45 protein-coding genes and 1 tRNA gene (2 of these 46 cut by a window edge) are annotated in these 57671 nt (G+C 29.4%); 34 read left to right on the top strand and 12 right to left on the bottom strand.

Features of this window, described 5'->3' with window-relative positions:
• The 8 genes in view from AQ1685_RS04435 to AQ1685_RS04400 are tightly spaced (at most 33 nt apart) and all read left to right on the top strand, a layout consistent with a single transcriptional unit that may run on beyond the window.
• Positions 1 to 216, top strand: the 3' portion of a protein-coding gene (locus tag AQ1685_RS04435; RefSeq protein WP_095069821.1) for a GPW/gp25 family protein. It extends 300 nt beyond the left edge of the window; 216 of the gene's 516 nt are visible here — the last part of the coding sequence; the start codon falls outside the window, past its left edge; it ends in the stop codon at positions 214 to 216.
• Between the two features lie 26 nt (positions 217 to 242).
• Positions 243 to 3872 carry a hypothetical protein gene (locus tag AQ1685_RS04430; RefSeq protein WP_095069819.1) on the top strand — a complete coding sequence of 1210 codons (3630 nt, stop codon included), beginning with the start codon at positions 243 to 245 and terminating at the stop codon, positions 3870 to 3872.
• A 23-nt stretch (positions 3873 to 3895) separates the two neighbouring features.
• Positions 3896 to 4648 (top strand): adhesin, encoded by a 753-nt coding sequence (locus AQ1685_RS04425; RefSeq protein WP_157730090.1) that lies wholly within the window; start codon positions 3896 to 3898, stop codon positions 4646 to 4648.
• A 15-nt stretch (positions 4649 to 4663) separates the two neighbouring features.
• Positions 4664 to 7537 (top strand): hypothetical protein, encoded by a 2874-nt coding sequence (locus AQ1685_RS04420; protein WP_095069815.1) that lies wholly within the window; start codon positions 4664 to 4666, stop codon positions 7535 to 7537.
• The gene (locus AQ1685_RS04415; RefSeq protein ID WP_095069813.1) at positions 7534 to 11307 is read left to right on the top strand and encodes a contractile injection system tape measure protein; all 3774 of its coding nucleotides are present in this window, start codon (positions 7534 to 7536) and stop codon (positions 11305 to 11307) included. The genes AQ1685_RS04420 and AQ1685_RS04415 overlap by 4 nt, the downstream gene beginning before the upstream one ends.
• Positions 11295 to 12644: an ATP-binding protein gene (locus tag AQ1685_RS04410; RefSeq protein ID WP_095074998.1), complete on the top strand. Its 1350-nt coding sequence runs from the start codon at positions 11295 to 11297 to the stop codon at positions 12642 to 12644. Before AQ1685_RS04415 ends, AQ1685_RS04410 begins: the two co-directional genes overlap by 13 nt.
• Before the next feature lie 9 nt (positions 12645 to 12653).
• Positions 12654 to 13043 carry a DUF4280 domain-containing protein gene (locus AQ1685_RS04405; protein WP_075342965.1) on the top strand — a complete coding sequence of 130 codons (390 nt, stop codon included), beginning with the start codon at positions 12654 to 12656 and terminating at the stop codon, positions 13041 to 13043.
• 33 nt (positions 13044 to 13076) lie between these two features.
• Positions 13077 to 13322: a hypothetical protein gene (locus tag AQ1685_RS04400; RefSeq protein ID WP_095069811.1), complete on the top strand. Its 246-nt coding sequence runs from the start codon at positions 13077 to 13079 to the stop codon at positions 13320 to 13322.
• Positions 13323 to 13406: 84 nt separating this feature from the next.
• Here AQ1685_RS04400 and AQ1685_RS04395 read toward each other — a convergent pair whose 3' ends face one another.
• Positions 13407 to 14420 carry an eCIS core domain-containing protein gene (locus tag AQ1685_RS04395; RefSeq protein ID WP_095069809.1) on the bottom strand — a complete coding sequence of 338 codons (1014 nt, stop codon included), beginning with the start codon at positions 14418 to 14420 and terminating at the stop codon, positions 13407 to 13409.
• A 140-nt stretch (positions 14421 to 14560) separates the two neighbouring features.
• Here AQ1685_RS04395 and AQ1685_RS04390 point away from each other — a divergent pair, with 140 nt between their 5' ends.
• From AQ1685_RS04390 to AQ1685_RS04360, 7 genes are all read left to right on the top strand, one after another.
• Positions 14561 to 15061: a GNAT family N-acetyltransferase gene (locus AQ1685_RS04390; protein WP_095069807.1), complete on the top strand. Its 501-nt coding sequence runs from the start codon at positions 14561 to 14563 to the stop codon at positions 15059 to 15061.
• An 85-nt stretch (positions 15062 to 15146) separates the two neighbouring features.
• Positions 15147 to 16073, top strand: a complete 927-nt coding sequence (locus AQ1685_RS04385) for a hypothetical protein (protein WP_095069805.1) — start codon at positions 15147 to 15149, stop codon at positions 16071 to 16073.
• Between the two features lie 92 nt (positions 16074 to 16165).
• Positions 16166 to 17023, top strand: a complete 858-nt coding sequence (locus AQ1685_RS04380) for an FkbM family methyltransferase (RefSeq protein ID WP_095069803.1) — start codon at positions 16166 to 16168, stop codon at positions 17021 to 17023.
• Between the two features lie 12 nt (positions 17024 to 17035).
• Positions 17036 to 17602 (top strand): hypothetical protein, encoded by a 567-nt coding sequence (locus AQ1685_RS04375; RefSeq protein WP_231970249.1) that lies wholly within the window; start codon positions 17036 to 17038, stop codon positions 17600 to 17602.
• A 32-nt stretch (positions 17603 to 17634) separates the two neighbouring features.
• A complete protein-coding gene (locus tag AQ1685_RS04370; protein ID WP_095069801.1) occupies positions 17635 to 18093 on the top strand; it encodes a hypothetical protein in 459 nt (152 codons plus the stop codon).
• A 45-nt stretch (positions 18094 to 18138) separates the two neighbouring features.
• Positions 18139 to 18549, top strand: coding sequence for an RrF2 family transcriptional regulator (locus tag AQ1685_RS04365; protein ID WP_095069799.1), 411 nt, complete (start codon positions 18139 to 18141; stop codon positions 18547 to 18549).
• Between the two features lie 49 nt (positions 18550 to 18598).
• Positions 18599 to 19516 carry a pyridoxamine 5'-phosphate oxidase family protein gene (locus tag AQ1685_RS04360; protein WP_095069797.1) on the top strand — a complete coding sequence of 306 codons (918 nt, stop codon included), beginning with the start codon at positions 18599 to 18601 and terminating at the stop codon, positions 19514 to 19516.
• A gap of 16 nt (positions 19517 to 19532) precedes the next feature.
• Here the strand turns inward: AQ1685_RS04360 and AQ1685_RS04355 are convergent, their stop codons facing one another.
• Positions 19533 to 21917: a penicillin acylase family protein gene (locus AQ1685_RS04355; protein ID WP_095074996.1), complete on the bottom strand. Its 2385-nt coding sequence runs from the start codon at positions 21915 to 21917 to the stop codon at positions 19533 to 19535.
• A 69-nt stretch (positions 21918 to 21986) separates the two neighbouring features.
• On the opposite strand from AQ1685_RS04355, the gene AQ1685_RS04350 reads away from it, so the two are divergent.
• From AQ1685_RS04350 to AQ1685_RS04330, 5 genes are all read left to right on the top strand, one after another.
• Entirely contained in the window at positions 21987 to 23135 is a 1149-nt protein-coding gene (locus tag AQ1685_RS04350; protein WP_095069795.1) for a DegT/DnrJ/EryC1/StrS family aminotransferase, read from the top strand.
• A gap of 1 nt (position 23136) precedes the next feature.
• Entirely contained in the window at positions 23137 to 24147 is a 1011-nt protein-coding gene (gene galE, locus AQ1685_RS04345) for a UDP-glucose 4-epimerase GalE (RefSeq protein ID WP_095069793.1), read from the top strand.
• 73 nt (positions 24148 to 24220) lie between these two features.
• Entirely contained in the window at positions 24221 to 24787 is a 567-nt protein-coding gene (locus AQ1685_RS04340) for a TetR/AcrR family transcriptional regulator (RefSeq protein WP_095069791.1), read from the top strand.
• Positions 24788 to 24839: 52 nt separating this feature from the next.
• Complete coding sequence (locus AQ1685_RS04335; protein ID WP_095069789.1) at positions 24840 to 25382, top strand: carboxymuconolactone decarboxylase family protein; 543 nt, start codon at positions 24840 to 24842, stop codon at positions 25380 to 25382.
• A 121-nt stretch (positions 25383 to 25503) separates the two neighbouring features.
• Entirely contained in the window at positions 25504 to 28341 is a 2838-nt protein-coding gene (locus AQ1685_RS04330; RefSeq protein ID WP_095069787.1) for a M16 family metallopeptidase, read from the top strand.
• A 142-nt stretch (positions 28342 to 28483) separates the two neighbouring features.
• On the opposite strand, the gene fabD is transcribed toward AQ1685_RS04330, so the two are convergent.
• Positions 28484 to 29374: an ACP S-malonyltransferase gene (gene fabD, locus AQ1685_RS04325; RefSeq protein WP_095069785.1), complete on the bottom strand. Its 891-nt coding sequence runs from the start codon at positions 29372 to 29374 to the stop codon at positions 28484 to 28486.
• 67 nt (positions 29375 to 29441) lie between these two features.
• Here fabD and AQ1685_RS04320 point away from each other — a divergent pair, with 67 nt between their 5' ends.
• The 5 genes from AQ1685_RS04320 to AQ1685_RS04300 all read left to right on the top strand — a co-directional run bounded on the left by AQ1685_RS04320 (position 29442) and on the right by AQ1685_RS04300 (position 33777).
• Positions 29442 to 30146: a queuosine precursor transporter gene (locus AQ1685_RS04320; protein ID WP_095069783.1), complete on the top strand. Its 705-nt coding sequence runs from the start codon at positions 29442 to 29444 to the stop codon at positions 30144 to 30146.
• 101 nt (positions 30147 to 30247) lie between these two features.
• Entirely contained in the window at positions 30248 to 31423 is a 1176-nt protein-coding gene (locus AQ1685_RS04315; protein ID WP_231970248.1) for a mechanosensitive ion channel family protein, read from the top strand.
• A complete protein-coding gene (locus tag AQ1685_RS04310; RefSeq protein ID WP_095069779.1) occupies positions 31413 to 32492 on the top strand; it encodes an ABC transporter permease in 1080 nt (359 codons plus the stop codon). Before AQ1685_RS04315 ends, AQ1685_RS04310 begins: the two co-directional genes overlap by 11 nt.
• A 36-nt stretch (positions 32493 to 32528) precedes the next feature.
• A complete protein-coding gene (locus AQ1685_RS04305; RefSeq protein WP_095069777.1) occupies positions 32529 to 32978 on the top strand; it encodes an acyl-CoA thioesterase in 450 nt (149 codons plus the stop codon).
• Positions 32968 to 33777 (top strand): DNA/RNA non-specific endonuclease, encoded by an 810-nt coding sequence (locus AQ1685_RS04300; RefSeq protein ID WP_095069775.1) that lies wholly within the window; start codon positions 32968 to 32970, stop codon positions 33775 to 33777. The genes AQ1685_RS04305 and AQ1685_RS04300 overlap by 11 nt, the downstream gene beginning before the upstream one ends.
• A 54-nt stretch (positions 33778 to 33831) precedes the next feature.
• Here the strand turns inward: AQ1685_RS04300 and AQ1685_RS04295 are convergent, their stop codons facing one another.
• The 7 genes from AQ1685_RS04295 to AQ1685_RS04265 form a co-directional block, all read right to left on the bottom strand.
• Positions 33832 to 35805: a protein-disulfide reductase DsbD family protein gene (locus AQ1685_RS04295; protein WP_095069773.1), complete on the bottom strand. Its 1974-nt coding sequence runs from the start codon at positions 35803 to 35805 to the stop codon at positions 33832 to 33834.
• Between the two features lie 15 nt (positions 35806 to 35820).
• On the bottom strand, positions 35821 to 37200 hold the full coding sequence (gene tilS / locus AQ1685_RS04290; RefSeq protein ID WP_162288550.1) for a tRNA lysidine(34) synthetase TilS: 1380 nt from the start codon (positions 37198 to 37200) through the stop codon (positions 35821 to 35823).
• Positions 37146 to 37964 carry an alpha/beta hydrolase gene (locus tag AQ1685_RS04285; protein ID WP_095069771.1) on the bottom strand — a complete coding sequence of 273 codons (819 nt, stop codon included), beginning with the start codon at positions 37962 to 37964 and terminating at the stop codon, positions 37146 to 37148. Before AQ1685_RS04285 ends, tilS begins: the two co-directional genes overlap by 55 nt.
• Positions 37965 to 37966: 2 nt before the next feature.
• Positions 37967 to 39292 (bottom strand): aminodeoxychorismate synthase component I, encoded by a 1326-nt coding sequence (gene pabB, locus AQ1685_RS04280; RefSeq protein ID WP_095069769.1) that lies wholly within the window; start codon positions 39290 to 39292, stop codon positions 37967 to 37969.
• A 42-nt stretch (positions 39293 to 39334) separates the two neighbouring features.
• Complete coding sequence (locus AQ1685_RS04275; protein ID WP_095069768.1) at positions 39335 to 40870, bottom strand: YifB family Mg chelatase-like AAA ATPase; 1536 nt, start codon at positions 40868 to 40870, stop codon at positions 39335 to 39337.
• 330 nt (positions 40871 to 41200) lie between these two features.
• Positions 41201 to 43933 carry a hybrid sensor histidine kinase/response regulator transcription factor gene (locus AQ1685_RS04270; protein ID WP_157730089.1) on the bottom strand — a complete coding sequence of 911 codons (2733 nt, stop codon included), beginning with the start codon at positions 43931 to 43933 and terminating at the stop codon, positions 41201 to 41203.
• 95 nt (positions 43934 to 44028) lie between these two features.
• Positions 44029 to 44110 (bottom strand) — tRNA-Leu (locus tag AQ1685_RS04265).
• A gap of 171 nt (positions 44111 to 44281) precedes the next feature.
• Between AQ1685_RS04265 and AQ1685_RS04260 the strand changes: the two genes are divergently transcribed.
• The 4 genes from AQ1685_RS04260 to AQ1685_RS04245 all read left to right on the top strand — a co-directional run bounded on the left by AQ1685_RS04260 (position 44282) and on the right by AQ1685_RS04245 (position 51618).
• Entirely contained in the window at positions 44282 to 45670 is a 1389-nt protein-coding gene (locus AQ1685_RS04260; RefSeq protein WP_095069764.1) for a dipeptidase, read from the top strand.
• 61 nt (positions 45671 to 45731) lie between these two features.
• Positions 45732 to 47633, top strand: coding sequence for a DUF3857 domain-containing protein (locus tag AQ1685_RS04255; protein ID WP_095069762.1), 1902 nt, complete (start codon positions 45732 to 45734; stop codon positions 47631 to 47633).
• Positions 47634 to 47646: 13 nt separating this feature from the next.
• Entirely contained in the window at positions 47647 to 49668 is a 2022-nt protein-coding gene (locus tag AQ1685_RS04250) for a transglutaminase domain-containing protein (protein ID WP_095074994.1), read from the top strand.
• Between the two features lie 9 nt (positions 49669 to 49677).
• Entirely contained in the window at positions 49678 to 51618 is a 1941-nt protein-coding gene (locus tag AQ1685_RS04245; RefSeq protein ID WP_095069760.1) for a DUF3857 domain-containing protein, read from the top strand.
• A 25-nt stretch (positions 51619 to 51643) separates the two neighbouring features.
• Here AQ1685_RS04245 and AQ1685_RS04240 read toward each other — a convergent pair whose 3' ends face one another.
• Together AQ1685_RS04240 and AQ1685_RS04235 are read right to left on the bottom strand one after the other, a co-directional pair.
• On the bottom strand, positions 51644 to 52291 hold the full coding sequence (locus tag AQ1685_RS04240; RefSeq protein ID WP_095069758.1) for a DUF2490 domain-containing protein: 648 nt from the start codon (positions 52289 to 52291) through the stop codon (positions 51644 to 51646).
• Complete coding sequence (locus AQ1685_RS04235; protein WP_157730088.1) at positions 52291 to 52812, bottom strand: hypothetical protein; 522 nt, start codon at positions 52810 to 52812, stop codon at positions 52291 to 52293. Before AQ1685_RS04235 ends, AQ1685_RS04240 begins: the two co-directional genes overlap by 1 nt.
• 140 nt (positions 52813 to 52952) lie before the next feature.
• Here AQ1685_RS04235 and AQ1685_RS04230 point away from each other — a divergent pair, with 140 nt between their 5' ends.
• The 5 genes from AQ1685_RS04230 to AQ1685_RS04210 form a co-directional block, all read left to right on the top strand.
• Positions 52953 to 53327 carry a BlaI/MecI/CopY family transcriptional regulator gene (locus AQ1685_RS04230; protein WP_095069754.1) on the top strand — a complete coding sequence of 125 codons (375 nt, stop codon included), beginning with the start codon at positions 52953 to 52955 and terminating at the stop codon, positions 53325 to 53327.
• 73 nt (positions 53328 to 53400) lie between these two features.
• Complete coding sequence (locus AQ1685_RS04225; protein WP_157730087.1) at positions 53401 to 55665, top strand: M56 family metallopeptidase; 2265 nt, start codon at positions 53401 to 53403, stop codon at positions 55663 to 55665.
• A 67-nt stretch (positions 55666 to 55732) separates the two neighbouring features.
• Positions 55733 to 56830 carry a DUF4407 domain-containing protein gene (locus AQ1685_RS04220; protein ID WP_095069750.1) on the top strand — a complete coding sequence of 366 codons (1098 nt, stop codon included), beginning with the start codon at positions 55733 to 55735 and terminating at the stop codon, positions 56828 to 56830.
• A gap of 90 nt (positions 56831 to 56920) precedes the next feature.
• Complete coding sequence (locus AQ1685_RS04215) at positions 56921 to 57112, top strand: cold-shock protein (RefSeq protein ID WP_095069748.1); 192 nt, start codon at positions 56921 to 56923, stop codon at positions 57110 to 57112.
• A gap of 189 nt (positions 57113 to 57301) precedes the next feature.
• Positions 57302 to 57671: the 5' portion of a 30S ribosomal protein S16 gene (locus AQ1685_RS04210; protein WP_095069746.1), read on the top strand. Its footprint extends 131 nt past the window's final position; 370 of the gene's 501 nt are visible here — the first part of the coding sequence; the start codon lies at positions 57302 to 57304; its stop codon lies beyond the right edge, outside the window.

Here is a 57671-nt window from a genome sequence, read left to right as displayed (position 1 = left end):
ATTAAAGTTTATGTTGATGAAACTCAATATTTAGATGGAGTTATTAAAATTAATTTAGATTATAAAATCCCATCAACAAACACACGTTTTAATCTGGTTTTCCCGTATTACAAAATTGAAGGAACTGATATACCAGAATTATATAAAAGACCAGTAAAGCAACCTACAAACTTAGCAGATTTAGTTGCGCTTCATAGAGCAAAAAATAAACAATAGATAGTTTTTAGCTTAGATTATAGATGATGAAAAGAAGAAAAGGAACTATACAACAGCAGAGAATTAATCACAAACTCCTTAATCCGGATTTTGAGATAGACGATCGTTCATTTGAAGATCTCTTAGCGTATGTTGTTTCCTATGTAGAACATATTAATTTTTATACAACAGAAAATAAAATTGATGGAAACTGGAGAAGTTTAATAGAACAAGATCCAGTAATTTACATCATTGGAATAATAAAAGAACCTATAGATAGTTTACGTTTAGAGGATAAAATTGCAGAAGAAATCGCTGCTATTTTACTGAGTTGGTACAAAAAAATAGAACAATGGTACCATACACTTCTCCATTTTAACGAAACAACTATTGCTAATAAAATAAGCAATGTATTATTAGAGGTTTTATGGGATAAAAAAGTTACTTTAGAAGAGTTTCTTGAAACTATAGAAGAAAATTACCTTTGTAATCCTTTTATAAACTCCCTAAAAAACTACACAAGTAGTCATACAAATAGAGAATTCGATTTAGAGGAAACTGCACATACCTTCAGAAAAATGGTAGTGTATATTCAAAACTTTACAAGAAAGTATTTGCATAAAACTGTTTTTTCTAAACAAAATCATATGCCAAATAATGCAATGTATATCACCTTTGCCATCTTATTTAATAAGATTCAAACACAGATAAATAGCATTGCCCAAAAACATTTGGATTTTTATTATAAAGATATTTTACTACAAACTCCGAATAAAGGAATTCCTACACAAACCGTAGTTTGTTTTGAATTATCTCCTAAATCTAAAGGAGTTTTAATACCTGAAAACACGACTCTTTTAGCTGGAAAGTTATTCGATAGCAAAAAAAATATTGTATTCGAAACCACTAAGCCACTACTCACCTCTCCTATTGTTATAGACAGTTTACAAAACTTATATTTAAATAAAAGTAACTTTATTAAAATAGGTACTAAAGAACCAACCATCGCTAATATTTTACAACATGAATTTATTAGTAACGGGAAACCACAAGTAACAGATAACAAAGGATTATTTGGTGCCGATGAAAACTCAATTGTAGACTCTGAAGTATCTCCAAAAAACACCGCAGATATAGGTTTTATTATTGGTTCTCAAGTTTTATTTTTAGAAGAAGGTGAACGAGAAATAAAGATTAGTTTTTTCTTAGAAAAAGATTCTTCTGAATTAACATTTTGGAAATTATTAAATGAAATGGCTTCTAATCAAGGATTACCTTTAGATGTTATTTTTAATGATGTTTTCGAAGAAGCTTTCAATATTTCATATACCAGTAAAGAAAAATGGATCGAAGTTAAAAGGTATTATGTGCAATTTGATGAAATTGAAAATACATTTACTATTATCCTTGAATTAGGTAATACTATGCCGCCTGTTACAATTTCTTCTGTAGAAACAGCATATACATGGCCTATGCTTAAAGTTGAACTTTCTGAATTAGCTCCAATTTATGCCTATTCTTTTTTTAAAGGCTTACAAGTAGAAATGCTGACTATAGATGTTCATGTAAGTGGTATTAAAGATTTGTCTATTTACAATAACATGGGTAAAGTTTCTTTAGGTAAACCCTTTTATGCTTTTAGCCCAACTCCTAAAATTGGAGATACACTGCTCATTGGTAAAAGTGAATTATATCAGAAAGAAATCACAGATATAGATATTATTATTTCTTGGGATAATCTTCCTTCTGACTTCGGTGGATTTGAATCATATTATAATGCATATTCACAAGAGTTTAACAACAACTCATTTCAAGTAACTGCTTCAGCTTTGTCAGATGGTTATTGGTTTCCTCTAGAAAAAAAAGATCGTGAAAAATTTTCGCTATTTGAAACTCAAAGTGTAATTAGTCCAGAAGGATATAATGAAGAAAAACTCGTAAATAAGACGAGGATTACACTAAAGGATTTAAGTAAATATCAATTAGCTCGTAATTATAAATTAACGAATCCAATTCCGTACAACATCCACACGAATAGCGGATTCTTAAAACTTTCACTTTCTGATCCAGAATATGCTTTTGGAAAAGATTTGTATCAAAAAGAATATACTCAAATAGCAACATACAATGCTAAAAACAATACGGAGTTAGCCTTACCAAATATTCCTTTTTCTCCAAAAATTAAAGGAATTACATTAAATTATACAGCAAAAGATGTCATCTATTTTAATAATGCTTACGACGGAAATGCAAGTTCTTTAAAAGGAGACTATATTCATCTTACTCCTTTTGGAAAAGAGCAAATCGTTGCAGATAGTAAAGTTTATAAAAACACATTAGTAACAGATTTTAAAGGAGAAGGTTATTTATATTTTAAATTAAAAAAAGTAGCTTCTGAAACTTCAATTTCTTTATTTTTTGATGTTAATAATTCAACACCAACTAATTTTGAAAGAGCTAATAATTTAATCGTTGAATATAAAAAAGCAGATCGTTGGGTTACTTTACCTAAAAAAAATATCATTTCAGATAGTACTCATCAATTAAGTGCTTCTGGAATTATTGAAATCTTAATTCCTCGTCTTACTGACGAAATGAATTACGACAATTTCGAACTTAGATTTGTTGCTTTACACGACGCATATAAATACCCTACTTTCAATGGCATTTATACAAATGCTGTCGTTGCAGTTTGTACGAATAACGATGAAAATGTTATTGGAAAGAAAGTTGAAGCTGGAAATATTACTAAACTAGGCAAGAAGATTGCCGACATAAAAAAGGTTGTTCAACCTCAATCTTCTTTTGGTGGAAAAACACCAACAATTCCTGAATTATTTTATACAGAAGTTAGTGAAAGAATTCGTCATAAAGATCGAGCTTTAACTATCTGGGACTATGAACATTTGATTTTACAACAGTATCATGAAATTGCTACTGTAAAATGCACTAATAAAAATGCGCAATTTAAACCTCAAGCTGGTAAAGTAACTTTAGTTGTTTTATCCAAACAATGGCAATACGATAATCACCATTATTTTAATAACAATGAATTATTCGTAATTCAACAATTCATAAAAACTAAATCAAATTCATTCATTAAGATAAACGTCCAAAATCCAACTCCAGAATGGTTATTGGTTACCTGTGTTGTTCAATTCGACATAGATGATCAAGGCGGATATTATATCGAACAATTGAATAAAGAATTAAACGAATATTTATGTCCTGTTTCCAATAAAAACAAAGAAAAAACAGTTGGAATCGGAGGCAGTATTGTACCAAGAACTTTAAAAACATATTTAGAAAACCTATCCTACATTCAATCCATTAAAAAATTAGAGATAGAACATATTATTAAAAAAGGTACCGATGATTTTTCTTTAAAAGTTTACGAAGAAAATCAAGAAATACAACCTACGTTACCTTGGTCGATGTTAGTACCTAAATTAAAACATAACATATATACTTCTTCTATTTTAGAAGATGAAACTATTGAAGAAATAGAAAGCCAGAATTTCAGAATAGGAGTCGATTATATTATTGCAGATGATCATGATTTCCCTGAGGAAGAAAATACAATTCCTACTTCAGTAATTACTCAAGAGATAAAACCTAAGGTAGTTACTATTCAAGAAAAAAAGATCGACACTATTTTAAATTTTAATATAGAATAACCATTCAACAAAATATAGAAACATTGAAAATTAAGTTATTAAACAGACAGAGCCTTAAAGTACTTTTTACCGCTGGTGCTAGACCTAAAGAAAGCAATTTCTTTAGCCTAATTGATTCGATGGTAAATAAAGTAGATGACGGGATTTCTAAAACCGAAGAAGATGGTTTAATTCTTTCTCCTGAAGGAAAAGAATCGAATCGCGTGATGAGTTTTTATCAAAATGTTGAAGATGATATACCACAATGGAGCATCGATTTAAATCAGCAAGATGATAAATCACTTTCTATTATAGCTCCGATAACAGAAAAAGAACATAATAATGTAATTGCTTTTCAAAAAACTGGAGAAGTTGGTATTGGAACTCGTAAACCTAAAACAACATTAGAAGTAAATGGAACATTAGGCACAAATACACGAGTAGGAACTTATAAAATAGCTACTGTTCCTGCAGATGGGCAATGGCATGATATTCTTACCAATTTAGATGGTTGTGTTGCTTTTGAGATTATGGCACAAGTTGGAAAAGAAAAATCTGGCAGATATGCTTTATTACACGCTCACGCTGTAAGCACATTTGGTAAATCACATCATAAAATCAGAAAAACTCAGGCTCATTACGGCTGGTTCTGGAATAAAATAGCAATTCGTTTTACAGGATCTACTTATAACTACAAACTACAGTTAAAAACAAAATCGAATTATGGTGATGATGTTGATATAAAATATCATATCACCAAATTGTGGGACACTCAAATGAACGAACTTTTTAAGTAGTAGCGTAACTATTTTATGAATAACAAAGGATACATTTCTAAAAAGAAAAAAGGTTCTAGTCTTTATGAAGAATTACATAAAGAAGCTTTGGAGATTCTTCAAAAGCTTTGTGGTGATGTATGGACTGACTATAATGAACACGATCCTGGTATAACCTTACTCGAAAATATATCTTATGCGATAACTGAAGTTGCATATAAAGCAAATTTACCTGTAGAAGATCTTTTACATTCTTCTAAAAAAGAGCCTTTAGTTTCTGGAGATAATGGTTTTTTTACCGCTTCTGATATCTTAACTACAAGTCCGATTACATTTAATGATTACCGAAAAATTTGGATTGATCGAATTCAGAATGTAAAAAACATTTGGATTTATCCTGTAGATAATTACGATAAAGAGCTAAATAATATTAAAGGACTTTTACATGTTTATGTAGAAAAAAGTAAATATCATACGAACAAAGTTCTTGAGGAAAGAGAAAATGAAAAAATGATAAATGACATTGTTAAAATTTATCATGAAAACAGAAATCTTTGTGAAGAATTATACGCTATAGAAATATACAAACCTTTACTATTAAATATAGAGTGTGAAATTGTGCTTTCTGATATGGTGGACGCTGAAGAAGCATTAGCTAATATTTTACACTGCGTAAACAATCATTTAGCGCCAGAAATTAGCTATCATTCTTTAAGCCAACTGCAAGAAGAAGGTTTATCTACAAATGAAATTTTTAATGGACCCAATTTATTAAATGGATTTATAAAAGATAAAAGTTTAAAAGAACCTCTAAATACAGTAAATATTTCTGAAGTAATTAAAGCCATTGCTACACTTCCTGGCATTGTAAACATCAATTACTTTTCGCTGAATTATCGAGATGAAAATACTCACGAAATCGTGTCGATAAAAGATCAATTTACCGTTCCAAAAAACACAACTGTAAGAGTCGCTTTTCCTTCATCAAATAAAAAATTAGTTTTCGAAAATTCTGGAATTACATTTTTACCAGATTTACAAGACACAAAAAAACAACTCTCTTTTATTCAAGCTTTAACTGCAAGTAAATTTAAAGCTGCATCTAATTCAGAAAATAATATTCCTATACCGACTGGGAAAAATTTAGATATCAATTATCATTTTCCAATTCGTAAACAATTACCAGAAATTTATGGTATTGGAGATCGTGGAATAAGTAGTAATGCAACACCACTACGACAAGCTCAAGCAAAACAATTAAAAGCGTATTTATTGCCTTTCGATCAACTGATAGTTAACTTTTTAGCACAACTTTCTAATATTTATAATTTATACGATGTTCATGGAAATGTAAGTGCATCTTATTTTACGAACACCTTACCCGATGTAAAAGAAATTATAGAATTAATAGAACCTGTTAATACTACTTTTAGCACAGAGGAAACTGCTAGATATTGGAATATTGTGACGAATGATTTAAACTTATTTTTTGATAAACATGCTTCTGAACGTTTAAATAAAATAGCAGATCAATTATTAGCTAGATATAACGAAGCTTTTCAAATGTATTCGTTAAGTAAAATCAACAAGAATAGTTATGAAGGAATTATTCCTGACGAAAGTTTCAAAAACGACTTACTTACTATTAAGCAAGATTTTGTTAGTGAATATGATGCCATAAGTTATAATAGAGGGAAATCTTTCAATTACACTTACAATGAAGTTATCGACGAAGACAATGTTGCAATAAGTTTTAGCGGAATATTTAAAAAAATAGCAATTCTTACAGCAATTCATCATACACATATTACATCGCTTTCTGAAATTGTAACCAATTCTGGGATAGATATTCATCCTAAAAAAGAGGAAATAGATATTGTTTTTCATGAAATTACAATTGAAACTCCTTTAGAATTTATTGAAATTGATGAAATTTCATACTTGGTTAAAAATAGTGAAGATGAAGAAAATCTCTTTGAAACCATGCATTATGCTGGTAGTGAAGAAACACTTTTAAATGAAGTTTTAAAAAATGGTATTGCAATTAACAACTATACCATTAAAGAAAATATAGAAGACGAAGTATATTATATTTTACATAAAGGAGAAACTACAAAATCTAACATTGCCCATATTGTTAATAGCAAAGAAGCTGCTTTAGAAACTATAGAAAAAACTGTTGAGTTTCTTACTGAAGTAAGCAGAGAAAGTGAAGGTTTCTTTGCTTTAGAACATGTTTTATTATTGCCTTCTTATTTTGAAAATCATTTTGGTTTTGAAATTGATTTATCTTTACTTGATACTACGTTAACTTGTATTCTTACACATCCTGAAAAAACAACTTTTGCTAATAGAGATGAATTTTTAGATCAGTTAATTAATGGTTTAACTTCCGAAGAATTAACTTTTAAAACAGAAACTATTGTTGGAGCATATAAACTTTCGATACAATCTGTTCATGGAAAAACAATTGCTGTTTCTAAAAATGATTTCATTACTAAAGAATTAGCCGAACAAGAAATTCAAAAAATTAAAAATATAAGAAATCAACTTCAAAAAGAAACCATAGAATCAATAACCACATGTTATGTGTATTATGGATCAGAGCGTGTTGATGAAAATTTCTTTTCTTTCCGAATGAGTTTTTTACTTCCTTCTTGGCCTGTTCGTTTTCAAAATGAAAATTTTCAAAAATTCTTTGAAAATACAGTTTACGAAGAAATACCAATTCATATTAGATCAGACATTTATTGGTTGTATTATAATGACATGCAAGTTTTTGAAACCTTTTATTTTAAATGGTTAAAACTCTTACAAATTGAAAACCCAGAAAATTCTGTTAAAGAAGAAATTAACGAATATGCTTACGAGCTAATTATTTTATTACAAAAGTTAACTACTGAAGATTGAAAAATGATCAAACACATATCATAAAAAGTCAGCAGTATCATATTGAATTAGATGATGCCTCTAAAAGTTACACCTACCAATCTAGGGTAAGTCAACTTCAAGAACATACGATTCAAAATATATTACTTAAAGTGATGGATACTTTTCATTCTCCTAAATATTTAGATCAATACGATGAAATTGTATTGGATTTGGGAAGTATTTCTGCGGCAAATTTTGATCGTGAGTTAGGTTATAAAATAGAAGAAGCTCTTTCAAATTTTTTAAAAAAGAATACATATAGCGGAACTTTACTACAAGGAAAACGACAATTTATACATAAAACATATGCAGATCGTTTCTTGTTTTTTCTTAGAAATGGATACTTACAATGGGATGTTCCATCATCTCAAAACCCGATTGTTTTGTTATCTGAAGCTTTAAAAGAAGATCGTGAAGTTTTAATTACTGATTTAAAAAAAGAAGGTAAAAAAGAAAGTATTAGAAAACGATTAATATCTCAATTACAAGATCCTCCGCTAGAAGAGTTAGTTGTTGCTATAAAGAATGAAGAAGGTGTTTTTATTAATCAATCGAGAAGAACAATTATCGATTATCAAAAAAAACATCATTTAGTCGAAACACACCAAAGTTATTTTAGAAATGCTGTTTGGGAAATTATATTAGCTTATATTTTTACAGAAGTTACAGGTTATACAAACCAGAAAAGTTTTTTAAAATATTTAATTAAAAAAGTAGCGGCAAAGTATAATATGTCCTACACTGTTTTACTCCGTAAAATTGCTTCAGGTATTCAATTAAAGAATAATAACAAAAGTGCAAACTTTGAAAAAATCATTGTGCAATTACAAGAAGAATTGACTTTCGATGATATAGTAAAAACAACATCTAAACTTAATTTTTCAGATACTTTCAAATATTTCTTAACGCATAAAAGCTTACCTATTGAAAGCGACTTTTCTTCTTTACAACATTTTAAAAGAGAAATAAATGCTTTAATAAAAGAGAAACCAACTTTATTCGAAACTATTTTCTTTTCTTTTATTCAACTAGATGAAAAAAATATTGAATTATTTATTCAATTTTTTGGAAAAGACATCCTCGATATTTTCATTAAAAAAAGTTCAAACTCGATTATTCAAAACACCATAACTTTTGTTTCAGAATTAAATCAGATTTCAACAAGTTTTTCTCTACCATCAATTACATTCCAACAACTTACAGCCAAGATAAACAGTATCATTTTACAAACTTTTATTGCTGTAAAAAATAAATCAACAAACACGATTCATGAGTTTTTAAACCAAACCATACAATCGTTTGTTATTGATCGTACTTTTATAGAAATGCTAGGCTTTTATGCTGATAACCCAATAAAAAACTCAAGAGAAACTGTACGATCATTTGTTCAAAATATAACATCACATCAATTCAAAAAGGAACAGAATAATTACAACACAAACACTGTAAACTCTAAAAAATATATTGCAAAATTATATCCGTATATAACGGAAAAAAGTAAAATTAGTTTTGAAGAATTTGAACAAGAATTTTATCAGCAATATTATCAAATATCTACATATAAATTAATCATCTCATTTTTAGAAACCTATTCAAAAAACCGAAGTACAAGTAATAATGTTCTCTTAGTATGGTTACAACAACGATTAGATGAATTAGATAAAAAAGGAGAACATGTTCATTTAATTATTTCTGAATTGATTCAGATTAAAAATATTTTAAAGTTAGATCAGAAAGCAAATACGTTAATAAAAACTATAGCAGAATCTTACACTGCTATTAAAAATAATACTAAAGCAGAACATCTCATTCAAAATGAAGATGTTTATCATACAGAACCTAGCGAAAATGTTATTTCTGAATTTGCTTACAAAGAATTAGTCTTAAGTATTAAACAATTACTATTTAATCGAGATCATAAAAACTTACAGCAAAGTATTAAAGAAGTATTAATTGTTTTTGCTAAAAAGTATCAAATTACATTGCAAGAAATTAGCTTTAAATTGATTGAAAAAAAATCTGTTTATGATATTCCGCAATTTATCACAGATACTTTAATCACTATTACACAAGAAAAAACAGCAAATACAATTGAAGAAAATAGCACACTTCAATATGCTTTAGACACGGTTCAATATTTTATTCAAAAAGGAACATTGCCTTGGTGGAATAAAAATCTCCATGTAAAAGAATTACAACAAATCATCAATCAAGTTTTACATTTTAAACCAGAGTTTTTCAGCAAATGGTTTCAAAATTCTTCTCATAAAAAATTAGTTTTTGAAGTATTAACAGATGTAAGCTTTGAAATATTTATTAGCCATAGATATTCTTCAAACACAAAAGAGATCTTTGAATTTAAAAAGCTAATAGAAGTCGTATTACAAAAAGATATTTTTGGAACTAGAATTCTACCTAAAAAAATTGGTAAAAATATAAATGCAATACTTTTTGTTTTTCTTGAAAAACATCAAAACTTTCAATTAACTGCATTAATTGAATTTGTGACGGAACAGATTACACAAACGATAACATTATCAAAAACGGATTTTTATCAATTAGTCTATTATCGAATAGAAGATCAGAAATCAACCTCATCAATCTATAAGAAACTTGAAGAAATTCTAGACAATAAAATTCCTGATATAGAAAGCAAATACGAGAATGAATTCATAAAATTAGAAAACAATACTACTTGGGATTCAAGTAAATTAGAATCAAAAGCAGAGAAAATCATTTCTATTTTTAAATTAATTCATAAACAAAATCCTAACGAACTTTATTTTCATTTAAAGAGAAAATCATTTAGATCTTTATTTGTTGAAGAAGTAAATGCTAAACAACAAAAAACACTTTTGCTTTCATTATTTTCTCTAGCAGATCAATCAAAATTAACTACAGTTTTTGAAATTTTTAATCAACTTAAAAAACATATTTCTGTTCTTAAGTATCAAAATCTTTGGAGATTTTTCATCAATAAAGTTATATTAAAAATTGCTTTAGATGGAACACAAAATTGGTCAATTCAAAACTGGAGTCTTTTACTTTTCAGTAGTTTATCTACTTTAGAAAACAATACTATTGATAAAGATGACATACTTGAAAAAATAGTTCTAAGCAATAATTCTATTTCAGAAAAAATACATGCAGAATTAAGCGTTTTATTTGAAGCAAATACAAATATTGAACAAAAAGAAAATAGAGATTTCAGAAGATTAACTTCTAAAAAAGAACGCTCTATGGAAGGTGCTGTTTACATTGAAAATGCTGGAATGATAATTTTAGGTCCATATATCCCAATGTTATTTTCTCGTATGGGATTAACAGAAAATAGAATTTTTAAAGATGAAGCCAGTAAGCAAAAAGGAATGTATGCTTTACAATACGCTGTTACAGGAAATACTAACCCCGGCGAACATTTACTACTCTTAAATAAAATAATTTGTGGTGTAGATATTTACGAACCTTTAGGTCCTGAAATTTCACTAACAGATGATGAAAAAAATTTAATCGACAGTATGCTAAAAGCAATAATTCAACAATGGAGTACTTTAGGTAATACTTCTGTTGAAGGATTAAGAATGTCTTTTTTGATAAGACCTGGAAGCATTATAGAAGAAGAGAAAAAATTTGTTCTTGTGGTAGAACAAAAATCATTTGATATGCTTTTAGATCATATTCCGTGGACTATCGGACAATTAAAGTTAAACTGGATGGAAAAATTATTGGAAACGATATGGAGACAATAGCAAAAACAACACTTACACTTCAACAAGATATCAATTGGTTAGAAACTGTTATTGAAACGGGGTTAGCTTTATATTTTAGAAATGAAACTCCATATAATAATATTAAAGAAATTGGTTTACCGTATATTGAAGAAAATGATAACACAGGTTATGCTCAAATCTTAAGAAAACATAATTTAAGTTTTGAAGAACGATTAATCTTAGTAGTTACATTAGCTCGCTATATTAAACCTCAAAGTTTAGATTTATTTCTTTTGAAAAATAAATCTATAGATGCTAATTTTTCGGAATTTGGTGGATTAAAAGATGAGAGCCAACATGGTTTTATTCCTACTTTAGAAACGGTTTGTTTTTTACTTGGCGGCGCTGATGATATTTCTATTCGAATGAATTTTATGAGCTTTATTTATGAAGAAAACTCATTGTATAAAGAAGGAATTTTAAAAGCTCAAAATTTTCCTGTTTTATTAAATGAACCTTTAGTTTTATCTGAGGAGTTTTTAAGTTTATTAATTACCCATAAAAAACATATTCCAAAATATAACTCTAAATTTCCTGCTGAAGAAATTACAACAAAATTAAATTGGAATGATTTAGTATTAGAAATAGCCACAAAAAACCAATTAGAAGAAGTAAAATTATGGCTTAAACACAGTCAGTTAATTCTAAAAGATTGGCAACTCAATAAAAATTTAAAACCAGGATACCGTTTATTGTTTTACGGACCACCGGGAACTGGAAAAACTCTTGCTGCGACATTATTAGGAAAATCTATTCAAGCGCCTGTTTTTAGAATTGATTTGTCTATGATTGTTTCAAAGTACATTGGTGAAACTGAAAAAAACCTTGGTCAATTGTTTGATAAAGCTGCATCTAAAAACTGGATTCTATTCTTCGATGAAGCAGATGCTTTGTTTAGTAAACGAACAGATACAAATTCATCTAATGACAGACATGCTAATCAGGAAGTAGCGTATTTATTACAACGCATAGAAAGTTTTGATGGTTTAGTCATTTTAGCCACTAACTTACAATCCAATATTGATGAAGCTTTTTTAAGGCGTTTTCAAAATACAATTCACTTTACCAAACCAAAATATCAAGAGCGAAGAACCTTATGGAAAAATATGCTTTCTAATACTTTTGAAATTGACGAAGGAGAAATTGTTTTGGATGAAATTGCTAAAAATCACGAATTATCTGGAGGAGAAATGCTAAACATACTCAGATATTGTGCAATAAAAGCAGCAGAACGAGGAGAAAAGAAAATTAATTATAAAAATATAATGACTGGTATTAAAAGAGAATATCAGAAATCTAATAAAACTCTTAATTAAAATTAAATTATGGCAAATTTAGCGTGTAGTGGAGCATCTATTTCATGTTCTTTCGGATCAGCATCGTCAACATTTACAGTATTACCAACAAATATGGTAAACTCTGATAGTATGCCTTCTGCTACAATTAACGATTATATTCCATTAGTAAATATTTTATCGTTTGGTGAATGTTCATCAACAACAAATCCAACAGTTTCATCTGTAATTGCATCTAGTAGTGGTGCTACAACAACTGCTCCATGTGTACCGTGTACTGTAACACCATGGACACCTGGAATTGCTGATGTATTTATTAATAACATGAATGCTCTTGATGATGGAAGTACCTGTAAATGTCTTTGGCTAGGTTCAATATCTTTTGATAATGCCGGTGAAGAAGACGTAGATATCTCTTAAAACAATTATTACTTAAAAAATTATAGTGCTCCTATGCAAAAAACAATGTCTTATATTTCTAAAATTGTAGATAATCCTTATATCAAATTAATTACTTCAATTGGTTTAATCATCATTGGAATTGAACAAATTTACAAAGCAGATGTACTCCATATGAAAGTTCACTGGAAACATGGTGTTGGTTTTTATGGTATTCTTATTTTAATTGAGGCTTTATTTAAAATTATAAAAGGTGTTGTGAATGCATACCGTTGTAAGTTTACAAAGGTGGATGAATAATCACTTTAACATCCTACATAAAAAAGACCAAGAATTTCATATTTACATCTCGGTCTTTTTATATTATTTTCAAAACTAATAAGTCTATTGCATTATAGCATTTATAAATGCAGCTGCATTATTGTAACTTACTCCTGTTCTATTATCTCTTACCGCAACAAAAGCTAAATGATTCCCAGAATGTAATTTAACTTCATTAGCATCATCTTCATTTGTTAAAAAATCATTACCAGTAACATAATCTGTACCGCCAGGTATACCATGAGCTATGAGTGCTCTTGGAACGACTTGACCTGTTAAAGCAGCAGTTATTCTATATTGAAGAGTAAACCTGTTTCCATAAACATCTGCTCCCATTCTAGTTTTATGTGTGTAAAAACCTGCACCTAGTATACCTCCTCCCCAAGCATTTTCAACTTGACGAACTCCATCAGTTACTAAACTTACTGCAGAATCTTGACTTGTATTATGATACACTGTAGTTCCATTAGCACACACTGCAGCATTCCAATCTGCTACCTGACGCTGTACAGTTTTACTTTGTACTGTACTCTTTTGAACCTCATTGGATTTCTTTTGTGTGATCGATTCTGCTCTAGCTCCCATTATATCTGCTTCTCTCTCTAAACCTTGATCATCATTAACAAGAGTTTTTCCTTTAAGTTGAGTTGTTGGCTTAACTCTACCCTGTTTTTGCTGTACAACATGCCATGCTTCGTGAGCTAAATGACGTTCTTGTCCGGGAGCAATATGAATATTATTACCTTGTGCAAACGCATGCGCTTGTAATTGTGCAGGTTCAGATGAATTGTAATGTACACGTGTATCGCTCATATCGATTCCAGATAAAGCTTCTATTCCTGACTTTAACTGATCTGGTAAACCTGTTTTATTCTCTGCTCTTTGTACTGTTGCATCTTGAATTGCTTCTGATTTCTCTTTTTGTTGAACAACTTTAGCGCTATTATCTACATTCGATTGTAATTCCGTAAACTTTGCAGAACTTGATCTATTATCCTTTAATTGAGCTGTTTGCTTTTTTTTGTTTGTACTGTCTTTAGTAACAGCATTTTCTTTTATACTATCGTATGAATGCATTATTGCAGGAGGTTGTGGTTAATCACAATAAAAATATCAATTTTTATGGAATTAAAAAGATTTAAAGTGTAATATTTTAAACTTATCATTAGTAATATTAATGCTATTTTTAAGTATTTTCATTTTCTAAAACTTATGAAATGAATATTTCTTTCAAACGAATTACACCTCAACAAACAAATTCTGTTTTAAAGCTATTTAAAGAAACAGCTGAAAAGATTCATCAAAAAAATATAAATCACTGGCAATACTGGAAAAATCCACCTATTGAAAAAATTAATTGGGTGAAAGAAGGAATTCAAAATGAAGAATTCTTTTTCATTGAAAATGGAGATGAAAATATGGGAATGGTTAGAATTATGACTAAAGATACTTTGTATTGGGGAGAACAAGAAGTTCCTGCAAAATATATTCATTCATTAGTAATTAGAGAAAAATATAATGGTAAAGGATTAGGTGCTAAAATTATTCAGCAAATTAGTGATCAAGCTAAAAAAGAAAACTATAATTACATCCGTTTAGATGCCGATAGTAATAATAGTAAACTCTGTAGTTATTATGAAAATTTAGGTTTCAAAAATGTAGGAACTAAAAAAGTAGCCTTATCTACAAATACGCTTTATGAAAAGAAGATTAGGTAGGTGAATTTGCACTGAAATTGTTATGTTATCAACAAAGCTTTAATAAAAATTAATCTTAGTATTTTTATCCAAAAATCATCTAAAAATGAATAACCCCATAGTTATACTTTGTGTTGTAATTCTAATTTATTTCGTCATTGCTACATACAAAAAAAGTAAAAAAAAGCATCGACGAAAATACTCTTTAGGTTTACAATCTGCTGAAGAAATTGAAAATTGGATAAAAAATAAAAACTATGATCAAATAGAAAATTATATTCTTAAACAAGATTTGAATGATATCACTCAAATTGTAGATCATTTAGCTTTATCTCTTAATGAAGAGGATATTTTGACTTGGCATACTAGCGAGAATACCGATTTTTCTAGACTTACTTTAGGTGTTTTTTACTTACACTTAGCATGGATTGCTAGGAGTCATAAATTAGCAAAAGATGTTTCTGAAAAAAATGCAGAAAGTTTTTTCGAATATTTAATAGAAGCTAAAGAAATCTTCAGTGAAATTCCTGAAAACTCTTTTTTTACTCCAGAATTAAACGCAAGAAAGATTCGTTTGTATATGAGTTTAAGTAATAGTCATTCTGCAACTAATGCCTTTCATAAAGTTTCAAAAAGTAATCCAGAATTAATTTGGCCTTATTTACATTACACAGAATTTATTCAACCTAAATGGGGTGGTGATCTGGAAGATTTATTAAGTTTTTATGAAAATTTACCAGATCATTTCTTAATTCGGTCTATAGTTGAACTAAAACTTATTATGGATTCAATTATTATGGATGATAACTATTTCAAAAAATACAATACCAATATTAACCATTTTGCTCACGATAAAGTAATAGCAATAGACAAAGAATTTGATAGTACAAATATTACTTCAGTTCACAAATACATTTTATTTAATTATATGGAAGCAGTGTGTGAACAACTAAGCCTTCATAAGCTTCAAAAGAAATACAAACGTTTAATGGACAATAATTATACGATTTATCCATACGGTTTAATTCAATAAGCACTTTTTCAGAAGTATTACTTAAACGTAAGTAACTCTCAGGTTTATCATTTTAATTACATTTACAATCCTAAAAAGAAAGCATAGTTATAGTGAGTTTATTTAACTATATCAAAAGAAAATTAAAGAAGAAATCGATAAAGAAAACTTTTAAAGAATATAGTTATGAAATAAAAGATTTTCAAGTACCTCAATTTGGTCATATTCGATATGCACAATGGTTGCATCCTTTAGAGAAACCTAAAAAGATTTCAATAGAAAACATCAATTTTTACAAGTCTATTACAACTAAAAACAGTTTTATTATAGATATTGGCGCTCATACCGGAGACACTACAATTCCTATGAGTTTAGCAGTTGGTAAACAAGGTAAAGTTTTAGCTATAGAACCTAATCCTTATGTGTTTAAAATTTTAAAAAAGAACACTGAACTTAATCCTAAAACAACTGCTATAATTCCAGAATGTTTTGCTGTTACAGAAAAAGAAGGAACATTCGTTTTTAACTATAGTGATGCTTCTTTTTGTAATGGTGGTTTTTTGTCTCAAATACAAAAAAAAGAACACAAACATAACTACACACTAGAGGTTCAAGGAAAAAATTTGAATAATTATTTAACTCAAAAATATATTACTGAGCTTCAACAATTAAGTTTAATCAAAATTGATGCAGAAGGTTATGACAAAGAAATTTTAAAAACTATTCCAGACATTTTAAACACTTATAAACCTGCATTAATGGTAGAATGTTATCGATATTTAGATCAAGGTGAAAGAAACGATCTTTTCGATACTTTATCTAATCATGGTTATCTTATTTTCTCTATTGAGAATTTTGAAACTTTAGATACTTTAAAAGAAATTAAACAAGAAGATATGATGCATAAAAAACATTTTGAGATTCTTGCTTTACATCAAACTAAAAAAGATCACTACAAATTTCTGAATTAAATTACTTTGAAAGTGACTCTCCATAAAAATCATACATTAAACTCTACTGATAAGTTAACGCTTTTAGCTAAAGAATTAAATATTCATTCTTGGAATGAATTAACCTCGTTTATTGCAAATTTACCCTATGGTAGAAATGAAAATAGATATGATTTTTCTTTAGTTTTATCTGAAAAAAAAGGAAGTTGTAGTTCTAAACATGCACTTTTAAAAGCTTTAGCAGATGTAAATCAGATTCCTAATGTTAGTTTGATCTTAGGAATTTATAAAATGAATCATAAAAACACTCCTGGTATTGGAAATGTATTAGTAGAAAATAATCTAGACTTTGTACCTGAAGCACACTGTTATTTATCTATACAAGAAAAACGTTTTGATTTCACATCTAGCTCATCTTCAATTATAAGGATTGAGAATGATATTCTTTCAGAAATTGAAATCACTCCAAATCAAGTTGCAGAATACAAAGTTCAGTTTCATAAAGAATATATGAAAAACTGGATTAAAAACAATAATATCCCTTTTGATTTTGAAACCGTTTGGAAAATACGAGAACAATGTATTTATAACTTATCTTAGTAATTAATTATATTTATCATAATTAAACTGTTATGGAAATAATTATTACAAAAGGAAAAGATCGAAATACCTTAACATGTCAAAGAGAAAACAAGACTTTTACAAGCTATAATTTAGGTCCGAATCTTCCAAATCATGATATAGCTCATTATGTCATCGAAAAAAAGTTTCAATTCAACAAAGGTTTTTACGGTAATATAAAATCAGGAATGTCTATTGAAGAATTATCTGATAAAGAAATTATTAAAAACTTAGAGCAAGAAGCTTTATTAGCTGAAATCATGACAAGAAATTTACAAGCTATCGGTTCTGGTGCCGCTAAAATTGATGACTATATTTCTTTAGTTACTTGGGAAGCAAATAATTTAAATAATGTTCAAATACCTGAATTAAATCTTAAAATTATTGAAGAGTTAAAAATAGAATTTGATCATTTATGTACTCAATGGGAAGCCATTTCTGAAGGAGATCAATTGAAATTATCTTTTTAAAATAATTATAGTATTTTTAAACTGTAATATTTTAAATTACATTAAATGGTAAAAAGCAGCCTATCCACTTCTTTACATATAATGACACTTCTAGCTATGTTTCCTGAAAAATGGATTTCTTCAAAAATAATGGCAGAAAGTATTCATATAAATTCTGTTTTAGTACGACAAGAATTAAGAAAATTAAAAGAAGCCGAATTAATTCAAAGTAAAGAAGGTAAAAATGGAGGAGTAAAACTTATTAAAAATGCTAGTGAAATTTTACTCGCTGATGTTTTTAAAGCTATAAAAAAAGATGATCATGTTTTTGAAATAAGAAGTGAAACTCCAGATAAAACTTGTAAGGTTGGAAAAAAAATTAACACTAAACTTAATAGTTTATATCAAGAAATTGACAATGCTATTCTTTTAAAATTAGAAGAAACAACTTTAGAAACTTTTAAAAATAGTTTCTAATTTTTTTAATTAAAACTGTAATAAAAATAATTACACTAAAAACAATAATATGAGACAGCCATTTCATAAAGGTGAATTAGAACTTCAAAAAAAATATAAAGCTTATCATCCACCTAAATTAGTAGAACGTTTATTAAAAGATCATATCCTAAATGAGCTAATTCCATTTATAGAACAACAAACCACTGTTATTATTAGTACTACAGATGAAGAAAATCATATTTGGACATCAATGATTATTGGCAATAAAGGTTTTATTAAAGTTCAAAATCCAAAACAGTTAGACATATTTTTAAATAAAACCCAACGTAATGAAAAAGATATTTTTTTAACGAACATACCAACGAATACTAATGTCGGTTTATTATTTATCGATACTGCTTCTCGCACTCGATATAGAATGAATGCCAGTGCTGAAATTATAAATGATACGATTATATTTTCTATAACTGAAGCCTATCCTAATTGTCCAAAATACATACAACAACGCGTATTATCAATTTCAGAAGAAAACACAAGCGTTAAAAGTGAACAAACTACAGGAACTATTTTAAACGATTTTCAACGAAATTGGATTACTAATGCTGATACTTTCTTCTTAGGAAGTGTAAATAAACATGGTAATATGGATGCTTCTCATAGAGGCGGACCAAAAGGTTTTATTCAGCTTTTAGAAAATGATATCTTAAAAATCCCTGATTATATTGGTAATAATTTGTTTAATACTCTAGGTAACTTCTTACAATGCCCTAAATCTGGATTGTTATTTATTGATTATGAAAATGGAAATGCTTTACAATTATCTGGAAGTACAACATTAGTTTTAGATCAAGAAAACACTGAAGATTTAGAAACTACTATGGGAACTGGACGATACTGGTTGTTTAATCCTGAAAAATGGATACAAACCAAAACATATTATACAGCAGATTGGGAGTTTATTAGCTTTTCTCCTTTTAATCCTTAATGGTTTGGCTTTTTCATTACTTTGGTAAAAATTCTAATTTGTTTTCTGATTTTTGAATCTCTTCTTGATTCAATTTCATTTTGATATACTTTCCTTCAAGATATTTTTGTGCTTGATCTTTATAATAAGGACTAAATCTATTTCCACTCTGTCCTGTTGGTAAGATTGAAATACTATTTTCTATATCTGAAAAATCGATAACTCTTCGAGTTGACGGACCTCCAACTACTGTATAAATACCTGAAGCATTTAACCTAAAAATATGATTATTAATTACCTCGTTTCCTCCATTCGTTTCAAATGGCCCAACATTAAAAAACTTACGTAATAAACCTCCTGCTTTTCCTATAGGATGTTCGTGTTCTACAGATAAAACTCTTTTCCATTTCCAAGTATTAAGATCTGTTCCTAATTGCTTCTCTAAAAAGGCAACCGCTTCTTTTAATGATGCTGTTACAATCTGTTTCTTATCTTCTTTTATTTCTTTTGTATTTATGTTATCCCACCAAACCGAAGCTTCTCTATTCATTTGAATAGCAATCATTTTCTTCTGCAATGGTGCACCATCTAAAAACTGTAAAAAAGCTTTTTCTCCTAGTTCATCTTCATAGGTATTCTCTAAAAACTGATAAATAAACTTTGTATAAATTGTTGGAGCCACACTTTCTTTATAATAGTTACCATCCCAAGCTGTTAAAAATTGAACCGCTTCTTTTTCTTTGGTATTTAAATCGTTTTCAGAAATACTTTTTAATGCTGTATGAATAACTTCTTTAACAACTAAAGAGTTAACATTATTCATCATTTTTGAAACGTCTTCCTTTGTAAATTTTTCTTTTTCTTCAATATAAGTTACAATACGTTTTGCTCTATCTTCTGGTAAATAATATCCTGGGTATAATTTTCCTGCTACAGAATCTGGCTGATTGTTTGCAGAATACACATAACCCCAATCTGGATTTATTGCTTGAGGATTTTCTCCAAAATTCAAGAAATTAATAATCTCGTCTTTTCCTGTAGTTCCATCTAAATAAACTTTGGTGTTTAAACTATCTCTAAACTGATATAATTTAGCGGCTCCAAACCAAGCGACGTTATCTTTTGCATCTCCGTACATTACATTTAAACCTGGAGCGTGAATTTTAGAAACTCCCCTTTTAAATTCACTTAAAGAATTCGCATGTGACATTTCATAACACACATCTAACAACTGATTAGGTAAATGTGTATAAATCCACTTCATTGCTATTGGACGTTCATCTTGAATTTGTTCTACAATATCATTCATGATAGGACCATGCTGACTTACTCTTACTTGATAAGTACTGTCCTTCTCTTTCTTAACCTTTATTGTTCTTGAATACGTTTTGTAATTTTTATATCCATCAACAGTTTTATATTGATTTTGATTTTCCGGATGGTCTTTTTCTATATAAAAATCAACATCGTCATTTTCTAACATTGTTAATCCGTAAGCATAATTTCTATTGTGTCCTAACAAAGGAAAAGGAGTTAAAGCTAAATTGAATCCATACAATTCAAAATCTGGTGTTTTAATATGACTTTGGTACCATACAGAAGGTTGAGAAAAGTTAATGTGTGGGTCATTAGCGAAAATAACTTTTCCATTTTTAGTTTTATTCGGTCCTAAAACCCATGAATTACTCCCTATAAAACTAGGCACTGGTAACTTTTCGTAAATTTTATTAATTGCCGCAGTCATTTGAGCTTGTACAACAGGTTTTCTTGCATTTTTTATCAACTGACCATGTTCCGTTTGAATGCCTAATTCAGTCAAATAATCTGCTCCTAAATTCTGTTTAATTTCGTTTAATAGCGGGTCTGTTTTATGTGCTGCTGCGAAACTAAAAGCCATATAACCGAAAACATTATACATGTCTTTTAATGTATATTCTTCTTTTTCAATCCCCACTAAATGAAACTCTAACGGAGTAGTTCCTTCTTTTATAAATTGATTAATTCCTTTTAAATAGGCTAATGCTAATTGATAAGCTTTAGAATTCTTATCTAAATTATGAATTGTTTTTGCTGCGGCTTCTTCAATACCTAAACTTCCAAAAAACTTATCTGTTCTTATTAATTCTTTACCAAAAATTTCACTTAATCGTCCAGCAGCAATTCTTCGAACAACTTCCATCTGCCATAGTCGATCTTGAGCATGTACATAACCAAAAACTTGGTAAGCATCTTCTTGATTCTGAGCGTTAATATGAGGTACTCCTGCTTCATCATAAAATACAGTTACTTTATCTTTTAAACCCTCAAAAGAAATTTCTCCTTTGTAAGTAGGTTTTTGAAGATTACTGAAAATAAAATATCCTAAAACAAGTAAGGAAGTGATTATTAAAAGAAAAAAAACAAGTTTTTTAAGTACTTTCATTCGTGCTGGTTTTTTATCAAATATAAAGGTTTTAAATTTGTACTTTTGAATACATAAACAAACGTCTAGATGAAAAAAATTCAAATGGTTGACTTACAAAGTCAGTATCAAAAAATTAAAGATATTGTAGATACTTCAATTCAAGAGGTATTAAATTCTTCAGCTTATGTGAATGGTCCTTATGTAAAAGAATTTCAAGCTGACTTAGAAAAATATCTTGACGTTAAACACGTAATCCCTTGTGCAAACGGAACTGATGCGCTGCAAATAGCAATGATGGGACTTGGATTACAACCTGGTGACGAAGTAATTACTGTTGATTTTACTTTTGCTGCAACAGTAGAAGTTATTGGTTTATTAAACTTAACTCCCGTTTTAGTTGACGTTGAACCAGACTCATTCAATATAGATATTGAAGCACTTAAAAAAGCAATTACTCCTAAAACAAAAGCAATTGTTCCTGTACATTTATTTGGACAAGTAGCAAATATGGAAGCTATTATAGAAATTGCTAAAGAACATAATTTATTTGTTATTGAAGATAACGCTCAAGCAATTGGAGCTAATTATACTTTTAAAGATGGAACTAAGCAAAAAGCAGGTACAATAGGAAATGTTGGTACAACTTCTTTCTTCCCATCGAAAAATTTAGGTTGTTATGGTGACGGAGGCGCAATTTTTACAAATGACGATGATTTAGCTCATATCATCAGAGGAATTGTAAATCATGGAATGTACAAACGTTATTATCATGATGTAGTTGGAGTAAACTCTCGTTTAGATAGTATTCAAGCAGCCGTTTTAAAAGCTAAACTTCCAAATTTAGATGCGTATTGCAACGCAAGGAGAGATGCTGCTAGATATTATAACAATGCGTTTGCTAGTAATGAAAATATCATCACTCCTACTTCTTCATCTTGTGGAAATATATGTGATACATGCGATTGTCATGTTTTTCATCAATATACTTTACAAATTACCAATGGAAAAAGAAATGAATTACATCAGCATTTGTTAGATAACAATATTCCAAATGCAATTTACTATCCTGTTCCATTACACAAGCAAAAAGCTTATGCAGACGAACGTTATAATGAAGATGATTTCTCGGTAACAAATAAATTGATAGACACCGTTATTTCGCTTCCTATGCATACAGAATTAGATGAAGAACAATTAGCGTTCATCACAAAAACTGTAAACGATTTTCTAAAATAAAATGAAAAAGATTCTTGTTACTGGTGGTTTAGGATTTATAGGTTCCCATACTGCTGTTGAATTACAAAATTCAGGCTTTGATGTTATTATAATCGATGATTTATCGAATGCCAGAATAGAAGTATTAGAAAATATTGGAAAAATCACAGGTAAAGTTCCTGAATTTTTTCAACTAGATCTAAAAAGTAAAGCACAAGTAACTTCTTTTTTTGAAAATAACCATGTTGATGGTATTATCCATTTTGCTGCATTTAAAGCAGTTGGAGAAAGTGTACAAAAACCTTTAGATTATTACGAGAATAATATTGGTAGTTTGGTATACATTCTTCAGGAAATGAGAGATAGAAAGTTAAATAATTTCATTTTTAGTTCTTCTTGTACAGTGTATGGACAAGCAGATGAATTACCAATAACTGAAAATGCTCCAATTAAACCAGCAGAATCTCCTTACGGAAATACTAAACAAATTGGAGAAGAAATTATACAAGATAGTTGTAAAGCAAATGGCTTAAATGCCATTGCTTTACGATATTTCAATCCGATTGGTGCTCATGAAAGTGCTAAAATTGGAGAACTTCCTTTAGGTGTTCCTCAAAATTTAATTCCATACGTAACACAAACTGCTGCTGGAATTAGAGAACAATTGTCAATTTTTGGTGATGATTACGATACTCCTGATGGAACTGCCATTCGCGATTATATCCATGTCGTTGATTTAGCCAAAGCACATATTGCTGCTTTAAATCGTTTACTACATCAGAAAAACGAAACAGCTTTTGAAGTCTTTAATGTAGGAACAGGAAAAGGTAGTTCTGTTTTAGAAATTGTTAAAGCTTTTGAGAAAGCTACCAATCAAAATTTAAACTATAAAATAGTTGAACGTAGAGCTGGAGATATTACAGCTGCTTATGCCGACACAAATATTGCTAACGAAAAACTGAATTGGAAAACAGAAAAAAGTTTAGAAGAAGCTCTGTTATCTGCTTGGAAATGGCAGAATACTCAATCTTAAAATTTAGAGAAATTATTAAACTTTTGTTAACTAGCTTTTTATTTCTAACCAATTGTTTAGTTTTGTAAAGTATATGGCACGAAAAAAAGAATACATAGAATCTGAAGTAATCGATAAAGCAATGGAACTGTTTTGGAAAAATGGTTACGAAACTACTTCTATGCACATGCTTGAGCAACAAATGGGCATTAATAAATTTTCTATTTATTCTAGTTTCGGAAGTAAGAAAGGTGTTTTCTTAGAGTGTGTGAAATCTTATAGAAAAAAGCTTTTAGCTATTACAGATAAATTAAAAGATTCAAATAATGGTATCGTAGGAATAAAAGAATATTTCTATGATTTTTTAGAATTTGCAAAAGATAATAATGACTTTATAAAAGGATGTTTAGTTACCAATGCTGCTAATGAATTAAACGAAGATTCTGATCCTGTTATTAAAAATCAATTATCAAACTTCACTAAAGAAATAAGAAGTTTATTTGAAAATAATGTTCGACAAGAAGCTGGCTTTTCCGAAGTTCAAATTCAAGAACAGTCAGATTATTATATTGTTTCTATGTTCGGTTTATCTTCAGCTTCTAGAGTATTTAACAAACCACAATTACATATTTTTATAGAAAACATATTTAGTAAAAAATAATTTTTTTAATCAATAACTAACCGATTGTTTAGTTATTAAAATCAATTTTAATATGAGTACATTAACTGTTCACACTATCGAAACAGCTCCTGAAAAAAGTAAAGGACAATTAGAAGAATCTGTAAAAGCATTTGGTATGTTACCAAACTTACATGGTGTATTAGCAGAATCTCCAGCTATTTTAGAAGGATATAAAACATTACATCATTTATTCTCTACACAAACAGCTTTTGACGCTGAAGAATTAACTGTAGTTTGGCAAACTATTAATGTAGAGCACGAATGTCATTATTGTGTTCCGGCACATACTGCTATTGCACATATGATGAAAGTCAATCCTGAACTAATTGATGCGTTAAGAAATAAAAGTGCTATGCCAAATGCTAAGTTACAAGCATTATACGATACAACGCTTATTATCTTAAGAAACAGAGGAAATATTTCTAAACCAGAGTTAGATAAATTTTATGAAGCTGGTTATACAGAAAGACATGTTTTAGAAATTATCTTGGGACTTTCTCAAAAAGTAATAAGTAATTACGTAAATCATATTGCAAATACTGAAGTAGATGAACCCTTTAAAAAGTTCATTTAATTAAAGTTTTATAGTGTAAAAAGACGATTATGATAAATCGTCTTTTTTATTTTAACAAACTTTAGGGAATTTAACTATTTCTTCATTTAGTATCTTTAAAGCCTAATTTAGAGATATAACCATGATAAAAAACTTAACTTTTGGACTCCTATTTTGTATTTTAATAGGATGTACTTCTTCTGAACAAGAATCCAAAAAAGTAGATTTAAAAATAGATTATGAAAAAATCACATTAGACAATGGTTTAGATGTTATTTTTCATGTTGATAAATCAGACCCTGTTGTGGCTGTAGAACTTATGGTTCATGTGGGTTCTGCAAGAGAAATAGAAGGTAGAACTGGTTTTGCTCATCTTTTTGAACACTTATTATTCTTAGAATCGGAAAATTTGGGTAAAGGTGGACTTGATAAAATGAGCGCACGAATTGGTGGTTCTGGTGCTAATGGATCTACTTCAAGAGATAGAACAAATTATTTACAAACTGTTCCAAGCGATGCTTTAGAAAAAATGATTTGGGCAGAAGCTGATAAATTAGGTTGGTTTATAAATACAGTTACAGATCCTGTTTTAGCGAAAGAAAAACAAGTTGTAAAAAATGAAAAAAGACAAAGTGTTGATAATAGACCATATGGACATAGACAATATGTAATTGGAAAGAATCTGTATCCAAAAGATCATCCATACAATTGGCAAGTAATTGGTTCTTTAGAAGATTTACAAAATGCTACTTTACAAGATGTAAAAAACTTCTTTAAAAAATGGTATGTTCCTAACAATGCTACCTTAGTTTTATCTGGTGATTTAGATGTTACTCAAGCTAAAGAATGGGTTCATAAATATTTTGATGAAATTCCTAAAGGTGAAACAATTGCTCCGATTCAAAAAAGACCTGGAATTGTTAAAGAAACTAAACACATAGTTTATGAAGATAATTTTGCTCGTTTACCAGAATTAACATTAACATGGCCAACTGTAGAACAATATCATGAAGATGCATATGCTTTAGATATTTTAGCAGAATATTTAAGTAATGGAAAAAAAGCTCCTTTAAATAAAGTTTTGGTAGATGATTTAAAATTAACATCAGGCACAACAATGTTTAATTTCAATTCTGAAATTGCAGGCCAAACTCAATTGATCGTTAGAGCTTTCTCTAACACAAAATTAGATGAAGTTCAAAAAGGGATTTATACAGCATTTGTTGATTTTGAAAAAAACGGAATTCCTCAAAAAGATTTAGATCGTATTAAAGCTGGTTTAGAAACAGATTTTTATAACAGTTTATCTAGCGTTCTTGGTAAAGGTTCTCGTTTAGCTTCTTACAATACATATACTGGAAATCCTGGTTATGTTACTAAAGAATTAAATGAAACATTAGCAGTTACTACTACAGATGTAATGACTGCTTACAACAAATATATAAAAGACAAAAACTATATCGCTACTAGTTTTGTTCCAAAAACTCAACAAGAATTAGCTTTATCAAACTCGGTAGAAGCAAATGTAATTGAGGAAAAAATAGTTACAGGTGCAGAAGAATCATTCGATTCATCAATAGCAGCAACTTATGAAAAAACACCTTCATCTTTTGATCGTTCTGTTGAGCCTCCATATGGAAAAGCTCCAGAATCAAAAACTCCAAATGTTTGGAAAGATGAATTAAAAAACGGTTTAAAAGTATTTGGAATTCAAAGTGATGAAGTTCCATTAGTACAATTCAATTTCGTTATTGAAGGTGGACAATTACTTGAAAACATGGATAAATTAGGTGTTGCAAATTTAACAGCTAGTTTATTAGAAAAAGGAACTAAAAATAAAGATGTAAGTCAGTTAGAAGATGAGTTAGCTCAATTAGGAGCATCTGTAAGTATTTTTGCAACTAAAAATAATATTCGTGTTTTTGGTAATACACTAAAACGTAATTACAAACAAACATTAGCTTTAGTTCAAGAAATGCTTTTAGAACCTAGATGGGATGAAGCTGAATTCGAGTTATTAAAAAAAGGTGCAATTACAAATTTAAGATCACAAGAAGCTAGTCCGACTTCAATAGCTTCTAATCAATATAATGTACTTATTTATGGAAAAGATAATATTCGCTCTAAAAATATATTAGGTGACATAAAATCTGTTGAATCTATTACAATCGATGATTTAAAAGCCTATTACAATAATTTCTTTTCTCCTTCAATAACAACAATGCATGTAGTTGGTGATATTGATAAAGAAAATATTATGGCTTCTTTACAAGAACTTGACAAAAAATGGATGGCTAAAGAAGTAACTATTCCTAGTTTTAAAACTCCTGAAGCTCCTGAAAAATCGACAGTATATTTTTATGATATTCCAAATGCTAAGCAATCTCAATTACGTTTTGGAGCACCAGCATTAGCTTTTAATGATGCGGATTATTATCCTGCTACTGTTATGAATTATATTTTAGGCGGTGGTGGATTTGCTTCTCAATTAACACAACAATTACGAGAAGGAAAAGGATATACTTACGGAGTAAGATCAGGTTTTTCTGGAGGAAAAGATAAAGGTGCATTTACTATTGGTAGTGGAGTGCGTAGTAATGTTACTTTAGAAGCTTCTCAATTAGTAAAGCAAATTCTAGAAAACTATGCGAAGAATTATTCTGAAAAAGATTTAGCAACAACTAAAGGTTTCTTGATTAAAAGTAATGCTAGAGCTTTTGAAACTACGGGTGCTAAACTAAGAATGTTAGAAAACATAAGTACATATAACTTAGCTAACAATTATATGAAGGATAGAGAAAAAATAGTTTCTGAAATGACTATTCTTAGAATTCAAGAATTAGCAAATCAATATGTAGATCCTAATAAAATGATTTGGTTAGTTGTTGGAGATGCTGAAACACAACTGAAAAGAATGAAAGAATTAGGTTTTGGAGAACCTGTACTTTTAAATAAACTTCAAGAAAAAGTAAAACAGTAACAATAAAAAGGCTGATTAAAATTAGTTTAAATCGTCATTCTGAATTTATTTCAGAATCTCACTTAAAAGTAATCATACGATTATAATGAGAACCTGAAACAAGTTCAGGTTGACGTAAATTAAATTTTAATCAGCCTTATTTTTATTCTTCTCCGAAGCTTGCTCCACTAGCAGCTACACTTCTATCAATCTTACGCATTAAACCTTGTAAAACTTTTCCAGGACCAACTTCTATCACTTCAGTTGCTCCATCAGCAATCATTGCTTGCACACATTGTGTCCATTTTACAGGCGCAGTCAATTGCGCAATTAAATTTTCTTTAATCTCATTAGGATCTGTAATCGCTTTTGCTGCTACGTTTTGATATACTGGGCAATTTGGCGTATTGAAAGTAGTTTCTTCAATAGCCTTTGCTAACTCTTCTCTAGCTGGTTCCATTAATGGCGAATGAAAAGCTCCACCAACTGGTAATACTAAAGCTCTCTTCGCTCCTTTTTCTTTTAAAACCTCACAAGCTTTATTAATCGCTTCAATTTCTCCAGAAATTACTAACTGTCCAGGACAATTATAATTTGCTGCTACTACTACTCCATCAATAGCATTACAAGTTTCTTCTACAACTGCGTCTTCTAAACCTAAAACAGCTGCCATAGTAGATTCTTGAGCTTCACAAGCTTTTTGCATAGCTAAAGCTCTTTTAGAAACTAATGTTAAACCATTTTCAAAAGATAAAACACCATTTGCAACTAAAGCAGATAATTCTCCTAAAGAATGTCCTGCAACCATATCTGGTTTAAATTCTTCTCCTAATACTTTAGCTAGAATAACTGAGTGTAAAAATATGGCTGGTTGAGTTACTTTCGTTTGTTTTAATTCATCAGCACTACCTTCAAACATTACGTCGGTAATACTAAAACCTAAAATAGAATTTGCTTTTTCGAAAAGCTCTTGAGCGATAGGTGATTTTTCATATAAATCTAATCCCATTCCTGTAAACTGTGCTCCTTGTCCAGGAAAAACATATGCCTTCATAAACTTCTTTTTGTCATTTGTTTTATAATGCAAACATAATCAATTTTAATTTTGTTATTTTCGCTATATGACTGAGAAAAACAAACTACTTGCTCAAAATATTTTTCTAGTTTTAGCGGCCTTGTTTATTGCTTCATTAGTAGCTTCAAATTTAATTTTTCAAAAATTTTTCTATTGGTATCCTGTCGATTTGGAAGTTTTTGGTGTAAAATTATTTGAAATCTCTGTAGGTTTATTACCATATCCAGTTACTTTTTTAATTACAGATATTTTATCTGAAATTTATGGTAAAAAAAAAGCAAACCAAGTTGTTGTTGCTGGAATTTTCGCTTCTCTTTTCTCTTTACTAATAATTTATGCAGGTAAAGCTGCACCAGCCACTGTTTGGTCACCTGTAAATGATGAAACCTATAACCTAGTTTTTGGAGCTGCTCCTTTAGCAGTTGTAGCTTCTATGCTTGCCTATTTATTTGCTCAATTTATAGATATCAGGGTTTATCACTTTTGGAAAAACTTAACCAAGGGAAAATATTTATGGCTAAGAAATAATTTTTCAACCTTTACATCTCAATTTATTGATACATTAACTGTATTAGTACTGCTTTGCTCTTTTGAAATTATCATTTGGGATAAATTCTTAGGGTTATTAATAAGCGGAGTTATTTTTAAAATTATAATTGCCGCTTTAGATACACCTTTACTCTATCTTGCAGTATATTTTTTCAGAAAAAGATTTAATTTAGGCATTGGGGAAGAAATTCAAGATATTTAAAATCATAAGAAGGGGTGAATCGATTTTTTTATAATTTTTTAAGAGACAAACTAGACGTTAATCATAACTTAGCAACATACTTCAACGTATTTTTTAATTTATTGACTATAGCAATATTAGGATATTTAATATTTAAAATATTGAGGTATTATGGAAGTAAATTCTTAAAAAAATTAGCTAATAAAACTAAAACTGAGTTTGACAATATACTTATTAAGAATTCATTCTTTTTAAACTTAGCTCGTGTGCTAGTGTTAATTATCACTTACGGAAGTTTAGCTTTTATATTAATTGATTTCCCTCATTTCTTGGAGTATGCAAAGCGATTTGTTAATCTTTTAATTGTATTAAGTTTTGTTTCCTTGGTTAAAAGTATACTTCAAAGTATAAAAGATTTTTTACGCACTTTACCTGCTTTTAAAGACAAACCTTTAGAAAGTTATGTGCAAATCTTTATGATTCTCTTATGGATTATTGCTTTTGTAGTTTCTTTTTCAATAGTTACGGGTAAACCTTTATTGCGTTTCTTTACTGCTCTGGGTGCTTTTTCTGCAGTATTACTTTTAATTTTTAAAGACACTATTTTAGGTTTTGTGGCTAGTATTCAAATTTCAGTTTACGATACTGTTCGTTTGCAAGATTGGATTACTATGGAAAAGTTTGGCGCTGATGGAAATGTTATTGAAATTAATTTAACTTCAGTAATTGTAAAGAATTTTGATAATACCATTACTAGTATTCCTACCTATTCTTTAATTTCTGATTCTTTTAAAAACTGGAGAGCAATGAATCACTCTGGTGGAAGACGAATAAAAAGAGCTATTCAAATTAAGATTAACAGTATTCATTTTCTTTCTGACCACGAAATTGAACACTTCAAAAAGATTGAACTAATTAAAGATTATGTTACGGAAAAATCAGATGAAGTACATCTTTATAATACATCTAATAATATAGACAAGTCGTTACTTATTAACGGAAGAAACTTAACGAATTTCGGTATGTTTAGAAAGTATATTGACATGTACTTAAAAAATCATCCGAAAATAAACCAGGATTTACTCTTTATGAGTAGACAGTTATCTCCTACTTCCAATGGAGTTCCTTTAGAAATTTATGCTTTTAGTAGTGAAAAAGAATGGATTGTTTATGAGCGAATTATGGCCGATATTTTTGACCATATTTTCGCTAGTGTTTCTTTCTTTGATTTAGAAGTTTATGAAAACCCTTCTAGCTTAGATATTACCAATTTGAAAACAAATACTGATGAAAAGTAATTCGAATTCTTTACATCAGCTTGCCCTTAGAAAATTCAAAAAAAATAAACTGGGTGTTTTTAGTTTTAGCTACATCGTTCTCTGCGGATTAATAGCTATATTTTGCTATGTTTTAGCTCCAGATAATTCTAATTCAGCTAATCAAATGCATTTAGAAATTCATTCAAAACCTCCTGGTTTTAATGTATTAATGCTTAAAATTCCTAATCAACAACAAGAAAAAACATCTTTATATACCACATTAATAGAAGGAAAAAAAAATGATTTTAAAGAATTACCTATTTTATCATATTCTGTACAAAATAATATTTTAGAAGTAATAAAATACGCTGATCAACTTCCTAAATCTTATCCTTTATCTATCTTTAATAACGAGCCTAAAAAGTTTATTAGTAAAAGTACTTTTGTATTTGGAACAGATAAGTATGGAAGAGACTTATTAAGTAGATTACTTATAGGTACTAGAATATCATTTTTCATCGGTTTTATCGCTGTTTTTATCTCTTTGATCATAGGAATACCAATTGGTGCAATTGCGGGTTACTATGGCAAAAAAATAGACGCATTTATTATGTGGTTTATTAATGTGACATGGTCTATTCCAACATTACTTTTAGTAGTTGCCTTTATATTAGTCATGGGAAAAGGTTATTGGCAAGTTTTTATTGCTGTAGGTTTAACCATGTGGGTTGAAGTTGCTAGAATAGTTCGTGGGCAAGTAATTAGCGCAAAACAAGAACAATATGTAGAAGCAGCTAAAGCTTTAGGCTTTTCTAACCTTAGAATTATTTTCAAGCATATTCTTCCTAATATCATGGCGCCTATTATTGTTATCTCTGCTGCTAACTTTGCCGCAGCAATTTTAATAGAAAGTGGATTAAGCTTTTTAGGAATTGGTGCACAACCACCAACACCATCTTGGGGAGCAATAATTAAAAATCACTACAACTACATTATATTAGGAAAACCCTATTTAGCATTAATTCCAGGAATTGCAATTATGAGTTTGGTTATGGCTTTTATGTTGTTAGGAAATGCCTTAAGAGATGCATTGGATGTAAAAAGTTAAGTTTGTAATTTCGCTGTTACAAATTAAAACATACACATGAGCTTTATTGTAAATTTTACAACGAGATGGGCAGATTTTGATGCCAACATTCATATGAGACATACAGCATATAACGATTATGCAGCTGAATCTAGATTACGTTATTTTAATCAGTATGGAATAACAATACATGATTTTACAAAAGAAAAAGTAGGTCCGATTTTATTTGAAGAAAATACTAAGTTTTTAAAAGAAATACATTTAGGAGAAGACATTTCTGTAAACTTAAAAATAACAGGATTATCCAGTAAAGGAGAGCGTTGGAAAATTCAACACGAAGTTTTTAACAGTCAAGGTAAATTGTCTGCTGTAATTAATGTTTATGGAGCATGGTTAGATCTTGCAAAAAGAAAATTAACTGTTCCTCCTGTTAAGTTTCAAGAAATTTTCACTGAAGCTGAAAGAACAGAAGACTTTAAAGAAATTCTATTAAAAAGTGAAGCGTAAAAAAGATATTTTTAGTGTTCTTTTAGTCATAGCTGTAGCTATTGCATATTATTACACTGAAAAAAGAGAAAAACATGAAAGTACTATTACTGAAGAAAATGATCATGTAAGAGATAAATCATTTGATTATTTGCCTAGTTCTACAACTGGGCAAATAATTCATCACTCAGGATATTCTTTTTCTTACAGTGAAAAGCACGAACAAGCTGAATGGGTTGCCTATTCCTTAGATAAAAAAGATATTATTTATGCAGATTTCAAAAGGCCTTATTTTATTCAAGACCCAAAAGTAAAAACTAAATCTGCAGATTGGAGAAACTATAAAAAATCTGGTTACGATAAAGGACATTTATGTCCTGCTGCAGACAGAAAATCTTCAAAAAAGCTTTTTAATGAAACGTTTTATACATCAAACATTTCTCCGCAAAAGCATAACTTTAATGCAGGTGTTTGGAATCGTTTAGAACAAAAGGTTAGATCTTGGTCAAAAAAGTATAAGCACTTATATGTTATAACAGGAGGAGTACTTAACCATAACTCAAAGAAACATATAGGTAAAGAAAAAGTAACTGTACCAAATGCTTTTTATAAGGTAATTTTAGATTATAAGGCTTCTAAAGTTAAAGCTATTGCTTTTTTAATACCTCACAAAGAAACATCGCAATCTTTGTCTGATTTTGTTGTTTCTATTGATCAATTGGAAAAAATAACAGGTATCGATTTTTTTCCAAAACTACCAGATGCTTTAGAAAATAAATTAGAAGCCAATAATAGTTTTAAAAATTGGTCTTTCAGATAATAAAAAAGGTTCGCAAATGCGAACCTTTTTGTTTACTCGGATGTTTTAAAGATCTTACTCTTTAAACTTCTTTAATCCTGTTTTTAACCAGTTGTAATAACTTAGTTTATCAGTATATTGTTGCGGTGTATTTAAAACTTCCATATCAGGACTTAATTGTACATAATATGGTTGTGATGCATTTTTAAAGTTAACAGTTTGTAAAGTTGCCCACTTTTCACCGTATGTTCTAATCTTCTTGATTTTACCATTTGGCTTAACAAAATCAAATTGTTCTTCTGCTGGTAACGTGTTTTCATTATCATCTACATATAAAGAAATTAAAACATAATCATCTTTTAATGTATTGTAAATATTATTTTCACTCCAAACGTTCTCTTCCATTTTACGACAGTTAACACAAGCCCAACCTGTAAAGTCTAACAATACTGGTTTATTTACAGACTTTGCATAAGCCATACCTTCGTCAAAATCTTTAAAACAATTTAACGCTAAAGGACATTTATTATCTTGTAATTCGTAAACACTATAAAATTGAGGTGGTGCAAATCCACTTAATAAATTTTGATTCCAAACTGGCTTTTGTGTAACTCCTGGTGCCATGTATACAGCAAAACCTAAAACAGCTAAACCTAATACAATACGCATTCCAGATACTCTTCTTACCTTTTCTCCTCCTGGGAACTTAATTACACCAAACATGAATAATGCTGCTAATACTGTAATTAAAATCCATATTCCGATAAAGATTTCTCTTTTTAAGAAATTCCATTGTCCTACTAAATCTGCATTCGATAAAAATTTAAATGCTAATGCTAATTCAATGAATCCTAACATTACTGTAATAGCTTTCATCCAGAAACCAGACTTTGGTAATGAACTTAGTAATTTTGGGAAAAGTGCGAAGAATGCAAATGGTAAAGCTAATGCTAAACCAAATCCTCCCATACCTGCTGTTAACTGCATTGGCCCTCCATCTGAAGTTAATGAACCAGCTAATAAAGAACCTAAAATTGGACCAGTACACGAGAAAGAAACAATCGCTAAAGTTACTGCCATGAAGAAAATACCAATGATACCTCCAATACCAGAAGCACTATCTGTTTTATTTCCCCAAGAACTTGGTAATGTTATTGAATAGAATCCAAAGAAAGAACCAGCAAAAAATACTAATACGATAAAGAAAAATATGTTTAACCACATATTTGTAGAAATCGTATTTAAAATTTCTGGATCTAAACTATCTGCAAAATGGAATGGTAAACTTAAAGCTACATAAATAGCAACGATAAAGAAACCATATAAGATTGAATTTGTAACTCCTTTAGCTTTTTTCTCAGATTGTTTTGTAAAGAAAGATACAGTTAGTGGTATTAATGGAAATACACATGGTGTTAAGAAAGCGATTAAACCTCCTAAAAAACCTAACAAGAAAATATTGAATAAGTTTCCTTTATCTTCTTCAGTACTTCCATCAACATTTGCATTTAATAATTCTTTGTTTTTAAGATCTAAATTTAAAGAGTTTGTTAACTTTTGACTTTTTACATCAACAGTAGCCACAGTTTCAACAATTTTACCTCCATTTAAAGAAAATGTAAAATCATTGTCGTAAGGTAAACAAAACTCTTTACAAACCTGTGCATCTATATTTAATGATACTTGTGTTATTGACGGATCATCTACTTTAATACGTTGTGTAAGAATAGCTTCTTCTGCAAAGAAGATTTCATCTACTCCCCATATTTCACTGTATTCAGTTATTGTTTCACTCTCTACAGCTTTTCCAACTAAAGTATAACCTTCATCTCCTACAGACGGTTTTATTGTCATAGGTAATGATGCATCTTTTGGATTGTACTGTGAATAAAGATGCCAATCATCTTCAATAAAAATATTGAAAATTAAATCGTACTCAGTATCTGAGATTTTTTTTACAGAGGTTTCTACTTCTAGAGGATCATCTTGCGCAAAAGACACAAGTGAAAATCCTAGAATAAATAAAAATAGGGTAAAAACTCTTTTCATTGTCATTGGGGTTATTTAAATACTTATTTTTAATACATCCTTTGAAGAAACTGAAGCAGTAAATCTCCTGTCTTGTCGATAACCGACAATCCAAATGATTTCATTTTCTTTGGTACAAAGTAACCAAGTTCTTTCTTTTTCGAACTTCGATAGCTTGTGGTCCTTAAAAAACTTACTGACTTTTTTCTTACCTTTCATACCTGTAGGGTAGAAAAAATCACCAACTTCCCATTTCTTAATTATCATCGGGAAAGTTACTAAATTTTTGTTAACTAAAATAGAATTTTTCCCTGTTGCTTCATTTTTCAGGGATTTTTCAATAATTATCGTTGTTTTATCGTCTATTTTGAATGTGCCTATTCCTATTTCTTGCTGCGTTTTTAAACTCTCATTTAAATTGCGTTTATTTAACAATAAAAAATCTCTATCCCTAAGCAATTCATGGGTTTTAGAGGTAACAACTTTTCCTGTTTGAGATTTTAACAAGTCCTTAACATTATTCCATTCTGTGAAATTATATTCTTTCAACAACTGGTATAAATAAACTTTAGGATTCGATAATTTTAACACTTCTGAAACGCTTATTTTTATCAAATCTCCATCTATTTCAAGTATTTTTTCCGAAATTTCACTCACTTTATCGTCAACTATCTTCTTACTTTCTGATAAATTTTGCGAGACTCTTTCAAAACTGTTCAAGATGTTCGGATTTATCTCTTTTAAAATTGGAATTAGCCTGTGACGAATCTTGTTCCTTAAATATTTTTGTTCTGCATTACTTGCATCTTCTCTCCATTCTATTTTATTTGATAATGCATATTTTTCTATCGCCTCTCTGGAAAATTTTAATAACGGCCTTGCTATATTTTTATTCACTTTTGGAATACCAATGAGACCATCAAGTCCTGAACCTCTAGTTAAGTTTATAAAAAAAGTTTCTAAATTATCATCTGCATGATGAGCCGTTAATACATGAGAAAAACCTCTCTCTTTAATTAATTTTTCAAACCAATTGTAACGGAGTTCCCTTGCGGCAATTTGAATTGATAATTTTTCCTTTGTAACATATTTTTCAGTTTCAAAAGATGCGATTAAAACTTCAACTTTTAATTTCTTTCCTAAGTTCTTTACAAAGTCTTCATCTGCATCACTTGCCTCTCCTCTTAATTTAAAGTTACAGTGAGCAATAGCAAAATTGTACTTTAAATCATGAAACAAATGACATAAAACAACACTATCTATTCCTCCAGAAACTGCTATTAAAAAAGGAGTTTCTTTTAAAAAAGGAAAATCATCTTCTATATGAAATTTAAAATCTTGTAGCACTAGATTTAAATAAATTACACTTGAGTTTTCAACCAAGTTATAATATCCTGAATTACTTGATCTTTGCATAAATCATTATGTAATTCATGATAACCTTGATCGTATAATTTCAGCGATATACTTGGATTATTTTTTGCAAATTCCTCACTTCCTAAATAACTAATTAATTTATCGTCTTTGCCATGAAGCAGTAAAGCAGGCTTATTTAATTTGGAGGCATTTTCTATTGCATATGCGCCTTTCTCTATAAAAACCAAAGAAAAATTAGGACTTACTCTAGAATGAACTAACGGATCATCTTGATACTTTTTTACTTCTTTAGGAATTCTAGAAATAAAATTAGGATCTACTTCATTATCTAGAGTTAAAGCTGGAGCAATCTTTTGTATGACTTTACCTAAAGACAACTTCCATTTTGGTGGTTCAAAAGCCAATTTCAAAAACGGACTTGTAGCAACTACTCCTTTTATATTGTTTGTAGAAGAAATCATGTAGTTTAACACTGCATTTCCTCCCATTGAATGACCGTAAAGAAACATTGGAAACTCCCCTAAAACCTCTTCTGTCTTTTTTATAAATGCGGCAATACTACTCATAACTGCATTATAACCAGGGTTATGACCTCTCTTCCCTTTTGTTTTACCATGACCATAATGATCGAAAGCAATAACAGCAAAATCATGCTTTATCAATTCTTCAGCAACATGAGAAAACCTTCCAGAATGTTCACCTAATCCATGAAGAATAATAACTGAAGCTTTATAATTCTGAGGTTTCCAGTATTGACCAAAAAACTCGGTTTCGTTGTGCTTAAATTGAATTGTACTATGCATTCTTAATTACTGTTGGTGTTTTGAGTTAATACTTGTTTCATTGCTTTTGCCTTTAACAGACATTCTTCATATTCTTTTTCTGGTACTGACTTCGCTGTAATAGCTCCTCCTACGGAATAAGATACATATTTTTTATCAGAATTATATAAAATACTACGTATCACAACATTAAAATCAAAATCACCTTCTGGAGTAAAATATCCAAAAGCTCCAGAATACAAACCTCTTTTTGTCTCTTCTAACTTTTCAATAATTTCCATTGCTGAAATTTTGGGTGCGCCTGTCATACTTCCCATTGGAAAAGTTTCTCTAATTACATCTACAGGGTGAACATCTTCATTAATTTCTGAAACAACAGTCGATATTAATTGATGAACTTGTTTAAAAGGATATACTTTACAAAGTTCTTCTACTTTTACTGAACCTTTTTTAGCTAATCGTGATAAATCATTTCTAACCAAATCGACAATCATAATATTTTCCGATCGTTCTTTTTCATCTCTAGCCAAATCGAAAGCTATTTTATCGTCTTCGATAGCATTTACCATTCTTTTCGCTGTTCCTTTTATAGGCTGAGAAATGATTTTGCTTCCTTCTTTCCTTAGATAACGTTCAGGAGAAGCTGATAACAAAAACAACTCTTCATGTTTAAAAAATGTTGCAAAAGGAGGTTCGGAAATCGCATTTAGATTTCTGTAAATTGAATACGGATCAATATCTACATTTTCAGCATAAAACTCTTGACAAAAATTTGCTTCATAAATATCTCCTCGATGAATATGTTTTAATACCTGATCTAATTTTGAAAAATATTCATCTTTATGAATTCGAAGCTTAATTTTTACAGATGATTTTTCATCATTTGACTGATTTGACTTTGCCGATAAATTCGCTCCTAAAATACTTTCAAAATCATCTTCAATTTCATCATCAAAAGCATTTAAATATAAAAACTTTGCTTCATTCCCTTTTATTGAAATCATCTTTTGAGGTTGAAAGAAATATACATCTGGAAAATCCAAACCATCATAATTATTTGAAGACAATCGTTCTGCATCATTCTTAACATCATACGACAAATAACCAAACAAATAATCTTTACTGTAAGACTGGTATTCTTTTAATTTCTCAAAAGCATTAAAATAATCGGTTTTAATAGATGTAAATTCGTCTACAGCCAATACACAATCAAAACTTGAGTATTGTTGTTCATAATTATTACTATCTAAAAAAACGACTGTTTCGTGCGTTTGTCCCCATTGCAATAATCTTTTCTTGAAATCTTTAACATTTTCGAGAAAAAAAGTATGTTCAGCTCTTAAAAACATTGAGCAAAAATAGTAAATGAGAATTATTAATTCATTAGAATTTTAACCTAACCATCCTTCTCTATCTAGACTTCTATATTGAATAGCTTCAGCGATATGATTTTCAACTACATCTGTAGCATTATCTAAATCAGCAATTGTTCGAGCTACTTTTAAAATTCGGTCATAAGCTCTGGCAGATAAATTTAATTGTTCCATTGCATTTTTTAATAATGCTTTAGAAGGTTCATTTAGCTTGCAAAACTCTCGAATTTGTTTTGTATTCATTTGTGCATTATAGTGTACATTATTTAACATTCGAAATCTTTCGGTTTGAATCTCTCTGGCTTTAGTTACTCTTTTTCTTATAACTACAGAAGATTCTGATTTTTTAGTATCAGAAAGTTTTTCAAAAGGCACAGGATTTACTTCAATATGTAAATCGATACGATCTAATAAAGGTCCAGATATTTTACTTAAATACCGTTGCATTTCTAATGGAGAAGAATTTAAAGCATTATCTGGATCATTGAAATATCCTCCTGGACTTGGATTCATACTTGCAACTAACATAAAGGACGACGGATAAGTTACTGTAAATCTAGCTCTTGAAATTGTTACTTCTCGATCTTCAAGTGGCTGTCGCATTACTTCTAAAACACTTCTTTTAAACTCTGGTAATTCATCTAAAAAAAGTACACCATTATGAGATAAAGAAATTTCCCCTGGTTGCGGATAAGAACCTCCACCAACTAATGCAACATCTGAAATGGTATGATGAGGATTTCTAAAAGGACGCTCTAACATTAAACCAGAATTAGCCACTTTACCGACTACAGAATGAATTTTAGTAGTTTCTAAAGCTTCATCTAAAGTCATTGGAGGAAGAATTGAAGAAAGTCGTTTACTCAACATTGTTTTACCTGATCCTGGTGGGCCGATCAAAATAATATTATGTCCGCCAGCAGCTGCTATTTCCATACAACGTTTGATACTCTCTTGTCCTTTTACATCTGCAAAATCAAACTCAGGGTTTTCTAATTGATTACTATACTCTTTTTCTATATCGATTATAGTTTGTGTAAGTTGATTCCCTCGATCAAAAAAACCTATAACTTCTTTAATGTTTTTTACTCCATAAACATTTAATCCATTGACAACAGCGGCTTCTCGTGCATTTTGTTCAGGCAAAATAAAACCTTTGAAACCTTCTTCTTTTGCTTTTATAGCAATTGGTAAAGCTCCTTTGATTGGTTGCAAACTTCCATCTAAAGATAGTTCGCCCATAATCAAATAATTGTTTATTTCACTTGCTTTAATTTGCTGTGAAGCTGCTAGAATCCCTAAAGCTAAAGTTAAATCATAAGCTGATCCTTCTTTTCTAAGGTCGGCGGGAGCCATGTTGATTGTAATTTTCTTTCCTGGTATTCGATATCCAATATTTTGTAGTGCAGCTGCTATCCTGTAATTACTTTCTTTAATAGCATTATCGGGCAATCCAACTAAATGGTATCCAATTCCTTTATCTATATTAACTTCAACGGTAACGGTAGTAGCATCAACACCAAACAGTGCCGATCCAAAAACTTTAACTAGCATGATTTCTTTTTCTTTAACAATTTTCCTAAAAATAGACTTTTTCTGTTAAAACAAAAAATCTTGAAAGAATTTTAAATAAAAAAAGCGCGATAAAAATCGCGCTAATATTATAATCTTTATTTGGATGAAGTGTAAAATAATCCCCCAATTCTTTTACTAGTTCTTTCCAGTTGGAAATCACAAATATCAGATTACATTACAAATTTAAGTTGCTTTATGTTGTTTTATCTTCAAAATTGTTACAATTTAAAAAACAAAACACAAACACATAATAACCAGCAACTTAAAATCGAAATATTTAAAATTGTTACCATTGATATACACTCAACACTAACTCTCTTTACTTTTTTTATACTTTTTCGGAGTTTCTCCGTATTTAGCCTTAAAAGCTGTAGAAAAATAATTAGGTGAAGAAAACCCTACAGAATAAGCAATATCTGCAATACTTAAATCTTGTCCGGAAAGTAGCATTTCCTTTCCTTTTTCTAATCGAATATTCTGAATGTAATCACTTATAGTAATTCCAAGTAAAGCTTTAATCTTTCTATACAATTGTACTCTAGATATATTCAACTCTTCTGCTAAAAGCTCTACAGTAAAGGATGAATCATCCATTTTTTCATCTATAAGACTATCAATCTTATTTAAAAAGTCAGACTCTTTATCTTTTATTTTCTTTTTATTCTCTTTCTCTTTTTCTTTTTTAAGATTTATTGATGTCTCTTTAAAATATTTTTGAAGCTTTTTCCTATTGTACAATAAGGTTTCTAATGACTGAAATAAAACAGACAGATTAAATGGTTTTGTTAAAAACATATCTACTCCAGATTTCAATCCTTTTAAGTGTGCTTCATCTGTTTTTAGAGCAGTTAAAATTAAAACGGGAATATGTGATGTTCTTTCATCTGTTTTAACCATTTCACAAATTTCAAACCCACTAATTTCTGGTAAGTTTACATCACTAATAATAACATCTGGAATGGTTTCTAATATCTTTTCTTTAACTTTTATTCCGTCTGAGTCGTACACCTCATAAAAATCTGATAACTTTTCTTTTAAGAAAACTCTCAAATCATTGTTATCTTCTATAATTAATAATCTCTCCTTTTCTCCTTTAGTTCTCTTTAAAGCTATAGTATTATCAATTAGTTGTTGTTTTGAATGTTTAGATTCTTTTATATCTTCACTGATAATCTCTTCTGTTTTTAAATGCGACTTACCTTTTGGTATAGAAATTATAAATTCTGCTCCTTCGCCTTTTTCTGAAATTACTCGAATTTCTCCACTATGAAGTTTTATATATTCTTTAGTCAAGAAAAGTCCTATTCCTGAACTAGTTTTCTGATTATTTGTTCCTTGGTAAAATTGATTGAATATTTTTTCTTTTTCAGAACTTGGAACACCTATTCCTGTATCTTTTATTGCGATAAAGACTTTATTAGGACTTTCTTCAATAGCTACATTAATTTCCCCACCTATTGGTGTAAATTTAAATGCATTTGACAATAAGTTAAATAATATGTTATCAAACAAATCTCTATCGATGAAAACTTGTGGTTCTTTAATTTTTGACTTTAATGAGAACTGAATTTCTTTTTTTCTCGCTTCACTGTTAAAGTCTGAAAAAATCGCATTAACAAATGTTTCAATATTTGTTTTTGATGCTTTTAACTTAAAGCTTCTGCTTTCTACTCTTCTAAAATCTAACAGTTGATTTATCATTCTCAAAAGTCTTCGAGAATTATTATAAATCAAATTAAATTCTTGAGTTTTTTGATCTGTTTCAGAACCAATTAGCGATTCTGTTGAAGATAATATTAAGGAAATTGGAGTTTTAAAATCATGCGAAACTCCCATAAAAAAATTATTAGTTGTTTCATTAGTCACTCTCAAATCTTCAGCAATTTTTTCAATTTCTTTTTTCTGACTATCAATTTGATCTATGAGTTTTACTAATAACCTTTTCTGTTGAATTAATTTTCTCTTGGCTCTTAATGTAATAATTAACAGCGTTATTATAATTCCTAAAAAAACTAATGTTGCAACTAAAAAATCACGTTGCGAATTATATAATTGAACCTGATTATCAATTCGTTCTTGCTGTTTTTTAATATCTGACTCATGATCATTAATTAGAGCTAATTGTCTACTTAACAAGTCAACGTTAGTTTTATCAACAATTACAGAAGGTAACAATATTTCAGAGTTCACCTCTTCTCCATTAATGAGACTGATTGCAGTTTGAATGGCTTCTTTACCTCCAGTTGGACAAAGTACAGTAGCCTCAAATATTTCTCGTTTTACCAGATCTAGTCCTTCATTTTTTGAGTTTAAACCTCCAACTCCAACAAACTTTATTCCTTTGTGTTTTTTGGTAGACTGAAATACTTGATAAGCTTGTAATGCTAAATCATCAGAATGTGCGAAAACATAATCTATTTCTTTAGTTCTGGTTATTAAGTCTTTTAATTTCTCAGCAATTCCAGACCCGTCATAACTATCTTGAACAGAACCTACTAAATCTAAACTATCATTAATTTGAATATTTTTTCGAAATCCTAAGCTTATATGTTTTGTAGGGGTAGTACCAGCCCAACCTTTTATTTCTACAACTTTTAAACTTCTTTTTAATGATTTTAAATATTTAGCTGCATTTACACCAACTTCATAATTATTAACACCTATAAAAGAATCGTAAACACTAATTTCTCTGTCTAAGACAATAACAGGTATTTTATTCTTTATGGCTTTTTTTATGATTGATTTTAAAGGCTTTGGTGCAATAGGGGAAACTATAATTACATCGACCTTTTGATCTATGAAGTTCTCTATATCTGAGATTTGACGATCTACATCAGATTTTGAATCTACTACATTCAAACTGATATTCTTATGAAAACCAGCTTCTATGTACATTGACTGTATTACGGCTTCTTTCCAATTTTCACTAGAAGAAAACTGAGAAAAACCAATGATATACTTTTCCTGATCTTTTGATTTGTTACAACAACAAAAGACCGACACTAATAATAAAAAAAATAGTAAATTTCTTACTCTCCCCAACGACTACTATTTTGATTTTAAATGTACTAAACTAAAAATAAATAAAAAAACGCAGAATAAGCTTACTTATTGTAGTCTTACTTGCGTTTTCTTTGTACGGGTGAAGGGAGTCGAACCCCCACGCCTTGCGGCACTAGATCCTAAGTCTAGCGTGTCTACCAATTCCACCACACCCGCTAATACTAAAATTTGGTTCGCAAATATACACAAACTATTCAAAACTCAAACTTAAAAACAAATTTTTATGAAATTTTCTAATTCTACCGTTATAAATTACTCCTTTACAATTTGATTCTTAATTCTTTTTTCTAGAAAAAAAGTAACTTAGCATAAATAATTAAAGATATAATGGACACCATTAAACAATATATTGAAAAAAATAAAAACCGTTTTATAACGGAACTTATTGACCTTTTAAAAATTCCATCTATAAGTGCTGACCCAGCTTTTTCTCAAGATGTATTAAATACAGCTGATTCAATTATGAAAGCTCTCAAAGAAGCTGGATGTGATAAAGTTGAACTCTGTGAAACTCCAGGTTATCCTATCATTTATGGTGAAAAAATAATCGATCCAAACCTTCCTACAGTATTAGTTTATGGTCATTACGATGTACAACCCGCTGATCCACTAGACTTATGGGATGCTCCTCCTTTCGAACCAGTTATTAAAAAAACAGAACTTCATCCTGATGGAGCTATTTTTGCAAGAGGAGCTTGTGATGATAAAGGACAAATGTATATGCATGTGAAAGCTTTAGAATATATGACTTCTGAAGGCAATTTACCATGTAATGTTAAATTCATGATTGAGGGTGAAGAAGAAGTAGGCTCTGAAAGCTTAGCTTGGTTTGTACCTAAAAATGTAGAAAAATTAGCCAATGATGTTATCTTAATTTCAGATACTGGAATGATCGCTAATGATATTCCTTCTATTACAACAGGCTTGAGAGGACTAAGTTATGTTGAAGTTGAGGTAACTGGACCAAATCGAGATTTACACTCTGGTCTGTATGGAGGAGCAGTTGCTAATCCTATCAATATTTTATCGAAAATGATAGCGTCTTTACACGATGAAAATAACCACATTACTATACCTGGATTTTACGATAAGGTAGAAAACCTATCTCAGGAAGAAAGAAATGAAATGGCTAAAGCTCCTTTTTCTTTAGAATCTTATAAAAATGCCTTAGATATCGATGATGTTTATGGTGAAGAAGGATATACCACCAATGAAAGGAACTCTATAAGACCAACTTTAGACGTTAATGGAATTTGGGGTGGTTACACCGGTGAGGGAGCGAAAACTGTTATCGCCTCTAAAGCTTACGCGAAAATATCAATGCGCTTAGTTCCAAATCAAGATTGGGAAGAAATAACTACTTTGTTCAAATCCCATTTTGAAAGTATAGCCCCAGATAGCGTAAAAGTAAAAGTAACTCCACATCACGGAGGACAAGGTTATGTTACTCCTATAGACAGTATTGGTTATCAAGCGGCTAGTAAAGCTTATCAAGAAACATTCGGAGTAACTCCAATACCACAACGAAGTGGAGGAAGCATTCCTATCGTAGCTTTATTTGAAAAAGAATTAAAAAGTAAAACAATTTTAATGGGATTTGGTTTGAATTCTGATGCAATTCACTCTCCTAATGAACACTTTGGAATATGGAATTATCTAAAAGGTATAGAAACCATACCTTATTTTTACAAATATTTCAGCGAATTACATAAATAGCATTTAAAACCCCTTTTTGGGGTTTTATTTTTTTATTAAATTCGCAACCTAAAAAAACACTATGAAAAAACTTACCTTACTTATAATCTGCTTTTTGCAGCTAGAGTTTTTTGCTCAAGACATTAGTTTATCAATCCTAACAGTACCTCCTGAATTGACAAAAAATGCTAATGCTGTTATTAGAGAAAGCTACACAGAAATCAACTTAGAAGATTCTGATAAAATGACTGTGTATAAAAAAAGAGTTGTTACTGTTTTTAATAAAGAAGGTAATAAAGCTATAAACACAAGTGTTCAATATGATAATGACACAAAAATAACTGAACTTTCTGCCAGAATATATAATCAATTAGGAGAAGAAATTAAAAAATATAGTAAAGGAAAATTCATAGATGTAAGTGCTGTTAGTGGTTCTACTTTATATTCAGATGATAGGGCTAAATATATAGACTACACTCCAACAAATTATCCTTACACAATAGAGTTTATATCTAAAAAAACAACCTCTTCTACTGCATTTATACCTGTATGGTATCCAGTGAATAATTTTTATGTTTCCACTCAAAAATCAGAATACAAAATCATAAACCCAAAAAATCTAATCATCAGAAAAAAAGAAAAAAACTTTTCAAATTACCCAATAGAAAAGGTTTCTGAAGATCAAATTCACTATAAAATCACAAATCAAGCAGCAGTTAATTATGAAAGAAATTCAGTAGGGTTTTCAGAATTATTCCCTTCTTTGAAAGTCACACTAAATAATTTTTCATTAAATAAAGTCACAGGGAATTACAGCAATTGGGAAGAATTTGGAAAATGGATGTATAATAAACTTCTGTTAAATAGAAACAAATTAAACCAAGCTACTATTTCAAAAATTAAAGATTTAGTGAAAAATGCTAGTAGTGATCTGGAAAAAGCTAAAATTGTTTATCAATTTGTTCAAAATAAAACAAGATATATTAATGTTAGCATTGGTATTGGCGGATGGCAACCGATTCCAGCTGATCAAGTTGATGAATTAGGTTATGGAGATTGTAAAGGATTAACAAACTATACAAAAGCTTTGCTTGACGCTGTTGGTATTAAATCATTTCACACCATAGTTTATGGAAATTATAAGCGAGATATAGACAAGAATTTTTCTTCTCTCCAAGGAAACCATATGATTTTGAATATACCAAGTGAAAACGGCGAAGACACTTGGTTAGAATGTACTAGCCAAACCATGCCTTTCGGTTTTTTAGGAGACTTCACTGATGACCGTAATGTTTTGGTTATTACTCCAGAAGGAGGAATCATTAAGAGAACTCCTGCTTATAAAAATGACTTTAATTTACAACATATTTCTGCCAATGTAACTTTAAATTCTAATGGTAGCTTAGCTGCTAAAATTGATATCACTTCTAAAGGAATTCAATACGACACGAAACAAGTACTAGATAATAAATCAGAAAGTGATTTAGAAAAATATTATTTATCAAACCTTTGGGACTATAATAATAACATGGTCATCAATAAAATAGATATTAACAACAATAAGGACGAAATAATTTTTAAAGAAAAATTAGATGTATCTATAAACGATTATGCAACCGTTAATGAAAATGAACTTTTATTTAGAGTTAATATTTTTAATAAAAACTCCTATATCCCAAAACGATACAGAAAAAGAAAACTTCCACTAAAAGTAGATAGAGGTTTTAAAGATACAGATACTTACACAATTACAATTCCTGAAGGTTATATTATACACCAACTTCCAGAAACTAAAACAATAAATAACAAATTCGGAGAATATAAAGTTTCTATTACCAAAATAGATGACAACACTTTAAAATACAATAAATCTATTTTAATAAAAGAAGGCACATATCCTAAAGAAGACTACAAATTATACAGAAAATTTAGAAAAAGTATAGCGAAATTAGAAAATGCTAGAATTGCTATCTATAAAAATTAAACCCCAATCACACATGAAAAACTATATTTTATCTATGCTATTTTTAATAGCATTTACAAGCACTAGCTTTGCTCAAGAATTTAAATTTGGTAAAGTATCCAAAGAAGCTATTTTACAAAAGAAACACCAAAAAGACTCTACAGCTTCAGCAGCATATCTATATAATAAAAGAAGAACATATTATTTGTACGATGAAAATAATGGATTTATGCTGACCACAGAAATTCATAAACGAATAAAAGTCTACACAAAAGACGCTTTAGACAAAGGAACATTTTTAGTAAGACTATATAACGATGGGAGCACTAAAGAAAAAATTATAAAAGTAAAAGGTTATGCATTTAATGAAGATAATGGTAATATAACAAAAACTAAACTCAAGAGCTCACATATTTTCAAAGAAAAAATTAATGATAGAATTACAACTGTAAAAATAGCTTTCCCAGATGTAAAAGAGGGAACAGTTATTGATTTAACTTACAAACTTACCTCTCCATTTACTCATAACATTGATCCTTTAAATTTTCAATATGATATTCCTGTAGATGTTTTAGATATGACTGTAGAAACTCCTGAGTATTTTAACTTCAGAAAAGCCTCCAAGGGATACTACAGTGTGCCTATTAAATCTTCAAGCAAAAGAAGTAAAATAAATTTATCTCAAAGAGTTAGAGAAACTACAAATACTGGGCTTGTATTAAAAAGTGGTGTTAATTATTCTTCCGTTGACTATACTAAAAATATCGATCATTTCAACGCTAAAGACATCCCTGCTTTAAATGAATCAGAACCCTTTGTTTATACTCCTAAAAATTACAGAGGCGGAGTTAAATACGAATTATCTTTTATAAAAATGCCTGGAGCATCTCCTAAATACTACACAACTACATGGGAAGATGTCAGCAAGAAAATCTACTCATACAAAAACTTTGGAAATGAATTAGATAAATCAAAATACTACAAAGAAGACTTAACAAAAATTCTTAATACTGCTAAAAGTGAATATGAAAAATTGGGAGCAATATTTCAATTTGTAAAATCAAAAACAAAATGGAATGGTAACTACAGTAAATACGCAGAATTTGGTGTTAAAAAAGCCTACAAAGAAGGTGTTGGAAATGTAGCAGATATCAACTTAATGTTAACTTCTATGTTAAGAAGTGCAGGCTTAAATGCAAATCCTGTTTTAGTAAGTTCTAGATCAAATGGTATTCCTCTTTTTCCAACGTTAGATGGATTTAATTACGTGATAAGTCTGGTTGAATTTGCAAATGGTAAATATGCCCTTTTAGACGCGACCGAACCATATTCTATTCCAAATACTCTTCCTGTTAGAGCTTTAAATTGGAATGGAAGAAAAGTATTGAAAAACGGAAATTCTTCTTGGATTAAACTAAGTTCTTCCTCTTATGCTACAGAAAATAATAAAGTAAAAATAAGTATCGATGATGAGGGAACTGGTTCAGGATTTATTATTCAAAACGAAACTAATCTTAAAGCATTATCGAGTCGAAAAACTTACAATCATTTAAATGAAGAAGAATTGATTTCTAAATTTGAAGAAAATTATAATTTAGAAATTGAAGATTTTAAAAGTAGAAACAACAAAAACATTAGCAAACCATTGAGCAGAATGTTTAAGTTTACTTCAGACGATTTAGTAGAAGAAATTAATGGTAAGTTATACATTAATCCTCTTTTGTTTTTAACTATGAAGCAAAACCCTTTTAAGAGTGAGGAACGAAAATTTCCTATAGATTTCGCTACTCCTTGGAACGAAACAAATAATGTTTCTATTAAAATACCTGAAGGATATAAAGTAGAATTTATACCAGAACAATTGGCTATTGGAATACCAGACGAGTTAGGTTTCTTTAAATTTGTAGTAACAGCAAACGGACAAACTATACAAGTAAACTCTAAATTACAATTCAATTCTGCTGTAATTTCTCCTACATACTATCAAACTGTGAAAGACTTTTTTAAACAATTAGTTGCTAAACAGAATGAAAAAATTATTATTTCTAAAACATAAGATCAATCAATGAAATATATTTACACATTAGCCTTATTCCTTTTTAGCGTAATTATTCATGCGCAAATGGGTACAATTCAAGAATTGGGTTTAGCTAGCTTAAAAGAATTAGAAATGACCTTTTATGAAAAAGATTCTAGTGCTAAAGCTCTTGTTCTTGAAGAAAAAGGCCATGTGTATATCGATCAAAAAAATGATTACAATTTTAGAAGAGATGTTTACAGAAGGGTAAAAATTTTTGATACGTCTGAAGTGGAAAGAGCTAATATTTCTATAAACACTTACAAAAAAGAAAAAGTGATTAATATTAAAGCAATTTCTTATACATCAACAGACGGATTGATTAAAAAAATATTTCTTTCAGATCAACGTATTTATAAGAAACAACTATCTGAAAACTGGAATCAAACAAGTTTCACTTTACCAAATGTTAAAGCTGGATCAATCATTGAATACACGTACAGTGTTATTTCACCATATAATAAATTAGATGATTGGGTTTTTCAATCTGATATCCCTAAAATAAAAAGTGACTTTAAAGCAACTATATTAGGTAATTGGAACTATAACATTCGATTAAGATTATATAAACCTTTAGATAGAAAAAACAATCATATAGAAAAAGAATGTGTTGTATTGTCTAATGGAATTACTGGCGATTGTAACGTTACAGAATTTGGCTTAGATCATATTCCTGCTTTCAAAGGTGAAGATTATATGCTTTCTGAAGAGAATTTTAAGTCTAAAGTTATTTTTGAACCTGTTTCTTATACTAATGTCCATGGAAGAGTTACAAAATTTACGAAGACTTGGAAAGATGCTGATAAAACTTTAAAAAACAATCTTTTCGACGGACAAACTTCTAAGAAAAATTATTTTAAGCGAAATCTTCCTGAAGAAGTTTTAGCTAACAAAGATAATCTTGGCAGAGCCAAAGCTGTTTATCAACATATCCAAAAAGAGTTAAACTGGAATGGCAAACTTTGGTCTAGTGACAAAATTAAAGTAAAAGATATTTATCAAGATAAAATAGGTAGTGTAGATGCAATTAACCTTTCTTTATACAACGCGCTTCAAGCAGCAAAAATAGAAAGTTATTTAGTTGTTCTTTCCACTAGAGAAAACGGTAAAGTAACCAAACTTTTCCCTTCTGTTACCGAGTTCAATTATGTTTTGGTTAAAGTTATAATTAACGATGAAAGCTATTTTTTAGACGCAACAGATAAGAATTTATTATTTGGAGAAATTCCTTTTAGATGCTTAAATGGAGACGGAAGAGTTTTAGATTTTAGCAAAGGAAGTTATTGGGAACTTATAAAACCTAAGTTTAATTCTTACATTTCTCATAGTATTTCATTAAATTTTGAAGAAGACGAACTTAAAGGTGAAATAAAAACTTCAAGAAAAGGTTACTATGCGCAAAGAGAACGAAAAAGAGTAAATTCTAAATCTGAAGATGAATATTTAGATGAGTTTGAAAGTAAAAACCCATTTATAGAAGTCGATTCTTTGAATAATATAGCTGCTAAAGACGGTGAGGGAACTTTTAAAACAGTTCTTAAAATTAATATTCCAGAGATAGCACAAGAAAATACGATTCGTTTAAACCCTTTTTTCACAGACCGCACTAAGGAAAATCCTTTTAAACTAAATGAAAGAAACTATCCTGTAAATTTTGGCTTTACTTTTTCTAAATCTCATCAAGTAAACATTAAAATACCTGATGGATATAGTATTAATAAATTACCTGAAAATAAAATTATAAGTCTACCCAACAATGGTGGAAGATTTATTTTCAACGCTAAAAAAACAGAGAACTCTGTAAAAATATTTTCTAAATTCTTTCTTCGTAGAGCTGTATTTAATCAACAAGAATATCATTATTTAAAAGAATTTTACAATCAAATTATTAATGCTCAGAACCAAGAAATTGTATTGATAAAAAATTAAAAATCCGCTTTTTAGCGGATTTTTTTTATAATGATATATACATTGTACATCGCATCCATAATTCATTTTTGTTTAACTCTCTGATAAAATTCGCCGCTCTATATTCTACACCAAACTCTATTTTATTTCTTTTACTTAATCGATATCCTAAATTTGGCGCTAATCTTATTTCTAAATTCTCATCATTAAATTGCCACAAATATTCATTAGACAGTTTTAAATACCATTCGAAAACATCAATCTTATCTCCATTCAAAGCGCGTTGGATTGTAAATCGATATCGTCCTCTTAAATTAATCACATCATCGTAAAACTGCTCAAAAGCAAATCGATGGCCCATTTGAAATTGCTCAAGACTATGAATAATATTATAATGTTGTAACGATCTGTACTCAACTTCACCATCTTTGAATCGAAAAATGAATCCAAAATTTAATTTATTATTCATTTCTGTTTTTAGTGAAAAAATAGTTGAGACATCGACTAAACTATGCGTCAGTTCAAACTTTTCATCATAAAAAAACTCTCTAGATTCTATACTATTCACCCATTTCATTTTAGGTGATATTTTAAATGAAGTAACAACTTTAGGTAAAACTCCCGCAGAAAAATTAGTTTGACTCGTAATCTTCCCTACAAACAAGACAAAAACGAAAATAAAAATACTACGCATTAAAATTCTAAATTATCTGAATTCAAAACTTTAAATTCAAGCTTTTTAACAATCTCTCCTTTCCTATTCATTAAGATTTCGAATAGTTTTCGCTCCTTCCCTGTTTTACCAGAAACCACAAGTTCAAAAAAACTAGTACTGTAATCTCCTGTTTTTTCAAACACTTTGATTCTTGATAATAATTCTTTTCCTGAAAACTGAAGTTGTAATTTCTTAATCTTATATTTTGAAAAAACCTTTTGTAATCGCTTTTTAATCATCTCTTGGTCAGATTTATTCAAACTATGTAACCTTACTTTGATTTCAACATCTAATATTTCTCCTTTAGCATCAAACTCTAAACTATATTTTTTAGCGTTGTAATACGTTTTTGCCTCAAAAGTTTTTCCATCTTGACTTTCTTCTCCATACCATTTTACTTTCTTTTTAAACTGAAACTGCTTAATAAATTGAACAGCAGATATTGGAACTTCTTCTACATTTAACCTAAATTCTCGTTCATATTTATACTGAGAACTCATTGTAAAACAAATAAACAAGCTTATTAAAACAACTAATTTCATATTGCAAAAATAGAAAGTTGTTACAAAAAAACATATTCTACACTTGTAGAATAAAATTTATTTTCTACATTTGTAGAACAAGTTCTAATTCTGTAGAAATGAAATTATCAAAATCTGAAGAGCAAGTAATGCAATATTTATGGAAACTAAACAAAGCTTTTATGAAAGATTTGTTATTAGAATTTCCTGATCCAAAACCTGCGAACACAACTTTAGCTACGCTTTTAAAGCGTATGAAAGACAAAGGTTTTATTGATTATAAGCTTTATGGAAAATCTAGAGAATATTTTCCTTTAGTAAAGAAAACAGACTATTTCTCTAAACATGTTAATGGTTTGATTAAAAACTTTTTTAATGATTCTGCCAGTCAGTTTGCTTCATTTTTCACTAAAGAAACCGATTTGTCTGTTGATGAATTAAAAGAATTGAGAAAGATTATAGATCATCAAATTAAAGAACAAAACAATGATTAATTACCTTCTAAAGTTTACGATTTGTCTTGGAATACTTTTGATCTTTTATCATTTTGTATTGCAAAAAGAAAAGATGCACAACTTCAATCGTTTCTTTTTAATTGGAGGTTTATTGTTTTCTTTTCTGGTTCCTGAGTATACAATTTATATAGAACCTACATTAACTGCTGAACTTCTAATTCCTCAAACATTCGAAGAATCAGTTAGTGCTACCACAAGTAAAATTGATACAGAAACTAATTACTTTGATTTCACTTTACTTTTTCAAACAATATATATTATTATAGTTGGTGTTTTGCTATTTCGATTCTCAAAGAATCTTTATAATATTTTTAGCCGAATTAAAAACAACGAAATTATTAGCTTTTATAATGCTAAACTTGTTTTGGTTGAAGATGAAATAGCTCCGCATACTTTTTGGAATTACATTTTCATTAATAAAAACGAATACCATAATAAAACTATAGAAAAAGAACTTTTTACGCATGAGCTTACTCATGTTACACAACATCATACTTTCGATATTATTCTCATAGAACTTTTGCATGCTATTTTTTGGTTTAATCCGCTTTTTATTTACCTAAAAAAAGCCATAAGATTAAATCATGAGTTTTTAGCAGACGCATCTGTTATCGATACTTACAACAATACTATTACATATCAAGAGCTTTTATTAAAGAGAAGTTCTGATTCAAAAAAATATTACTTGGCCAGTAATTTGAATTTTATTTTAACTAAAAAAAGATTACTTATGATGACTAAACAAAAATCTGGCAAAGCAATTTTGCTAAAAAAGATGAGTGTTATTCCATTGCTATGCGGACTTTTATTTTCACTTGCTGAACGGGCTGAAGCTTATAACAATCCAGCTGAAATTGAGACTAAAGAAAAAGCAAACTCAGAACTTTTCCTTGCATCCGTTGAAAAAAATGGTAATGAAATTAAACTAAAATGTTATAACTGTGAAAGATGGGCTAAACTAGCTATACCTTTAAATGAAGAACATATTATTACCGATTTCGGTTTTACAAATAAAAACCGCGTATCCGGAAGTGAATATGCGTTTTCTATAAAAGCAACTGAGAATGATATTACATTTTCTGGATTGAAAAACACTGCTTGGATAAATCTTAAATTCCCACTGCTTAACGGTAAAAAACAATACCTAAATCAGAACGGAATTATTCCTTATGATGAAGCTTCAGTTCAAAAACATTTAGAAAAAGAATTAAAAAAAATTGATGATCTTAATCTTGAATTCCCAGTGCAAGAAAAAGATACATTATATCGTAAACTTCCTAATGGAGAAGCTATAAAAATCTGGAAAGACAAAGATTCTATTCCAAAAAAACGAATTGTAAATCAAAAAAAGAAGACACTTACCTACTCAACTAAAGAAGGAAAACGAATAACTAAAAAATTTTCAGAGTTAACACCAGAAGAGAGAAAAATGTTACCACCTCCTCCTCCACCGAGGAAAATTTCTAAAAAGAAAGTAAATGCTAAATTGCTAAAAGAATTACAAAACACTAAGAAATACGCTATTTGGATCGATGGGAAAGTTGCTAAAAACTCAGTATTAAAAAATTATAAACCTTCTGATTTTAAACATTATTCTAAAAGTTTCATTTATAAAAACGCTAGAAATAAAAGATTTCCTCAGCCGTATCAATTCTATTTAATTACTAAAAGAAATACAAAAAATTATCCAACTGTAAAAAAAGGAGGTCAAACAAATATTCCACCGCCACCAAAACCTAAGGCTGAAAAAGAAAAGGGATTCTATGATCAAAATGGAGAAACACTTTATTTTATAAAAAATGAAAATGGAACAACGTACTACAACCGCTTCGGACAAGAAGTAACTGAATCTGGAGAATTAATTACACCAGAAAACAGTTTATCACCTCACGGCGCAGTAGTTAGAAAAGGTGATTCTACCAATATTCCTCCTCCTCCAAAAAGAACATATCCTAAAGTTAAAAAAGGAGAAAAAAATGATATTCCTACACCACCAAAACATAAAACGAGTAACAAGACTTGGCAAGTTTCTAAAGAAGTAGTTTATCCGACTATATACAAAAATGAAAAAAAAGAAACGAAAAAAGTTATTCTAGAAAAAGAGACTCCAGAAAACATTAATAATAATGTTTTAACTAATTATTTCTTGGAAGAGAAAAAAATTTCAAAAAATAAGTACTATGATTTAGCAAAGAACAAAAAAGAGTACTTCATCGGAGGAGCTTATGCAAATAGAGAAAAAAGTGTATTAAACATGTATTTAACCAAAAGTGAAGACAAACTAACGAAATTACTAAATTCAGATAATATCAAATAATAGTTAAAAGCCTCTTAAAAGAGGCTTTTTTTTGTAACAAACACCAAGCTAGGTCGTTATTAATAGTATGAAACGTTTCTTTCTTTTATGTTCAGGTGTAGATCTCGATCTGATACAAAATTGCTCTAATGGTGAACAAAATAAATATGCTGGTATTGGAGCTACAGTTTTTTTCACTGCCTTAATGGCTACAATAGCTAGTAGTTATGCTTTATATACCGTATTTAACAATATGTATACTGCTGTATTCTTTGGTATTGTTTGGGGATTACTCATCTTTAATTTAGACAGATACATAGTTTCTACACTCAGAAAAAAAGATAGTTTTCTTAAAGAATTTGCACAAGCTTTCCCTAGACTTTTATTAGCTGTAATAATCGCAGTAGTGATTTCTAAACCTCTGGAATTAAAGATTTTTGAAAAAGAAATTAATCAGGTATTATTGACAGAAAAGAATCAAATGACCTTAGATAATAAAAATCAAATTGCGGCACAGTTTACTCCTGAAATAACAAAGCTTCAAACTGAAATTTCAGATTTAAAAGAAGAAATTAATTTAAAAGAACAAGAAACCAATCAACTTTACGAAACATATATAGCAGAAGCAGAAGGAAGAAAAGGAACCAAACTAAAAGGTAAAGGTCCTGTTTATAAAGAAAAAAGAGAAAAACATGATGCTTCATTGGCACAACTTTCTGAATTGAAAAAGAATAACCAAGAAAAAATCAACGCTAAAGAATCAGAAATCGCTTCTTTAATTCAACAACAAAAAGATTCGGAAACAAATTCTCAACCAATTATTGCTAATTATGACGGGTTAATGGCTCGAATAAATGCTTTAGATCAACTTCCATGGATGCCTTCTTTATTTATTTTCTTATTGTTTTTAGCTATAGAAACATCTCCAATTTTCACAAAACTTATCAGTAGTAAAAGTGAATATGATTATAAATTAGAAAATAGAACTTCTAAGATAAGAACTTGGATTCAACAACAGATAGATCAGAGAGAAAAAATAATGGATACTGATACACATATCAATACTGAAATTTATAACGATTTAAAATCGGAAGAAGAACTTTATAATTACAAGCAAAAAATGGCTCAAAACCTAATGAAATTACAAGCCGATTCCTTTTTTGAAAACCAAAAACGCTTATTGTAAGATAGTTAAAAAATAAAGTCAAAAAAAACTCTGATTTACTGAGAATTAAATCTTAAATTGCAGCTTTAATATTTAATACATTTTTTTATAATGAAACAAGGAACGGTAAAGTTCTTTAATGAATCTAAAGGTTTTGGATTTATTACAGAGTCAAATTCAGGAACAGAGTATTTTGTACATATCTCAGGACTAATAGATGATATCAGACAGGGTGATGAAGTAGAGTTCGAACTTAAAGAAGGAAAAAAAGGATTAAACGCTGTAAGTGTTAGAGTAATTTAATATATAACAACATTTAATTTTTAAAAAGCACCTGGTTTTTCAGGTGCTTTTTTGTGTAAATAAAACTGTGAATGAGCATTTTATTCAAATAAGTTTTATAAATTTGCACACTCAAAATTCGAAATATTTTCGAGTTTAAAAAATTAATAGATTAATAATCAAGGTCGTGAACCTTAAAATTTAACAAGTATGCCTGTAAAAATTCGTTTACAAAGACACGGTAAAAAAGGAAAACCATTTTATTGGGTAGTTGCTGCAGACTCAAGAGCAAAAAGAGACGGTCGTTTCTTAGAAAAACTTGGAACGTACAACCCTAACACTAACCCTGCTACAATCAATTTAGATGTAGATGCATCTGTAAAGTGGTTAGAAAATGGTGCTCAACCTACTGATACTGCAAGAGCTTTATTATCTTATAAAGGTGCTTTATTAAAGCATCATTTAGCTGGAGGTGTTAGAAAAGGTGCTTTAACAGAAGAGCAAGCTGAAGCTAAGTTTACTGCATGGTTAGAAGAAAAAGCTAGTAAAGTAGCTGGTAAAGTTGATGGTTTAGCAAAAG

Origin of the sequence: Tenacibaculum jejuense, from assembly GCF_900198195.1 — a bacterium.
GTDB classification, from domain to species: Bacteria; Bacteroidota; Bacteroidia; order Flavobacteriales; family Flavobacteriaceae; genus Polaribacter; species Polaribacter jejuensis.
Note: the sequence above shows the minus strand (reverse complement) of the source record. Positions and strands in the feature narration are given on the sequence as shown.

What these genes read in the sequence shown, in the direction of transcription:
- AQ1685_RS04430 (WP_095069819.1), top strand. Translation starts at nt 243, where the DNA reads ATGAAAAGAAGAAAAGGAACTATACAACAGCAGAGAATTAATCACAAA.
- AQ1685_RS04420 (WP_095069815.1), top strand. Translation starts at nt 4,664, where the DNA reads ATGAATAACAAAGGATACATTTCTAAAAAGAAAAAAGGTTCTAGTCTT.
- AQ1685_RS04410 (WP_095074998.1), top strand. Translation starts at nt 11,295, where the DNA reads ATGGAGACAATAGCAAAAACAACACTTACACTTCAACAAGATATCAAT.
- AQ1685_RS04405 (WP_075342965.1), top strand. Translation starts at nt 12,654, where the DNA reads ATGGCAAATTTAGCGTGTAGTGGAGCATCTATTTCATGTTCTTTCGGA.
- AQ1685_RS04400 (WP_095069811.1), top strand. Translation starts at nt 13,077, where the DNA reads ATGCAAAAAACAATGTCTTATATTTCTAAAATTGTAGATAATCCTTAT.
- AQ1685_RS04395 (WP_095069809.1), bottom strand. Translation starts at nt 14,420, where the DNA reads ATGCATTCATACGATAGTATAAAAGAAAATGCTGTTACTAAAGACAGT.
- AQ1685_RS04390 (WP_095069807.1), top strand. Translation starts at nt 14,561, where the DNA reads ATGAATATTTCTTTCAAACGAATTACACCTCAACAAACAAATTCTGTT.
- AQ1685_RS04385 (WP_095069805.1), top strand. Translation starts at nt 15,147, where the DNA reads ATGAATAACCCCATAGTTATACTTTGTGTTGTAATTCTAATTTATTTC.
- AQ1685_RS04370 (WP_095069801.1), top strand. Translation starts at nt 17,635, where the DNA reads ATGGAAATAATTATTACAAAAGGAAAAGATCGAAATACCTTAACATGT.
- AQ1685_RS04365 (WP_095069799.1), top strand. Translation starts at nt 18,139, where the DNA reads ATGGTAAAAAGCAGCCTATCCACTTCTTTACATATAATGACACTTCTA.
- AQ1685_RS04360 (WP_095069797.1), top strand. Translation starts at nt 18,599, where the DNA reads ATGAGACAGCCATTTCATAAAGGTGAATTAGAACTTCAAAAAAAATAT.
- AQ1685_RS04355 (WP_095074996.1), bottom strand. Translation starts at nt 21,917, where the DNA reads ATGAAAGTACTTAAAAAACTTGTTTTTTTTCTTTTAATAATCACTTCC.
- AQ1685_RS04350 (WP_095069795.1), top strand. Translation starts at nt 21,987, where the DNA reads ATGAAAAAAATTCAAATGGTTGACTTACAAAGTCAGTATCAAAAAATT.
- galE (WP_095069793.1), top strand. Translation starts at nt 23,137, where the DNA reads ATGAAAAAGATTCTTGTTACTGGTGGTTTAGGATTTATAGGTTCCCAT.
- AQ1685_RS04340 (WP_095069791.1), top strand. Translation starts at nt 24,221, where the DNA reads ATGGCACGAAAAAAAGAATACATAGAATCTGAAGTAATCGATAAAGCA.
- AQ1685_RS04335 (WP_095069789.1), top strand. Translation starts at nt 24,840, where the DNA reads ATGAGTACATTAACTGTTCACACTATCGAAACAGCTCCTGAAAAAAGT.
- AQ1685_RS04330 (WP_095069787.1), top strand. Translation starts at nt 25,504, where the DNA reads ATGATAAAAAACTTAACTTTTGGACTCCTATTTTGTATTTTAATAGGA.
- fabD (WP_095069785.1), bottom strand. Translation starts at nt 29,374, where the DNA reads ATGAAGGCATATGTTTTTCCTGGACAAGGAGCACAGTTTACAGGAATG.
- AQ1685_RS04320 (WP_095069783.1), top strand. Translation starts at nt 29,442, where the DNA reads ATGACTGAGAAAAACAAACTACTTGCTCAAAATATTTTTCTAGTTTTA.
- AQ1685_RS04310 (WP_095069779.1), top strand. Translation starts at nt 31,413, where the DNA reads ATGAAAAGTAATTCGAATTCTTTACATCAGCTTGCCCTTAGAAAATTC.
- AQ1685_RS04305 (WP_095069777.1), top strand. Translation starts at nt 32,529, where the DNA reads ATGAGCTTTATTGTAAATTTTACAACGAGATGGGCAGATTTTGATGCC.
- AQ1685_RS04295 (WP_095069773.1), bottom strand. Translation starts at nt 35,805, where the DNA reads ATGAAAAGAGTTTTTACCCTATTTTTATTTATTCTAGGATTTTCACTT.
- tilS (WP_162288550.1), bottom strand. Translation starts at nt 37,200, where the DNA reads ATGCAAAGATCAAGTAATTCAGGATATTATAACTTGGTTGAAAACTCA.
- AQ1685_RS04285 (WP_095069771.1), bottom strand. Translation starts at nt 37,964, where the DNA reads ATGCATAGTACAATTCAATTTAAGCACAACGAAACCGAGTTTTTTGGT.
- pabB (WP_095069769.1), bottom strand. Translation starts at nt 39,292, where the DNA reads ATGTTTTTAAGAGCTGAACATACTTTTTTTCTCGAAAATGTTAAAGAT.
- AQ1685_RS04275 (WP_095069768.1), bottom strand. Translation starts at nt 40,870, where the DNA reads ATGCTAGTTAAAGTTTTTGGATCGGCACTGTTTGGTGTTGATGCTACT.
- AQ1685_RS04260 (WP_095069764.1), top strand. Translation starts at nt 44,282, where the DNA reads ATGGACACCATTAAACAATATATTGAAAAAAATAAAAACCGTTTTATA.
- AQ1685_RS04255 (WP_095069762.1), top strand. Translation starts at nt 45,732, where the DNA reads ATGAAAAAACTTACCTTACTTATAATCTGCTTTTTGCAGCTAGAGTTT.
- AQ1685_RS04250 (WP_095074994.1), top strand. Translation starts at nt 47,647, where the DNA reads ATGAAAAACTATATTTTATCTATGCTATTTTTAATAGCATTTACAAGC.
- AQ1685_RS04245 (WP_095069760.1), top strand. Translation starts at nt 49,678, where the DNA reads ATGAAATATATTTACACATTAGCCTTATTCCTTTTTAGCGTAATTATT.
- AQ1685_RS04240 (WP_095069758.1), bottom strand. Translation starts at nt 52,291, where the DNA reads ATGCGTAGTATTTTTATTTTCGTTTTTGTCTTGTTTGTAGGGAAGATT.
- AQ1685_RS04235 (WP_157730088.1), bottom strand. Translation starts at nt 52,812, where the DNA reads ATGAGTTCTCAGTATAAATATGAACGAGAATTTAGGTTAAATGTAGAA.
- AQ1685_RS04230 (WP_095069754.1), top strand. Translation starts at nt 52,953, where the DNA reads ATGAAATTATCAAAATCTGAAGAGCAAGTAATGCAATATTTATGGAAA.
- AQ1685_RS04225 (WP_157730087.1), top strand. Translation starts at nt 53,401, where the DNA reads ATGCACAACTTCAATCGTTTCTTTTTAATTGGAGGTTTATTGTTTTCT.
- AQ1685_RS04220 (WP_095069750.1), top strand. Translation starts at nt 55,733, where the DNA reads ATGAAACGTTTCTTTCTTTTATGTTCAGGTGTAGATCTCGATCTGATA.
- AQ1685_RS04215 (WP_095069748.1), top strand. Translation starts at nt 56,921, where the DNA reads ATGAAACAAGGAACGGTAAAGTTCTTTAATGAATCTAAAGGTTTTGGA.